The organism is Alsobacter sp. (assembly GCF_059501845.1).
Genome location: NZ_JCACDK010000011.1, coordinates 509068 through 565934, shown reverse-complemented (window position 1 = coordinate 565934; position 56867 = coordinate 509068). Strand labels below are relative to the sequence as shown.

47 protein-coding genes are annotated in these 56867 nt (G+C 68.7%); 18 read left to right on the top strand and 29 right to left on the bottom strand.

Annotated elements, in window-relative coordinates; genetic code table 11:
• The first annotated feature begins 10 nt into the window (after positions 1-10).
• Positions 11-1339 (top strand): porin, encoded by a 1329-nt coding sequence (locus AC5JCN_RS10135; protein ID WP_495754903.1) that lies wholly within the window; start codon positions 11-13, stop codon positions 1337-1339.
• Positions 1340-1596: 257 nt separating this feature from the next.
• Here AC5JCN_RS10135 and AC5JCN_RS10130 read toward each other — a convergent pair whose 3' ends face one another.
• The 5 genes from AC5JCN_RS10130 to AC5JCN_RS10110 form a co-directional block, all read right to left on the bottom strand.
• Complete coding sequence (locus AC5JCN_RS10130; RefSeq protein WP_495754967.1) at positions 1597-2337, bottom strand: SDR family NAD(P)-dependent oxidoreductase; 741 nt, start codon at positions 2335-2337, stop codon at positions 1597-1599.
• 4 nt (positions 2338-2341) lie between these two features.
• A complete protein-coding gene (purF, locus tag AC5JCN_RS10125; RefSeq protein ID WP_495754902.1) occupies positions 2342-3829 on the bottom strand; it encodes an amidophosphoribosyltransferase in 1488 nt (495 codons plus the stop codon).
• Positions 3830-3863: 34 nt separating this feature from the next.
• A complete protein-coding gene (locus AC5JCN_RS10120; protein WP_495754966.1) occupies positions 3864-4577 on the bottom strand; it encodes a CvpA family protein in 714 nt (237 codons plus the stop codon).
• Positions 4578-4665: 88 nt separating this feature from the next.
• The gene (radA, locus tag AC5JCN_RS10115; RefSeq protein ID WP_495754901.1) at positions 4666-6075 is read right to left on the bottom strand and encodes a DNA repair protein RadA; all 1410 of its coding nucleotides are present in this window, start codon (positions 6073-6075) and stop codon (positions 4666-4668) included.
• Positions 6076-6116: 41 nt separating this feature from the next.
• Positions 6117-7604, bottom strand: coding sequence for a replicative DNA helicase (locus tag AC5JCN_RS10110; RefSeq protein ID WP_495754900.1), 1488 nt, complete (start codon positions 7602-7604; stop codon positions 6117-6119).
• A gap of 411 nt (positions 7605-8015) precedes the next feature.
• Here AC5JCN_RS10110 and AC5JCN_RS10105 point away from each other — a divergent pair, with 411 nt between their 5' ends.
• Positions 8016-8285 carry an usg protein gene (locus AC5JCN_RS10105; RefSeq protein ID WP_495754899.1) on the top strand — a complete coding sequence of 90 codons (270 nt, stop codon included), beginning with the start codon at positions 8016-8018 and terminating at the stop codon, positions 8283-8285.
• Between the two features lie 258 nt (positions 8286-8543).
• The gene (locus tag AC5JCN_RS10100) at positions 8544-9146 is read left to right on the top strand and encodes an exopolysaccharide biosynthesis protein (protein ID WP_495754965.1); all 603 of its coding nucleotides are present in this window, start codon (positions 8544-8546) and stop codon (positions 9144-9146) included.
• A gap of 43 nt (positions 9147-9189) precedes the next feature.
• On the opposite strand, the gene AC5JCN_RS10095 is transcribed toward AC5JCN_RS10100, so the two are convergent.
• The 5 genes from AC5JCN_RS10095 to AC5JCN_RS10075 all read right to left on the bottom strand — a co-directional run bounded on the left by AC5JCN_RS10095 (position 9190) and on the right by AC5JCN_RS10075 (position 15518).
• Positions 9190-11424 carry a putative bifunctional diguanylate cyclase/phosphodiesterase gene (locus AC5JCN_RS10095; protein WP_495754898.1) on the bottom strand — a complete coding sequence of 745 codons (2235 nt, stop codon included), beginning with the start codon at positions 11422-11424 and terminating at the stop codon, positions 9190-9192.
• Between the two features lie 75 nt (positions 11425-11499).
• Positions 11500-12252, bottom strand: coding sequence for a proteasome-type protease (locus tag AC5JCN_RS10090; RefSeq protein ID WP_495754897.1), 753 nt, complete (start codon positions 12250-12252; stop codon positions 11500-11502).
• Between the two features lie 34 nt (positions 12253-12286).
• A complete protein-coding gene (locus AC5JCN_RS10085) occupies positions 12287-13132 on the bottom strand; it encodes a transglutaminase family protein (protein WP_495754896.1) in 846 nt (281 codons plus the stop codon).
• 33 nt (positions 13133-13165) lie between these two features.
• On the bottom strand, positions 13166-14107 hold the full coding sequence (locus tag AC5JCN_RS10080; RefSeq protein WP_495754895.1) for an alpha-E domain-containing protein: 942 nt from the start codon (positions 14105-14107) through the stop codon (positions 13166-13168).
• Complete coding sequence (locus tag AC5JCN_RS10075; RefSeq protein WP_495754894.1) at positions 14100-15518, bottom strand: circularly permuted type 2 ATP-grasp protein; 1419 nt, start codon at positions 15516-15518, stop codon at positions 14100-14102. Before AC5JCN_RS10075 ends, AC5JCN_RS10080 begins: the two co-directional genes overlap by 8 nt.
• 303 nt (positions 15519-15821) lie before the next feature.
• On the opposite strand from AC5JCN_RS10075, the gene AC5JCN_RS10070 reads away from it, so the two are divergent.
• Positions 15822-17813, top strand: coding sequence for a DEAD/DEAH box helicase (locus tag AC5JCN_RS10070; protein ID WP_495754893.1), 1992 nt, complete (start codon positions 15822-15824; stop codon positions 17811-17813).
• A gap of 2 nt (positions 17814-17815) precedes the next feature.
• Here the strand turns inward: AC5JCN_RS10070 and sugE are convergent, their stop codons facing one another.
• The 14 genes from sugE to AC5JCN_RS10000 form a co-directional block, all read right to left on the bottom strand.
• Entirely contained in the window at positions 17816-18133 is a 318-nt protein-coding gene (gene sugE / locus AC5JCN_RS10065; RefSeq protein WP_495754892.1) for a quaternary ammonium compound efflux SMR transporter SugE, read from the bottom strand.
• Between the two features lie 444 nt (positions 18134-18577).
• Positions 18578-20725 (bottom strand): NAD-dependent DNA ligase LigA, encoded by a 2148-nt coding sequence (ligA, locus tag AC5JCN_RS10060; protein WP_495754891.1) that lies wholly within the window; start codon positions 20723-20725, stop codon positions 18578-18580.
• A gap of 3 nt (positions 20726-20728) precedes the next feature.
• A complete protein-coding gene (gene recN, locus AC5JCN_RS10055) occupies positions 20729-22393 on the bottom strand; it encodes a DNA repair protein RecN (RefSeq protein WP_495754890.1) in 1665 nt (554 codons plus the stop codon).
• Between the two features lie 169 nt (positions 22394-22562).
• Positions 22563-24527, bottom strand: a complete 1965-nt coding sequence (locus AC5JCN_RS10050; protein WP_495754889.1) for a bifunctional 2',3'-cyclic-nucleotide 2'-phosphodiesterase/3'-nucleotidase — start codon at positions 24525-24527, stop codon at positions 22563-22565.
• Between the two features lie 95 nt (positions 24528-24622).
• On the bottom strand, positions 24623-25246 hold the full coding sequence (locus tag AC5JCN_RS10045; RefSeq protein WP_495754888.1) for a sarcosine oxidase subunit gamma: 624 nt from the start codon (positions 25244-25246) through the stop codon (positions 24623-24625).
• On the bottom strand, positions 25239-28217 hold the full coding sequence (locus tag AC5JCN_RS10040; protein WP_495754887.1) for a sarcosine oxidase subunit alpha family protein: 2979 nt from the start codon (positions 28215-28217) through the stop codon (positions 25239-25241). The genes AC5JCN_RS10045 and AC5JCN_RS10040 overlap by 8 nt, the downstream gene beginning before the upstream one ends.
• On the bottom strand, positions 28214-28504 hold the full coding sequence (locus AC5JCN_RS10035) for a sarcosine oxidase subunit delta (RefSeq protein ID WP_495754886.1): 291 nt from the start codon (positions 28502-28504) through the stop codon (positions 28214-28216). Before AC5JCN_RS10035 ends, AC5JCN_RS10040 begins: the two co-directional genes overlap by 4 nt.
• Positions 28505-28514: 10 nt before the next feature.
• Positions 28515-29765 carry a sarcosine oxidase subunit beta family protein gene (locus AC5JCN_RS10030; protein ID WP_495754885.1) on the bottom strand — a complete coding sequence of 417 codons (1251 nt, stop codon included), beginning with the start codon at positions 29763-29765 and terminating at the stop codon, positions 28515-28517.
• A 149-nt stretch (positions 29766-29914) separates the two neighbouring features.
• Positions 29915-31096: a methyl-accepting chemotaxis protein gene (locus AC5JCN_RS10025; RefSeq protein ID WP_495754884.1), complete on the bottom strand. Its 1182-nt coding sequence runs from the start codon at positions 31094-31096 to the stop codon at positions 29915-29917.
• 92 nt (positions 31097-31188) lie between these two features.
• Positions 31189-31923, bottom strand: coding sequence for an aspartate/glutamate racemase family protein (locus AC5JCN_RS10020; protein WP_495754883.1), 735 nt, complete (start codon positions 31921-31923; stop codon positions 31189-31191).
• Positions 31923-32813, bottom strand: a complete 891-nt coding sequence (locus AC5JCN_RS10015) for an ABC transporter permease (RefSeq protein WP_495754882.1) — start codon at positions 32811-32813, stop codon at positions 31923-31925. The genes AC5JCN_RS10020 and AC5JCN_RS10015 overlap by 1 nt, the downstream gene beginning before the upstream one ends.
• A gap of 3 nt (positions 32814-32816) precedes the next feature.
• On the bottom strand, positions 32817-33701 hold the full coding sequence (locus AC5JCN_RS10010) for an ABC transporter permease (RefSeq protein ID WP_495754881.1): 885 nt from the start codon (positions 33699-33701) through the stop codon (positions 32817-32819).
• 194 nt (positions 33702-33895) lie between these two features.
• The gene (locus tag AC5JCN_RS10005; protein ID WP_495754880.1) at positions 33896-35185 is read right to left on the bottom strand and encodes an ABC transporter substrate-binding protein; all 1290 of its coding nucleotides are present in this window, start codon (positions 35183-35185) and stop codon (positions 33896-33898) included.
• Between the two features lie 26 nt (positions 35186-35211).
• Entirely contained in the window at positions 35212-36228 is a 1017-nt protein-coding gene (locus tag AC5JCN_RS10000) for an ABC transporter ATP-binding protein (RefSeq protein ID WP_495754879.1), read from the bottom strand.
• Positions 36229-36463: 235 nt separating this feature from the next.
• On the opposite strand from AC5JCN_RS10000, the gene AC5JCN_RS09995 reads away from it, so the two are divergent.
• On the top strand, positions 36464-37198 hold the full coding sequence (locus AC5JCN_RS09995; RefSeq protein ID WP_495754878.1) for a GntR family transcriptional regulator: 735 nt from the start codon (positions 36464-36466) through the stop codon (positions 37196-37198).
• 15 nt (positions 37199-37213) lie between these two features.
• On the opposite strand, the gene AC5JCN_RS09990 is transcribed toward AC5JCN_RS09995, so the two are convergent.
• Complete coding sequence (locus AC5JCN_RS09990; RefSeq protein WP_495754877.1) at positions 37214-38935, bottom strand: BA14K family protein; 1722 nt, start codon at positions 38933-38935, stop codon at positions 37214-37216.
• 346 nt (positions 38936-39281) lie between these two features.
• Here AC5JCN_RS09990 and dusA point away from each other — a divergent pair, with 346 nt between their 5' ends.
• The 5 genes from dusA (at position 39282) to AC5JCN_RS09965 (ending at position 43061) form a co-directional block, all read left to right on the top strand.
• Positions 39282-40283, top strand: a complete 1002-nt coding sequence (gene dusA, locus AC5JCN_RS09985) for a tRNA dihydrouridine(20/20a) synthase DusA (RefSeq protein ID WP_495754964.1) — start codon at positions 39282-39284, stop codon at positions 40281-40283.
• A gap of 103 nt (positions 40284-40386) precedes the next feature.
• Complete coding sequence (locus tag AC5JCN_RS09980) at positions 40387-41103, top strand: hypothetical protein (protein WP_495754876.1); 717 nt, start codon at positions 40387-40389, stop codon at positions 41101-41103.
• A complete protein-coding gene (locus AC5JCN_RS09975; protein WP_495754875.1) occupies positions 41100-41459 on the top strand; it encodes a DUF2019 domain-containing protein in 360 nt (119 codons plus the stop codon). The genes AC5JCN_RS09980 and AC5JCN_RS09975 overlap by 4 nt, the downstream gene beginning before the upstream one ends.
• 267 nt (positions 41460-41726) lie before the next feature.
• Positions 41727-42083 carry a DUF2019 domain-containing protein gene (locus tag AC5JCN_RS09970; protein ID WP_495754874.1) on the top strand — a complete coding sequence of 119 codons (357 nt, stop codon included), beginning with the start codon at positions 41727-41729 and terminating at the stop codon, positions 42081-42083.
• A 114-nt stretch (positions 42084-42197) separates the two neighbouring features.
• The gene (locus AC5JCN_RS09965) at positions 42198-43061 is read left to right on the top strand and encodes a sulfite exporter TauE/SafE family protein (protein ID WP_495754873.1); all 864 of its coding nucleotides are present in this window, start codon (positions 42198-42200) and stop codon (positions 43059-43061) included.
• Here the strand turns inward: AC5JCN_RS09965 and cobS are convergent.
• A complete protein-coding gene (cobS, locus tag AC5JCN_RS09960) occupies positions 43058-43879 on the bottom strand; it encodes an adenosylcobinamide-GDP ribazoletransferase (protein WP_495754872.1) in 822 nt (273 codons plus the stop codon). The genes AC5JCN_RS09965 and cobS overlap by 4 nt on opposite strands.
• 77 nt (positions 43880-43956) lie before the next feature.
• Between cobS and cobT the strand changes: the two genes are divergently transcribed.
• A complete protein-coding gene (gene cobT / locus AC5JCN_RS09955; RefSeq protein WP_495754871.1) occupies positions 43957-44985 on the top strand; it encodes a nicotinate-nucleotide--dimethylbenzimidazole phosphoribosyltransferase in 1029 nt (342 codons plus the stop codon).
• 49 nt (positions 44986-45034) lie between these two features.
• Here the strand turns inward: cobT and AC5JCN_RS09950 are convergent, their stop codons facing one another.
• Positions 45035-46597 (bottom strand): sensor histidine kinase, encoded by a 1563-nt coding sequence (locus AC5JCN_RS09950; RefSeq protein WP_495754870.1) that lies wholly within the window; start codon positions 46595-46597, stop codon positions 45035-45037.
• A gap of 194 nt (positions 46598-46791) precedes the next feature.
• Between AC5JCN_RS09950 and AC5JCN_RS09945 the strand changes: the two genes are divergently transcribed.
• From AC5JCN_RS09945 to AC5JCN_RS09930, 4 genes are all read left to right on the top strand, one after another.
• Positions 46792-47286, top strand: coding sequence for a thermonuclease family protein (locus AC5JCN_RS09945; RefSeq protein WP_495754869.1), 495 nt, complete (start codon positions 46792-46794; stop codon positions 47284-47286).
• A gap of 123 nt (positions 47287-47409) precedes the next feature.
• On the top strand, positions 47410-48108 hold the full coding sequence (locus tag AC5JCN_RS09940) for a uracil-DNA glycosylase family protein (RefSeq protein ID WP_495754868.1): 699 nt from the start codon (positions 47410-47412) through the stop codon (positions 48106-48108).
• Complete coding sequence (locus AC5JCN_RS09935; protein WP_495754867.1) at positions 48105-48896, top strand: enoyl-CoA hydratase-related protein; 792 nt, start codon at positions 48105-48107, stop codon at positions 48894-48896. The genes AC5JCN_RS09940 and AC5JCN_RS09935 overlap by 4 nt, the downstream gene beginning before the upstream one ends.
• A 129-nt stretch (positions 48897-49025) precedes the next feature.
• The gene (locus tag AC5JCN_RS09930) at positions 49026-51188 is read left to right on the top strand and encodes a caspase family protein (protein ID WP_495754866.1); all 2163 of its coding nucleotides are present in this window, start codon (positions 49026-49028) and stop codon (positions 51186-51188) included.
• Between the two features lie 105 nt (positions 51189-51293).
• On the opposite strand, the gene AC5JCN_RS09925 is transcribed toward AC5JCN_RS09930, so the two are convergent.
• Complete coding sequence (locus AC5JCN_RS09925; RefSeq protein WP_495754865.1) at positions 51294-52160, bottom strand: NAD(P)-dependent oxidoreductase; 867 nt, start codon at positions 52158-52160, stop codon at positions 51294-51296.
• Positions 52161-52292: 132 nt separating this feature from the next.
• Complete coding sequence (gene mobA, locus AC5JCN_RS09920; protein ID WP_495754864.1) at positions 52293-52898, bottom strand: molybdenum cofactor guanylyltransferase MobA; 606 nt, start codon at positions 52896-52898, stop codon at positions 52293-52295.
• Positions 52899-52981: 83 nt separating this feature from the next.
• On the opposite strand from mobA, the gene AC5JCN_RS09915 reads away from it, so the two are divergent.
• The 3 genes from AC5JCN_RS09915 to AC5JCN_RS09905 all read left to right on the top strand — a co-directional run bounded on the left by AC5JCN_RS09915 (position 52982) and on the right by AC5JCN_RS09905 (position 56685).
• Entirely contained in the window at positions 52982-54100 is a 1119-nt protein-coding gene (locus AC5JCN_RS09915) for an Mrp/NBP35 family ATP-binding protein (RefSeq protein WP_495754863.1), read from the top strand.
• A gap of 151 nt (positions 54101-54251) precedes the next feature.
• Positions 54252-55343, top strand: coding sequence for a TRAP transporter substrate-binding protein (locus AC5JCN_RS09910; RefSeq protein ID WP_495754862.1), 1092 nt, complete (start codon positions 54252-54254; stop codon positions 55341-55343).
• Positions 55344-55596: 253 nt separating this feature from the next.
• On the top strand, positions 55597-56685 hold the full coding sequence (locus tag AC5JCN_RS09905; RefSeq protein ID WP_495754963.1) for a TRAP transporter substrate-binding protein: 1089 nt from the start codon (positions 55597-55599) through the stop codon (positions 56683-56685).
• Positions 56686-56867: the final 182 nt, after the last annotated feature.

Below are 56867 nucleotides of genomic sequence, written 5' to 3'. Positions count from 1 at the left end.
AGGAGTGATTATGACCAAGTCTTTCCTCTTTTCCACGGCTGCCGTGCTGGTCACCGTGACCGCGGCGTCCGCGGCGGACCTGCCGAACAAGAAGGCCGCCCCGGTCGAATACGTGAAGGTTTGCAAGGTCGCCGAAGGCAAGATGGGCTTCGTCGTCCCCGGCACCGACACCTGCCTCCAGATCGGCGGCTTCGCGCGGTTCCAGTCTGACGTGACGCCGACCTACCACGACAAGGCCGGTGACGTGACCACGTTCGGCGCCGTCGGCTCGATCAACGCCGTCGCATACAACCAGACGGACCTCGGCCTCCTCACCGGCCGCGTCCGCATCGACGCTACGTCGACGGGTGCCAGCATCGATCAGGCTTGGTTGCAGCTCGGTGGCTTCACCGCCGGCCTCTTTGGATCGGCCTACAAGTTCTATGACGGTGCCTTCGGCGTCGGCTCGGCGTACTCGCCGTCTGGCGCGGGCAATAAGCCGGTGCAGGCACAGTACCAGTTCAATTTTGGCGCCGGCTCGTTTACCGTCGCGATCGAAGACAGGCAGCGGACGAACACGAGTGCTCGGTTCTATTTCGACCAGGCCGGTAGCGATCCCACGGTGCCTGACTACGTTAACGTTGCAACCAACTATGCGGGGCAGCGCGTTCCCGACCTAGTGGCGGCGTTCGACGGGAAGTTCGGAATCGTTACGGCGCATCTCGGTGGTGCCCTGCATGAGGTCAGCAACGCTGGCGCAACGCTCAGTGGCCTTACGGTCGATGGTGCTTCGGCGCCGATTGGCGATCTGGATGGCATTACAGTTCCCGCCACAGGGATCGACTCCAAGTGGGGCTTTGCTGTTCTCGGCGGATTGAAGGCTGACTTCACGCCCGCCGACACGCTCTATCTCGAGGCAGCCTATACGTCTGGTGCCACAAACCGGTCGGAAAGCTGGAGCGGTGGCTTCAAGAACCTCAGCATCGGCACTGCTGGAGATTATGTGCCGTCTATCGACGCGGACGGCAAGGTGTCGCTCAAGCTGATCAACACGTACTACGGGTTGGCCGCATTCCAGCACGCATGGTCTCCGACAGTCTCAACCTTCATTGCCGCATCCTACCTCGTCATTGATCTGCCGAAGATCGGCGAAGGGGCAGATGCTGAAGAGATTGGCAAGCTGAATCAATTGAAGCTGGCGTTGGGCGCTACCTGGATGCCTGTCAAGAACCTCTCTGTGTCGCCTGAGGTCGCCTACATCAACGCGCAGGCAGACAAGAAGGCGAAGGACTATTTCGGTCTCGACAAGAAGTCCGAGTCGAACTTCACCGCCCGCCTGCGCATCCAGCGCGACTTCTGATCCTGCGGTAGCGGGCTTCGCCCGCCATTCCTCCGGCCCCGGCGCTCACAGCGCCGGGGCCTTTTCGTTCGCATCGTCGCAAGGCTGATTGTGAGTGTCGGCGCGCTACCCCTCCGTCATTGCGAGGAGCGCAGCGACGAAGCAACCCAGTCGCGGGTTGCGGAATGGGCTCAACAACCTGGGTTGCTTCGCTTCGCTCGCAATGACGGGGAACACACGCACGCGAAGACAGGCGAGCGATACGCGAGCTCACCGCCTCACTTGGGCGGCTGGTATTCCTGGACCTCCAGGGAGCGGAAGTCGAAGACCTTGCCGGTTTCCTGCCAGTCCGGGGAGGCCATGCGCACGATGTGCGGGGCGAGTTCCTCAGGGGCGGGGAGGGTGGCCGCGTCCTCGCCTGGCATGGCGGTGGCGCGCATGCGGGTGCGCATCGGGCCCGGGCTCACCAGCATCACCTTGACCGGTGTCGTCACCGTCTCCGCCGCCCAGGTGCGCGCCAGCGTGTCGACGGCCGCCTTGGAGACGGCGTAGGGGCCCCAGTAGGCCCGGCACTTCCAGGCGGAGCCGGAGGTGATGAACATGGCCCGCCCGGCGTCCGACCTGCGCAGCAGCGGGTCGAGCGAGCGCACCAGCCGCCAGTTGGCCGTGACGTTCACCGCCATCACGTCGTCCCACGACTTGGGGTCGACATGGCCGAGCGGCGAGATGGGGCCGAGGATGCCGGCATTGGCGAGCAGCACGTCCAGCCGCCCCCAGCGCTCGGCCAGCGCATAGCCCAGCCGGTCCAGCGCCTCGCCGTCGCGCAGATCCACGGGAACCAGCGTGGCGCTGCCGCCCTGGGCGCGGATCTCGTCGTCGAGCTCTTCCAGCGCACCCTGCGTGCGGGCCAATGCCACGACGTGGGCGCCGGCGGCCGAGAGAGCGAGCGCGGCGGCGCGGCCGATGCCGCGCGACGCACCTGTGACGAGGGCGATCCGGTCGGCGAGAGGCTGCGCCATCATCCTAGCCGACCTCGGCCAGCATGGAGAGCTGCTTGGGGCTCTCGACGAGGAGGTCGGTCACCGGGGTCGGGTAGTCGCCGGTAAAGCAGTGGTCGGTGAACTGCGGCTGCAGATTGTTGCGGCCGCGCTCGCCCATGGCGCGGTAGATGCCGTCGACCGAGAGGAAGGCCAGCGTGTCGCAGCCGATATAGGCGCGCATCTCGTCCAGCGTGTGGGTGGCGGCCAGCAGCTTCTCCCGCTCCGGCGTGTCGATGCCGTAATAGTCGGGGTGCTTGATGGGCGGGCTGGAGATGCGGAAATGCACCTCCTTGGCGCCGGCGTCGCGCATCATCTGCACGATCTTCACCGAGGTGGTGCCGCGCACGATGCTGTCGTCGACGAGGACGATGCGCTTGCCCTCCACAACCGAGCGGTTGGCGGAGTGCTTCAGCCGCACGCCCAGCTCGCGGACGGACTGCGTCGGCTGGATGAAGGTGCGCCCGACATAGTGGTTGCGGATGATGCCGAGCTCATAGGGCAGTCCCGCTTCCTGCGCGAAGCCGAGGGCGGCGGGCACGCCGGAATCGGGCACGGGCACGACCACGTCGGCGGCAACGCCGGATTCGCGGGCGAGCTCCGCGCCCATGTTCTTGCGAACGTCATAGACCGAGCGGCCATGGACCACCGAGTCCGGCCGGGCGAAGTAGATGTACTCGAAGATGCAGGGGCGCATCTTCAGCGAGCCGAAGGGCTTGATCGACTCGATCCCGTCCTCCGAGCAGATGACGACCTCGCCATTCTCCACGTCGCGCACGAAGCGGGCGCCGATGATGTCGAGCGCGCACGTCTCCGAAGCGAGGATAGGCCGGCCGTCGAGGTCGCCCAGCACCAGCGGGCGGATGCCCAGCGGGTCGCGCGCGCCGACCAGCTTCTTGTTGGTAAGGCCGACAAAGGCGTATGCGCCTTCGAGAGCCGCCAGCGCGTCGATGAAGCGGTCGATGAAGCGGTTCTTGCGGCTGCGGGCGACGAGGTGCAGCACCACCTCCGTGTCGGAGGTCGACTGCGTGATCGCCCCGTCGCGCACCAGCTGCCGGCGCAGGCTCAGGCCGTTGGTGAGGTTGCCGTTGTGGGCGATGGCGAAGCCGCCGCCGTCGAGCTCGGCGAAGAGCGGCTGCACGTTGCGCAGGATCGTCTCGCCCGTCGTGGCGTAGCGCACGTGGCCGACTGCGCTGGTGCCCTGCAACCGCTCGATCGTCCGGATGTCGGAGAAGGTGTCGCCGACCAGCCCGAGCGCACGCTCGGAATGGAAGCGCCGCCCGTCGAAGCTGACGATGCCGGCCGCCTCCTGGCCGCGGTGCTGCAGTGCGTGCAAACCCAGCGCCGTGATCGCGGCGGCATCGGGATGCCCGTAGATGCCGAACACCCCGCACTCCTCGCGCAGCGTATCGGCATTCCAGTCGAAATCGGCGTCGAACGACGTCGAGGCGGCGGAGGCTTCAGGTTTGCTCATGGCAGACCCCATATGGACCGCCCGAGGACGGTAATCAACGTTTCGCGGGCGTATGACCGGCCGTGTTGTCGATCAGGTTTTCGAGAGCCTTGCCGTCGACCTTCGCAGTCTGGGTGCTCGGGCGGGCTTCCGTCTTCTTCTGCGGGTCGGCCGGGGCCGGCGCCGTCCCGGGCTGCGCCGGGGTGGCGGGCGCGGCCGGCGGCTCGCCGGGATCGCCCTGCTCGCCTTCCATGCGCTTGCGGGCCTTCCATTTGGCGATCATGCCCTCCGGATCCTCGGGCAGCAGCGCGATGATCTGGTCGCCCGTCTCCTTGAGCACGGGCCGCAGCTTGGCGTCCTTCACCCATTCCGGCTGCTGCTTCTCGCCCACCAGCTTGTCGAAGAAGACGAAGGCGATGACGGCGATCAGCAGGCCGCGCGCCGCGCCGAAGAGAAAGCCGAGCGTGCGGTCGAGCGCGCCGATCTTGGAGTCGAGGATCAGGTCCGAGATCTTGACCGTGATGAAGGAGACGATGATGAGCGTTAACAGGAACACCGCGCCGATCGACGCGGCCAGCGCCAGCTGCGCGTTCGGGATGTACTCCTTGGCGTAGGGCAGCACCATCGGATGCAGGACGTAGGCGGCCGCAGCTGCAGCCACCCACGACGCGATGGCGAGGACTTCGCGCGTGAAGCCGCGGACGGCGGCGAGGAGAGCGGAGATCAGCACGACGCCGAGGACCACGAGGTCGAGGGCAGTGACCGGCAAATGGCTCATGGGGTCTCGTCGATTGGGCGGGTCCCGGCGATGGCGCCCTTGGCGACCCGACATATAGACGCAGGGTCATGCTGCGTCATTAGTCTTTGCTCCGTTCTGGCCGCCTTCCACCGCCAGATGCAGCCACCTGGGCCACCAGTTCGGCCACATCGGCCGTCGCCGCCACCTTTACGGGCGGGTTGCCGACGCTGTCCAGGCCCGCGCGCGGCAGCAGCGCCGAGGCGAAGCCGAGCTTCGCCGCCTCCTTGAGCCGCGCCGCCGCCTGGCCCACCGGCCGCAGCGCCCCGGTGAGCGCCACCTCGCCCAGGAACACGCGGTCCGGCGGCAGGGGCGCGCCGGCCAGCGAGGAGACGAGGGCGGCCGCGGCGGCGGCATCCGCCGCCGGCTCAGTGATTCGCATGCCCCCGGCGACGTTGAGATAGACGTCGTGCTGGCCGAGCTTGAGCCCGGCATGGGCCTCCAGCACGGCGATCACCATTGACAGCCGGCTCGGATCCCAGCCGACGACGGCGCGCCTCGGCGTGCCCAGCGTCGTCGGTGCTACGAGCGCCTGGAACTCCACGAGCAGCGGCCGCGACCCCTCCATGCCGGCGAAGACCGCGGTGCCTGACGATGCCGTGTCCCGCCCGGCAAGGAAGAGCGCCGAGGGGTTCGCGACCTCGGCGAGACCCAGGCCCGTCATCTCGAAGACGCCGATCTCGTCGGTGGGGCCGAAGCGGTTCTTCTGGGCCCGCAGGATGCGGAACTGGTGCGCGCCGTCGCCTTCGAAGGAGATGACCGCGTCGACCATATGCTCGACGACCCTCGGACCGGCGATCTGCCCGTCCTTGGTGACGTGCCCGACGAGGATCAGCGTCGCGCCGCTCGTCTTGGCGTAGCGGATCAGCTGCTGCGCCGATCCGCGCACCTGCGTCACCGTGCCGGGAGCGGCCTCGACCTGCTCGGTCCACATGGTCTGGATCGAGTCGATCACCACCAGCCGGGGAGGGGGCCCCTGCGACAGGGTGGCGATGATGTCCTCGACGCTCGTCTCGGCCGCCAGCGCGACCGGCGCGTCGGAGAGGCCGAGCCGCGCCGCGCGCAGGCGCACCTGGCCGGTGGCCTCCTCGCCGGAGATGTAGACCACCTTCTCGCCGAGGCGGCTCAGGGCCGCGCAGGTCTGCGTCAGCAGCGTCGACTTGCCGATGCCGGGGTCACCGCCCAGCAGGATCACCGACCCCGTGACGAAGCCACCACCCGTCACGCGGTCGAACTCGCCGATGCCCGACGACACCCGCGGCGCCTCCTGGCCGCCGCCGGTCAGCTGCTCCAGCGGGAAGACGCGGCCCTTGGTGCGCGAGGGGCGCCCCGGCCCGCCTCCCGGGAGGGGCGCGGCGGACGCCTCGGCGGCGATGGTGTTCCAGCCGCCGCAGGCGTCGCAGCGGCCCTGCCAGCGTCCGTAGACGGCGCCGCAAGCCTGGCACGCGAAGGTTGTCGAGTTCCTGGCCATTCAGTCCCCTGGGGGCGGCCAATCCGCCGGAAAGGCCGGGATCAGACGCGCTCCGGCAGCGCGTCCTCGCGCGCCAGATTGGAAAAGCGGGTGACCTCGGCGTCGAAGTGAAGCTGCACCGTGCCGGTCGGGCCGTGGCGCTGCTTGCCGATGATGACCTCGGCGCGCCCGTGCACCTGCTCCATCTCGGTCTGCCACTTGAAATGCTCTTCGGAGCCGGGTTTCGGCTCCTTGTTCTTCTGATAGTATTCCTCGCGGTAGACGAACAGGACCACGTCGGCGTCCTGCTCGATCGAGCCGGATTCACGCAGGTCGGAGAGCTGCGGGCGCTTGTCGTCGCGGTTCTCGACCTGGCGGGAGAGCTGCGACAGCGCGACGATCGGCACCGACAGTTCCTTGGCCAGCGCCTTGAGGCCGGTGGTGATCTCGGTGAGCTCCTGGACGCGGTTCTCGCCCTTCTTCGAGCTGCCGGAGAGCAGCTGGAGGTAGTCGACGACGAGCAGGTCGAGCCCCTTCTGCCGCTTCAGGCGCCTGGCGCGGGCGGTGAGCTGCGCGATCGAGATGCCGCCGGTCTGGTCGATGTAGAAGGGCACGCGCTCCATTTCGCGCGCCGCCTCGGCCACGGATGCGAAGTCCTGCTCGGAGATCTCGCCGCGGCGGATCTTGTAGGAAGCGACGCCGGACTGCTCGGCGATGATGCGGGTGGCGAGCTGCTCGGACGACATTTCCAGCGAGAAGAAGCCGACGATCCCGCCGTCGTGCCGCTTGATGCTGCCGTCCGGCATGCGTTCGCCGTGATAGGCCTGCGCCACGTTGAAGGCGATGTTGGTCGCCAGCGACGTCTTGCCCATGGCCGGGCGGCCGGCGAGGATCACGAGGTCGGACGGCTGCAGGCCGCCCATCATGCGGTCGAGGTCGGCCAGCCCCGTCGAGATACCCGAGAGCTTGCGGTCGCGCTTGAAGGCCTCGGCGGCCATGTCAATGGCGCCGCGAAGGGCCTCCGAGAAGGCCTGGAATCCGCCCTCGTAGCGCCCGGTCTCGGCCAGCTCGTAGAGCTTCTTCTCGGCCTCCTCGATCTGCTTGCGCGGCGGCTCCTCCACGGGCGCGTCATAGGCGAGGTTGACGATGTCCTCGCCGATGACGATCAGGTTCCGCCGCATGGCGAGGTCGTAGATCGTGCGGCCGTAATCTTCGGCGTTGATCACCGTCGTCGCCTCGGCCGCCAGCCGGGCGAGGTACTGCGACACGGTGAGGCCGCCGAGGTCGTGGTCACCCAGGAACGTCTTCAGGGTGATCGGCGTGGCGATCTTGCCGGCGCGGATCAGCGACTGCGACACCTCGAAGATGCGGCGGTGGATCTCCTCGTGGAAATGCGCCGGCTCGAGAAAGTCGGAGACGCGGAAGAACGCCTCGTTGTTGACCAGCACCGCGCCAAGCAGCGCCTGCTCCGCCTCGATGTTGTTGGGAGCGGTGCGGTATTGCGGAGTGGGGTCGGCCATGGGCCGTGCAAAGGATGTCGCCGTCGCCATCGTGATTCTGCTGAGGGCCGGGCGCGGGGAATCGCTCCGGCGGCCGATGGTTTGGCACGGCGGGGCGACAAACGTCGACGCCCCCCGACGCTTGTCCCCGATGCACACAGCGGGGTCTCACGAGCTTGACACGGCGATCCGAGGCGCAGCCACGGTTCTCGCGGGACCGAGCTTGAGCAGTGGCGCGTGGCCCTGCCTTTCCAGCAGGCAGCTCATGCGCGGAGGAGGGGCAAAACGCCCAGCAACCGGGCTGTCAGCACTCTCTCATACTTGCTGCTAAGATACTGTGACAAAAAGAAAATTTACAATCGGCCCGGCATCATGAACTCTACCGCTCGTCACGGCGTTGCCGGAGCCCGTCCCCCTGGGAGGGTCCAGGGAAAGGGGAGGTCCGGCAGAGAAGGAGGTTCCATGGTCTCCAAGGATTTCGTCCGCCAGCTCGAGGGCTACGGCCTGACGACCGCGCGGATCCTCTACCGCATGCCCGACCATCCGTCGCTGCTGCAGACCTATGTCTGGCAGGACTACGACATGGCTCCGAGCTTTCCCGTCCTCAACCGCTTCCTGGCCTTCTGGCGCGACAAGCTCGACGGTTCGCTTCACTCGGTGAGCGTCGCCCATTCGCACCTTATCCGCCCCGCGGAGCTGCGCATGGCGAGCGGCGAATTCCGCCTGAACTGAGCGGCCGCGGGCGGTTCGCCTTTCGCAGGGCTGGGCCGGCCCGGAGGGTAGCGCAAACGGAGCCCGACGAGGCGGCACGCTGAGCCGGGGTTTCCGTCCGTTCGGGTCAATGTGCGGGTTTCCGCCGGCGGGTCACCCGCTGTGCGGGAGGGAGGCTTGCGCTCAGCCATGAGGCAGCATGCTGCACATGGCTTGGCCATGTTCACGCCATACGGTATGGACAGCGTCGCCAAGTGGGCGCGCACAAAACCGAGTTCCATGCCGACGGGCTTTCCCCGCACATCCGACATCCTGACGCGTCTCGCCGCCCGCGAAGGTCAGGCACGGGTTCCCGTGTCCGACATCGTCGACGCGTTGGGCGAGCGCGCCTATGCGCTGCTGATCGTCGTGCTGGGCCTGCCCAACTGCCTGCCCATGCCGCCGCCCATCCCGCTCATCTGCGGCATCCTGCTGGCCTTCGTCGCGCTGCAAATCATGGTGGGCTGGCCGTCGCCCTGGCTGCCCCGTGCCCTTCTGAGGCGCAGCATCGCGCATGACGACCTCGTCAAGGCGGTGAAGCGCGCGACCCCGTGGCTGCAGGCCCTGGAACGCTGGGCTCGGCCGCGCTTCTCCGTCTTCGACCAGGCCCTGACGTTCCGCGTCATGGGACTGGTGCTCTTCGCCTTTGCGCTTGCTCTGATCTTTGCCGCGCCGGTGATCGGTCAGATCCCGCTGGGCATCGCCGTGTGCCTCGTCGGCCTCGGCCTCGTTGAGCGGGACGGCTACGTCGTGGTCGGTGGGTTGCTCGCGGGCGTCTTCGGCACGAGCCTCAGCCTGGGCTTCGTCTTCGCCGTCATCTCCAGTGCCGGGGCGATGTTCTAGCGCTCTTCGTTACGGCATGTGAGCCGACGCGACGGAAGGCCGGCTACGCCACCGCACGGCCCGTATCGGTCTCGCCCGCCTCCCGCTCGCTGCGGAGCATGGCCGTGATCTCGGCAGACGGCACGGGTTCGCAGAGCAGATAGCCCTGGATCTGATGGCAGCCCACGGCCTGAAGGAAGCGCTGCTGCTCGGCGGTTTCCACGCCCTCGGCAACCACGGTCAATCCGAGCGCGCGGCCGAGATGAACGACGGAATGCACGAGGATCGCGCTTTCGCCCGTCGTCTCCATCGCTTCAAGGAAGGAGCGATCGATCTTGATCTTGTCGAAGGCGAAACGCCGGAGATAGATCAGCGACGAGTAGCCGGTTCCGAAGTCGTCCAGGGCGAAGCGCACGCCCATGGCGCGCAGATCCATCATCCCGGCCTCGGCGATCTCGGCGTCTTCGACGATGACGCCCTCGGTCAGTTCAAGCTCGACGCGGGAGGGCTCGATGCCTTCCTCCTCGACGATGCGTGCCACCGACCGGACGAAATCCTTCTGCCGGAACTGAATGGGCGACACGTTCACCGCCACGGTGATGCCGTCCCAGGCCCGGGCGTCGCGACAGGCGCGCCGCAGGACCCACTCGCCCAGCAACCCGATCATGCCGCGTTCTTCGGCCACCGGAATGAACTCGCTCGGCGGAATGAGGCCGTGAACGGGGTGGTCCCAACGGACGAGGGCCTCCACCCCCAGGATGCGGCGGCCGTCGGCCGAGAACTGCGGCTGGTAGACGATGCCGAGGCCGTCGCTGGCGATGGCGCCACGCAGATCCTCCTCGACCGCCGTGCGCCAGCGGTGCGCCGTGTCGAGCCCGAGCTCGAAGAAGGAGAAGCGGTTGCGCCCCTCGTGCTTGGCCCGGTAGAGCGCGCCGTCGGCCTGCTTCAGCAGCGTCTCGCGGTCCAGGCTGTTCTGGGGAGCGAGCGCGATGCCGATCGAAACGCCCACGTAGAGCTGGGCTTCTCCCATCGGAATGGGCTCGCGGATGGCGTCCAGCACGCGGCGGGCCAGCATCACGCAGTCGGTAGGGGCGCGGACGCCGGTCTGGACGATCGCGAACTCGTCGCCGCCGAGGCGGGCCAGCGCATCGGATCCCCGAAGCAGCTGCTGCAGCCTGGTGGCAACGGCGGAGATGACGACGTCACCGCCGGCATGGCCATAGGTGTCGTTGATTTCCTTGAAGCGGTCGAGGTCGAGCACCATGACCGCGATACCTTCGTGCCCGTCCCGCAGGCGTCTCAACTCCTGGTCCAGCCGGCGGCGGAAGAAGGCACGGTTGGGCAGGCCTGAGAGCGAATCGTGCAGGGCGAGGTGCGTCGCCTGCTGCTCGCGCGCGACGAGGTCGATGGTGACGCGCCTGACATGGGCGAACATGAAGCCGGAGAAGAGCCCGATGCCGAGAACGGCGATGGCGATGGCCGGGAACACGCTGCGCAGGGCCAGGTCGCCGGGACGCTCCGGCGTCCAGACAAAGCGCCCGGCCACGCGTCCTGACGCATCCAGGATCGGCAGGCTCGCCGAAGGCCACGGGCCCGTGGCCGGCTCGATGGCCAGTGATCCGTCGCCGATGCCGCCCGCCTCTTCCCGCAGCATGACAGGGGTCACCGGACGCGTCGCGGCAGCGATCATCACGCCCAAGGCGCCGTCTTCCTCGCCGGGTCTCGCCATGGCGGTGACAGCGACGACGACGGCTTTCCCGTTCTCGTAGACGAGGCGCGTCTCGCCCAGGGCCGTGAGATCGCCACCTGCGTCGCTGCCCGCCGGCCGCCGGAGGGCGAGGCGCGCCAGCCGGTCGCGAAGCGCTGCGATGGTCGGCCGCAGCACGGTTTCGGAGGCGGAGTAGCGGCGCTGGTCGGCGCCTTCTCCTGCCACCCGGCCGGTGACGAGGAGGTTCTCCGGGGTGAGGACGAAGACGCCGTCGAAGCCGAAGCTGTTTTCCAGCGGTACTCCGATCGCCGCCTGCGCCCGGACCTGCGACATGGGATGCTCGAGCGAGGCGAGGGCCTCTGGCGAGAGCACGATTCGCTGGAGCTGGCGCAGGGTCTGCGCCTCGATCACGCGGACCACGGACACGACCGTCGCGCGCTGCTTTTCGAGGGCAAGGTCGTTGGTCTGCTGCCCGGTCCAGGCAAGGCCCGCGACGGCGAGGCCGAGCACCGACAGCAGGATCACGGCCACCGGCCAGACGATCCGCGCGGTGACGGCGTTCGGGTCAAGGCGGGTGGCGCCGGTGGACATGCGTCGATTCAGGCCTCTCTTCGCCTACATGTCACGTCAATGGTTACTTTTCTCCGCGCGAATGCCTGTCTTTGTTCAGTTTTTTCCTGCGGGAAAGTAGGGCGGGGAAGGAATGGCGATGTGCGCCGCGCGCAGCGCAGCCGACCAGCGCTCGCGCAGATCGTGGAAATAGGGCTCGCCCGCCTCGATGCGGTGGACGATCTCGTGGGCCAGCGCATCGCGCTTCAGCGTCATCACGTCGATGGGCAGGCCGACACCGAGATTGGACCGCATCGTCGAGTCCATCGAGATGAGCCCGAGCTTCAGCGCGTCGGACAGGCTGGTCTCGTAGGTCACGGCACGGTCGAGGATCGGCTTCCCGTATTTGTGCTCGCCGATCTGGAGGTAGGGCGTCTCCATCCCGCACTCGATGAAGTTGCCGGCAGCGTAGAGCATGAACAGGCGCGGCGCTGACCCGCGGATCTGTCCGCCGACGAGGATGGACACGTCGAACTTGATGCCGGCCTCCTCGAGCCCGGGCCCGTCGATGGATCGCACCGAGTGGATGGCGCGGCCGACGAGCTGGGCGGCCCGGAACATCGTCGTCGTGTCGAACAGCGTCTCCTTCTCGCCGGTCTCGCGATTCTCGACGCCCTCGTGCAGCAAGCTCACGACGGATTGAGAGACGGAGAGGTTGCCGGCGGTGGCGATGGCCACGACGCGCTCACCCGGGCGCTCGAAGACGTGCAGTTTTTTGAACGTCGAGACGTTGTCGAGACCCGCATTGGTGCGGGTATCGGCGATCATCACCAGGCCCTCGCGCACCAGAATGCCGGCGCAGTAGGTCATCGTCTCTCTCCCCGCCGATGGTCCGGCGTACCGCTCAGGACTGCGCCTGCACCTGGGACTGGGCGCGGCCGGTGTCCCGAAGGCTCACCTCCGCGCTCTCGGTCATGGCGCCTGCCCGCGATCCACGCACCGGAGCCGCCTCGATCCCGTCGAGCCCGGCGGCCACCCGGACATGCGCTCCCGCGGGACAGATGTCCAGCACGGGGTCGAAGCCGATCCAGCCGATCCCCTCCACATGCGCTTCGGCCCAGGAATGGGGGCCGCCGTCGACGACAGGCTCGTCCTCCTCCGCCTCGTCCCGCCAGACATACCCGCTGACGAACCGGGCGGGGATGCCGAGGTGCCGCGCCGCGGCGATGAAGACGTGGGCGGCATCACGAGGCGATCCCTTGCCCGCGGCGAGGCAGGTGGATGCGGTGGCGTCTGCGTCGGGCTCCGCGGCCGAGATGTCGCGGTGCACGGCGGTCTTGAGGGCATGGAGGATGGCCAGCGTCCCGGCGTCCCCGGTCCCGGCCGCCACCTCCTCGGCATATAAGCGCAGCCTGTCGTCGGCCCGTGCGGCAGCCGATTCACGCAGGTAGAGCATGGGCGGAAACCGCTCCAGCGTCCCATTCACCACGCCCGCCGTGTCCATGGTCTCGACTTCGCCGGTCACCGTCACTGTGAGCCGGTCGATCGGCCCGACGACGGAGAGCTGGTGCAGGATATTGCCGAAAGCATCGTCGGACTGGCGCAGCAGCCCGTCCACGTCGACCTCGACGCGCCAGGCCGTGACGTACTGGCCGTCGAAGCTGCGCGGCGTCAGGCGCAGCGCCTGGATCAGCGACTTGGCCGGCGGTGCGAAGTCGTGGACGAGCCGGTGTGAGACACGGATGCGCATAGGTCGTCCCGAAGCTCCGCCTGCACTGCGGCCCTATACCAGATACTGCTCGGTGACGGCCGCGCCCAGCCTGTTGTTGTCGGCGATGAACGCCGAGATGAACTCGTGCACGCCGGTCTCGAACAGGGTGGTGATGCTGGTATTCTCCAGCCGGCTCAGCGTCGTGCGGGAGAGCCGCTGCGAAGGCCCCTGCCTGCCGTATTGCCGGGCGAGATCGTCGAGCACGCGGACGATGTTGTCGTAGCAGCTCTTCAAAGACCGGGGCATCTGCGCGTTGAGGACCAGCAGGTCCGCCACCAGCCAGGGCTTCACGCTCTCACGGTAGACCCAGTGGTAGGCGGTCAGCGCCGAGACTTCGCGCAGGATGGTCGACCACTGGAAGTAGTCGAGGCTGCCACCGACCTGCTCCGTGTCGGGCAGGAGCACGTGGTACTTCACGTCGAGGATGCGGGCGGTGTTGTCGGCGCGCTCCAGGTAGACGCCGAGGCGGGAGAAGCAGTAGCCGTCATTGCGCAGCATGGTGCGGTAGGCGGAGCCGTCGAAGATGAGCGAGACCTGCTTCACCCATTCCCGGAAGCGGGCGATCTCCTCAACCGTCATCTTCCGGGGATCGTAGCGGCGCAGCTCGAGATAGGCTCCGTTGATCGCCTCCCACATCTCTCCGGTGAGCGCCGTCCGCACGGCACGCGCATTGGACCGGGCCACCTCGATGCAGTTGCGGATCGAGGAGGGGTTGTCCGGGCTGAAGGCGAGATAGTCCGTGACCGTCTTCTCGTTGGCCTCGGAGTAGACGGCCTTGAAGCCCTCGGCGGCGCCGGCGGTCAGCAGCACGGACTCCCACTCCGTGCCCTTGCCGCCATAGTCGGAGGGCAGGGTGGCGAGACGGGACGTCGCGTCGAGAATCCGCGCCAGGAATTCCGCACGCTCGACGTAGCGCGAGACCCAGTAGAGGTTGTCGGCAGTCCGGCTAAGCATCGAGCACCCAGGTGTCCTTGGTCCCGCCGCCCTGGCTGGAATTGACCACGAGCGAGCCCTCCTTCAGCGCCACGCGCGTCAGTCCGCCGGGCACGATGCGGATGCGGTCCGCGCCCGACAGCACGAACGGCCTGAGATCGACGTGGCGGGGCGCCACGCCCGAGGCCACGAAGGTGGGGCAGGTGGAGAGCGCCAGGGTCGGCTGGGCGATGAAGCCTTCCGGTGCCGTCTTCAGCTTGCGGCGGAACTCTTCGACCTGGTGCTTGGTCGCGTGCGGGCCCACCAGCATGCCGTAGCCGCCCGACCCGTTCACCTCCTTGACCACCAGCTCCGGCAGGTGGTCGAGCACGTAGGACAAGGCGTCCTGCTCCCGGCAGCGCCATGTCGGCACGTTGTTGAGGATGGGCTCCTCGCCGGTGAAGAAGCGGATGATGTCCGGCATGTAGCTGTAGACGGCCTTGTCGTCGGCGACGCCGGTCCCGACCGCGTTGCACAGCGTGACGTTGCCGGCCTGGTAGGCCGCCATCACGCCGGGAACGCCAAGGATGGAGTCGGGCCTGAAGGCCAGCGGGTCGAGGAACTCGTCGTCGAGGCGCCGGTAGATCACGTCCACGCGGCGCGGACCTTCGGTGGTGCGCATGTAGACCACGTCGTCGCGCACGAAGAGGTCAGAGCCCTCGACCAGCTCGATGCCGAGCTTGTCGGCGAGGAAGGAGTGCTCGTAGAAGGCCGAGTTGAACTGGCCGGGTGTCAGCAGCACGCACACGGGATCGCGCGATGCGCTTGCCGGCGCCACGGAGCGCAGCGTGGCGAGCAGGGAGTCCGGGTAGTTCTCCACCGGCGCGACGCGGTTCTCCGCGAAGAGCTCGGGGAAGAGCCGCATCATCACCTCCCGGTTCTCCAGCATGTAGGAGACGCCGGACGGCGTGCGGGCGTTGTCCTCGAGCACATAGAAGGTGTCGGCGTCGACGCGCACCACGTCGATGCCCGCGATGTGGCAGTAGATGCCGTGGGGAACGCTGCGTCCCACCATCTCCGGCCGGAAGCAGGCATTGCGGTAGACGAGGTCCTCGGGGATCACCCCGGCCTTCAGGCACTCGCGGGCGCCGTAGATGTCGCCCAAGAAAGCGTTCAGCGCATTGACGCGTTGCACCAGCCCGCGCTCCAGCCGCTGCCACTCCGGCTTGGTGATGACGCGGGGGATGATGTCGAAGGGGATCAGCCGCTCGGTCGATTCCGCATCGCCATAGACGGCGAAGGTGATCCCGATGCGGCGGAAGAAGAGTTCGGCCTGGCTGCGCCGGAGCGCGATGTGGTCGGGCGGAACAGTGTCGAGCCAGCGCTTCAGTTGAACATAGGCTTCGCGAATTTCCTCGGAATTGCCCGTCATCTCGTCGAAGGCCAAAGCCATCCGACCCCCCTCGCCAGCCTGGACACGCACGGACGAAACACGACCGTGCCGGATGGTACCCGCAAACGGCGTGCCAGCGATACACGTCGTAAGAAGGATGATGTCTCTGGAGTCTTGCCCGCACAACAGGCAAATGCCTGACGAATAGGCGCGGGACGGCAGAATCTCGCGAGCCGGAATTGACTGCGACCCGCTTGGGGGCTAGCGCTGCGCGTATCTTCGCGCGCCCGTGCCGCGCGGTTCCCTGCGACCGTCGGACGGACGGCCCGGGGGTCCTGCTCCCGCCCTGTCCACCGGACGACCATGCCCTTTCCCGCGACCCACGCCAGCGTCGAACGTGCGCTTTCCGAACGTGGCTACTCTGAACCCACGTCCGTCCAGGCAGCCGTCCTCGCGCCGGATGCCCAGGGCCGAGACCTGCTCGTCTCCGCGCAGACCGGATCCGGCAAGACGGTGGCCTTCGGGCTCGCGATGGTCTCGACCCTGCTCGGCGATGCCGAGCGGTTCGGCCCGCCCGCGGAGCCGCTTGCGCTGGTGATCGCGCCGACGCGCGAACTCGCCCTGCAGGTGCAGCGCGAACTCGCCTGGCTCTACGCACCCGCCGGTGCCCGCGTCGCCTCCTGCGTCGGCGGCATGGATATCCGCCGCGAGGCGCGGGCGCTGGCCGATGGCTGCCACGTCGTCGTCGGAACGCCCGGGCGCCTGCGCGACCACCTCGAGCGCGGGCGGCTGGATCCGTCGCGGCTGCAGGCCGTGGTGCTGGACGAAGCGGACGAGATGCTCGACCTCGGCTTCCGCGAGGATCTCGAATTCATCCTCGGCGCCGCGCCGGCCGACCGTCGCACCTTGCTCTTCTCGGCGACGATCGCGCGCGAGATCGCGATTCTGGCGCAGAAATTCCAGCACGACGCCCTGCGCATCGACACTGTCGACCGCAGCCAGCCGCACGGCGACATCGACTACAAGGCCGTGCTCGTGGCGCCCGGCGAGATCGAGCACGCGGTCGTCAACGTCCTGCGCTTCATCGATCCGCCCGGCGCGCTGGTCTTCTGCCACACGCGCGAGGCGGTTCGTCGGCTCAACGGAAGCCTTCTGGAACGTGGTTTCGCCACCGTCGCGCTGTCGGGCGAGATGGGCCAGAACGAGCGCAACCACGCCCTCCAGGCCCTGCGCGACGGCCGGGCGCGGGTCTGCGTCGCCACCGACGTTGCGGCGCGCGGCATCGACCTGCCGGGCCTCGACCTCGTGATCCATGCGGAGCTGCCGCGCGGGCGCGACGCGCTGCTGCATCGCAGCGGCCGCACCGGTCGCGCCGGGCGCAAGGGCGTGTGCGTGCTGATCACGCCCTTCAATCGCCGCCGCCGGACGGAGCTTCTGCTCCAGCAGGCCGGGGTGGAGGCGGAGTTCCGCGGCCCGCCTTCCGCTGAAGACGTGCGCAAGCGCGACCAGGAACGCCTGGTGCAGGACCCCGTCTTTGCCGAGGAGAGCTCGGAGGAGGATGTGGCGACCGCCGGTCTGCTGCTGGCCCAGCGTACGCCGGAGGAGATCGCCGCCGCTCTGGTGCGGCTGGTCCGCGCCCGCCTGCCGGAGCCGGAAGAACTGTACGACCCCGGCCCGCAGCGGACCCGGGAGCCCCGGTCTCCGCGGACGCCCATGCCGGAGCGCGAGGAGGGCGAGCCGCGCCCGGCCTATGATCCCGGCCGCAGCGAGCGCTTTGCGACGGGACCGATGGCGTGGTTCCGGATGAGCATCGGCCGCCGCAACAACGCCGATCCGCGCTGGCTCCTGCCGGTGATCTGCCGGCGCGGGCACGTGACCCGGAAGGAAATTGGCGCGATCCGCATCTTCGACGGCGAGACGCGGTTCGAGATCGTCGAGGAGGCGGCGCAACGCTTTGCCGAGGCCGCCATCGGCAAGACGGCAAAGGGCGAGAACATCCGCTTCGAGCGGAGCGAGCCGCCGGAGGCCGGTGGCCCCCGCCCGGATCCCGCGCCGCGCCGCGAACGCCCACCGGCGAAGCCTCCGCGCGAGGATGCTCCGGCACCGCGCGAGATGCGCCGGCCCGCGCGCGACGAGCGTGCCCCGTCCGTGCGGGAGGTGGCCGTGGACAGGCCGCCCCGCCGTGAGGTCGTGGAGAAGAGGGAAGCTCCCGCAGAGCCCGAGCGGGGCCGGCGCTTCATGCCGCGCACCCCGGCTGCCGAGGCGAACAGGCCCGGCGGCGTCGGCAAGCCGCGCGGCGCGCCTCCCAAGCCGTGGGGAAAGCCGGCCGGCAAGGGCAAGCCCCGCCGGCCCTGACGTCAGGAGCCCGCGAGCTTCAGGCCCGCGACACCGGCCACGATGAGACCGATACAGGCAAGCCGCGCCGGCGAGGCTGCATCGCCGAACAGCACGATGCCGAGGATGGCGGTGCCGATCGTGCCGATGCCGGTCCACACGGCATAGGACGTGCCCAGCGGCAGCTCCCGCAGCGCCAGGCCCAGCAGAGCCAGGCTCGCGACCATGCAGGCGACGGTCAGGGCCGTCGGCAGGGGGCGCGAGAAACCTTCCGTGTATTTCAGTCCGATGGCCCAGCCGATTTCGAGCAGGCCGGCGGCCAAGAGTGCGATCCAACCCATCACAGACCTCCCGGGTCCGTGGCAGGGTCGTCCCTACCTGTGTTCTGGAAACGGGAAGGCCGTCCTTCCCGGGCTTGATGTGGGACCTTGTGCAGGCTGTTCAAGCAAAGGCTTTGCGGGCGATCACCTCACGCCACGTGGTCCGGGCCCGGTGTCAGGAGGGTGCCATCCAGGTGTGGTGAGCTGCGGGCTCATTCCATGTCCCGTTCGAAACGATCTCGGGAGCCGGGCTCGCCACCCCGGCGTAAATGAAGGCCTCGGCGAGCATCACGATGATGGCGAGGCCCGAGACGAAGCCCCGTCACGAGGCCGGCCAGCAGGGTTGTCGCGGTCGAAACAGGCATGGTCCACACTCCGCAGCGGCAACGGCGCGGTGCGGGTACGGGTTCCAGCTTCCGTTGATGATGAGCGCGGCAGGCAAGGCAGCCGCCGCGGGGCGATGCGCTAGTTCGCCTCGCCCACGAGTTTCAGCCAGGCATCCTCGTCCATGACGTCGATGCCGAGGTCCCGGGCCGCCGCGAGCTTGGAGCCGGCGCCCGGGCCGGCGACGACGATGTGAGTCTTCTTCGATACCGAGCCCGCCACCTTTGCGCCGAGACGCTCGGCCATCGCCTTGGCCTCCTCCCGCGTCATGCGCTCCAGGGCCCCGGTAAAGACCACCGTTTTTCCCGCTACGGGGCTCTCGGACGCCACCGCCTCGAGCGGCTCGGGGGTGACCTTCGCCAGCAGTTCGTGAATCACCTCGATGTTGTGCGCCTCGCCGAAGAAGTCGACGATCGCCTCCGCGACCACTGGTCCCACGCCTTCCACCGCGTCGATCTCATGCAGCGCGGCGGCATCGCCTCCGGCTGCCGCGACTGCCGTGTCGCGAAGGTCCTGCACCGTGCCGAAATGCCGGGCCAGCAGCTTGGAGTTGGTCTCGCCGACATGGCGGATGCCGAGCGCGTAGATGAAGCGGTTGAGCGGTACGCTTCGGCGCGCCTCGATGGCCGCGAAGAGGTTGCGGACGGAGGTTTCGCCATATCCCTCGCGGTCCCGCAGCCTTTTCATCGAGCGGGCATCGCGCTCCTGCAGCGTGAAGATGTCCTGTGGCCGGGTGATTAGCCCCTCGTGGTAGAACGCCTCGATCTGCTTGTCGCCCAGCCCCTCGATGTCAAAGGCGTTGCGGGAGGCGAAGTGCTTCAGGCGTTCGACAGCCTGCGCCGGGCAGATCAGCCCGCCGGTGCAGCGGCGAACGACATCCTCGCGCCCCGTCTTCGGGTCGACCTCGCGCACGGCATGGCTGCCGCAGGCGGGACAGACATGCGGGAAGAGGTAGGGCTGAGCTCCAGCGGGCCGCTTCTCCGGCAAATGCCCGAGGATCTGCGGGATCACGTCGCCGGCCCGCTGCACGATCACGGTGTCGCCGATGCGGATGTCCTTGCGGGCGATCTCGTCCTCGTTGTGCAGCGTGGCGTTGGTCACCACCACGCCGCCGACGGTCACGGGCTTCAGCCGCGCCACGGGCGTCAGCGAACCCGTCCGCCCGACCTGGATCTCGATGTCGACAAGCTCGGTGGTGGCCTTCTCCGCCGGGAACTTGTGCGCGGCGGCCCAGCGCGGCGAGCGCGACACGAAGCCGAGGCGGCGCTGCAGGTCGAGGTCGTCCACCTTGTAGACGACGCCGTCGATGTCGTAGGGCAGGTCCGCCCGCTGCGCCTCGATCAGGCGGTAGTGGGCCAGCATCTCCTCGACCGAGGAGCAGATCCGGGTGAGCGGGTTCGTCGGCAGCCCGAAGCGCGAGAAGGCCTCGACCATGCCGGACTGCGTGCGCGCCGGCATGTCGCCTGCGACCTCGCCCCAGGCGTAGGCGAAGAAGCGCAGCGGCCGGCTCGCTGTGATGCGCGGATCGAGCTGCCGCAGCGATCCGGCCGCCGCGTTGCGAGGGTTGGCGAAGACGGGCTTGCCCTCCGCCTCCTGCCGGGCGTTCATGGTCATGAAGTCGGGCTTGGTCATGTAGACCTCGCCGCGCACCTCCAGCACTGCCGGCACGCCGGGGCCGGCCAGCGTCTGCGGGATCTCGCCGATGGTGCGGACGTTGGCGGTGACGTCCTCGCCCTCCTCGCCGTCACCGCGCGTGGCGGCGACGATCAGCCGGCCCTCCTCATAGCGCAGCGAGCAGGAAAGCCCATCGATCTTCGGCTCGGCGGTGAAGGGGAGGGGCCTGTCGGCTGGCCAGTCGAGAAAGCGGCGGACGCGAGCGACGAACTCCTCCACCTCCTCGTCGGCGAAGACGTTGCCGAGGGAGAGCATCGGCACGCGGTGGCGCACCTTGGCGAATTTTTCTGAAGGCTTCGCGCCTACCTTGTCGGAGACGCCGCCCGTCTCCTTCAGCAGCGGGAAATGTGCCTCCAGTGCCTCCAGCCTGCGGCGCAGGGCGTCGTAGGCAGCGTCCGATATCGCGGGCGCATCGAGCTGGTGGTACAGCCGGTCCGCCTCCGCGATCTCGCCGGAGAGCGCGGCATGCTCCTTGGCGGCCTGCCGGGCGGTGAACTGGTCGAGGGGGACGTCGCGCAGCGATGGGCTCGCCTTGCCTTCGGAACGGGAGGCCATGGTTCAGTCCGCGGCTTCGAGCAGGCGCTGCGCGGCGGCGCGGGCCTCGTCGGTGATGGTTGCGCCGGCGAGCATGCGGGCGATCTCCTCGCGCCGGGCGGTGTCGTCGATGGACTGGACGCGGGTCGCGATGCGCTCGGCGCCGCCCACCTCGCCCTTGCTGATGAGGAAATGCTGCTCGGCCCGCGCCGCGACCTGCGGCGCATGCGTGACGGCCATCACCTGCACCCGCGTCGCCAGCCGTGCCAGCCGCCCGCCGATCGCGTCTGCTACCGCGCCGCCCGCGCCGGAATCGATCTCGTCGAAGACGAGAGTGGGCGCCGAGCCCCGGTCGGCCAGCACCACCTTGAGCGCCAGCATGAAGCGCGAGAGCTCGCCGCCAGAGGCGACCTTCATCAGCGGCCCCGGCCGCGTGCCCGGGTTGGTCTCGACCCAGAACTCGACCCGCTCGAACCCGTCCGGACCGCGGGCGGCGTCGTCCGTGTCCACCTTCACGATAAAGCGCGCTCGCTCCAGCTTGAGGGGAGGCAGCTCGCGCGTCACGGCCTCCTCGAGCTTTCCGGCAGCGGCCCGGCGCTGCTCACCGAGCACACGTGCGGCCGAGACGTAGGCTGCATCTGCTTCCGTCACGCGCTGCTGCAGCTGCGCGAGCCTTTCCTCGCCATGCGTGATGGCGGCGTGATCCGCCTCCATGCGCTCGCGAAGCGCGGGCAGGCCGTCGACGGTGACGTTGTACTTGCGGGCGGCTGCGCGCAGGGCGAACAGGCGCTCCTCCGTCCGCTCGAGATCCCGCGGATCGAAGGCTGCCGCGGTCTGCGCCGCCTCCAGGGCCCGCCGTGCGTCTTCCAGTGCGTCGAGGGCTGCGCCCAGGGCAGTCACGCTCGGCTCGACCAGCGCCGGCGCCTGGGCGCCGCGGCGCTCCAGCCGCCGCATGGCCGACGCGATGGCCGGGCCGGGGGCGGCGGGGCCGGCCACCGACTCGTAGGCCTCGTTCAGCTCGGAGGCGACCTTCTCCGACTGCATCATCAGGTGGCGCCGCTCGGCGAGCGCCTCCTCCTCGCCCGGCTCCGCTGCCAGCGTCCCGAGTTCCTCGACGGCATGGGCGAGATAGTCGGCATCGCGCCGGGCCCGCTCCACCCGGGCGCGGTGGGCGTCGAGTTCCTCGCGCACGTCCCGCAGGCGACGGAACGCCTCGGCGACGGCGCGCGCGTCGCAGCCGCCATAGGCGTCGAGCAGGGCACGGTGCGCGGCCGGGTCGACGAGCGCGCGGTCATCGTGCTGGCCGTGGATCTCGACGAGGCTGCCGCCGACGGCGCGCAGCACCTGCACGCTCACAGGCTGGTCGTTGACGAAGGCGCGCGTGCGGCCGTCCGCGTACTGGACGCGGCGCAGAATGAGATCGCCCTCGTCTGGGATCTCCTGCTCCGCCAAAACCTGCCGGGCCGGGTGGTCAGGGGCGAGGTCGAAGACCGCCGTGACCTGCCCGTTCTTCTCGCCATGGCGCACCAGCCCGCCTTCGCCGCGGCCGCCGAGCGCCAGGGATACGGCATCGAGCAGGATCGACTTGCCCGCGCCCGTCTCGCCGGTGAGCACGCTGAGGCCGGGCCCGAACGCGATGTCGAGCCGGTCGATGAGGACGATGTCGCGGATCGCGAGCTGCACGAGCATGGGGCTATCTGTCGAGCGGCACGGGCCAAAAATCAACCCGCTTCCCGCCGCCTTTCCATGGCTGCGGCGCCAGGGGCGTCACGTCCGCGGGGGGAGGGGAGCCCGGAGCCGGTCTCGGCTCCCCGCGCCTGGAATCTCTCGGTCCAAAGAGGGCCGAACCCGGCCTGTCTCAAGCCTTCCCCAGCCGGAACTTTGCAAAACCCTCCGGCGTGCGTTCGAGAAAGGTGACCGGCAGGCCGGCGGGAACCGACTTCTCGGCCTCTGGGGAGGTGAGGAAGGTCACGAGGCAGCCATGGGGAAGGGGCGCGAGGGACCAGTTGGCGTCTGCCGTCGGATCGACGACCTTCTTTGCCACGATATACCGCAGCAGCACGTCCCTGTTGGTGTCGGGTGCATTGAGCACGACCGTGGTGCCGTCGGCGCCGGGGAAGTTGCCGCCGCCACCGGCCCGGTAGTTGTTGGTGGCGACCAGGAACATATCCTCGTCGCGCACCGGCTGGCCGTCGCGGGAGAGGTCGATGATCCGGTGCGCGCCGGGGTTCACCAACTTGCCGTCGACGTCGTAGCGGGACGGATGGGTGACGTCGATGCGGTAGGTCACGCCCTCCATCATGTCGAAGTTGAAGGCGGGGAAGGACGGGTCGATCAGGGGCTGCTCGGCCGTCACGGCGGGATCGATGCGGTTGAAGATTCCGGCGGAACGCTCCAGCCATTCGCGCACCTGCGCTCCGGTGACACGCACCGCCCGCACCGTGTTGGGATAGAGGTAGAGGTCGGCCACGTCCTTGATGGCGACCGGGCCGGGCCGCACATTGGTGTAGTAGTCCGGTCCGCCACGGCCCCCGGACTTGAACGGCGCCGCCGCCGACAGCACCGGCAGGGCCCGCAGCGCGGAGTCGCCCGCCGCCATCGCCCGCACATACTCCGCCTGCGCCTGCTGAACGATCTGCACCGAGGGGTCGTCGGCCACCAGCGCGAAGAAGGACGTGATGGGTGCGCGGGTCTCGCCGACGGGCTCGCGCACATAGGCGAGGGTCGCCGCATGGTCCGCGGCGACGGCCTTCTCGACCGGCGGATCGCTCTGCACCATCGGCGTGATCGTGGTGCCCTCGCGCCTGGCGATGGGCCGGGCCTCGCAGTGGAAGCCAGTGACGCGCCAATCCTCGCCGGAGCGCTGGAGATCGAGGTCGATGATCCCGAGATGGCTGCCCCAGAAGCCCGGCATCACCGCTGGGACACCCGCCAGGGTTCCTTTGTCCGCGTCGACATCCTCGATGCCGCCGAAATCCCGGCCGGGGAAGACGCGGTGCTGGTGGCCGGTGATGATGGCGCTGATGCCGGGCACGCGGGCCAGATGCAGCGCCGCGTTCTCCTCGCCGGAAACGCGCGGTCCGCCGGCGATGCCGGAGTGGCACAGCGCGATGACGATGTCGCACTGCCGGGACAGCTCCGGCATGTGCCTTTGCGCCGCCTCGACGATGTCGGTGGTGCCGAGCTTGCCGGCCAGGTGATCGCGGTCCCATTGCACGATCTGCGGCGGCAGGAAGCCGATGACGCCGATCTGCAGCCGCTGGCGCCCGCCCGCCTCGTCCTCGACCTCGCGGTCGAACACCGCCCAGGGCTTCAGGAGCGGCGTGCCGTCGGCCTTTGTGGCGTTGGCACACACGAAGGGGATCTTGGCTCCCGACAGCGAGAAGCCCAGGAAGGACAGGCCGTAGTTGAACTCGTGGTTGCCGGGCGTCGCGCAGAGATAGTCGAGCAGGTTCATGCCGGCGAAAATCGGGTGCACCTCGCCCGCCTTCACTCCCTTGCGATAGGCGATGTAGTCGCCGAGCGGGCTCCCCTGGATGAGGTCGCCATTGTCGACCAGCACGCTGTTGCGCACCTCCGTCCGGGCAGCGCGGATCAGGCTCGCGGTCCGGGCCAGGCCGACCGTGTCGTCCGGCCTGTCGCGGTAGTAGTCGTAAGGCAGCACGTTGGCGTGGAGGTCGGAGGTCGCAAGGATGCGCAGTCGCACCGGAGCGCCCTGGGCCGCGGCCCGGCCGGGGAGGGCGGACGTCGCGGCCAGCGCGGCACCGCCCATCACCACGTCCCTGCGCGAGGGACCGGCCGGAGGGGGACAACGGGTCGGCATGTAGGCAATGTCTCCGGCAGCCCTGTCGGGCGGGCAATCCGCACCCTTCTCGCAGCACAATGGCGACTTGGTGTCCGTCGCGGCGGCATTCCGGCCTAGCCGGGCGGCAATACGTCGATGCCGAACTGCAAACCGGTCTCCTCCAGCCACTCCCACAGGCTGCCGGCGAAGCCGCGCGCCACGGCGAGGCCATAGGCCGGCGCCTCGTCGTGCTGCCAGAGCGTGACGTCGACGTGGGAGGCCATGGTCAGCGCCACGGAGCCGGGGCCGAAACTGCGGGGGTGCAGGTCGACGGCGATACCGCGGGCCAGCACGTCGCGGACGCGGGCGCCGGAGAGCTCCAGAATGCCGCGCCCGTCCGACTGGTCGGCGGCGAGCGCGAGGCCCTGCGCAAGACCGGCGACCCGGGCCGGGAAGCCTTCGGCTGCATGAGGCTCGGCTGCGAGCAGCCACTGTCCGGGGCCGCCCCACAGCGCGGAGTAGGGTCCGGCTTCGGTGCGCCGGTTCGGCCGCGGCAGTTCCAGGCCGAGCGCGTCGCGGATTGCGCTGGCCAGCTCCTCCTGCCTGCCATTGCGCGCAATCAGGGTGACCAGGGCAAGGCCGGTCCGCTCGCGCAGGACCAGCCCCGCCGGACCATCGGCCCGGCCGTGCCGGCCTTCGTGCAGGAGCCCGTGGAAGGCGGACCGCGGAGCGGTCCCGGGGTGGGCGGTCTCAGCCACGCAGGCGCTCTCCCTCGGGGTCGTAGAAGCAGGGATGGCAGAGCACGACGCGCACGTCGCGGCCACGCACGCCGTCCCAGGCGCGCACGATCTCGCCGATGCGCGAGGCGCCGCGCCTGATCAGGCCGAGGCCGATCCAGCGCTCGAAGAGGGGCGACCAGCATACGGAGGTGACGTGGCCGAGATCGTTCTCCGCCGTCGCGGCGGCTCCCACGTCGAGGAAGTGCGCGCCGCCGCCTACCTTGTCGGCGGGATCCAGCGTGCGGAAGCCGACGAGGCGGGGCCGGTCGGGATCGACGAGGGCCGGGCGCTGCGCCATGGCACGGCCGATGAAGTCCTTCTTGGTCGAGACCATCTTGCCGAGGCCGAGATCGGTGGCCGTCGTCATGCCGTTGAGCTCGCCGCCGGCGGCATGGCCCTTCTCGATGCGCATCACGCCGAGCGCCTCGAGCCCATACGGGGTGACGCCCAGGTCGGCGCCGGCCGCCATCAGCGCGCGGGCGAGCGCGTCGCCGTAGCGCGACGGAACCGCGATCTCGTAGGCGAGCTCGCCGGAGAAGGAGATCCGGAACAGCCTCGCCGCAAGTCCGCCCATCACGGTCAGATCCGCTGCCGCCATGAATGGGAAGGCGTCGTTGGTGAGGTCGTGCTGGCTGTCCACCACGCGCCGCAGCAGGTCGCGGGAGTGCGGGCCGGCGACTGCGAACTGGGCCCACTGCTCGGTGACCGAGACGTACTGCACGTCGAGGTCGGGCCAGAGCCACTGGTGGCAGAACTCGATGTGCTGCATCACCCCGCCGGCATTGGCGGTGGTGGTAGTCATCAGGAAGTGCTCCTCGCCGAGGCGGGACGTTGTGCCGTCGTCGAAGACGAAGCCGTCCTCGCGCAGCATCACCCCGTACCGCGCGCGGCCCACCTTCAGAGTCGAGAAGGTGTTGGCGTAGAGCCGGTCGAGGAGGGTGGCGGCGTCGGGTCCCTGGATGTCGATCTTGCCGAGGGTCGAGACATCGCAGATGCCCACCGCATTGCGCACGGCCTTCACCTCGCGGGTGCAACTCGCCAGCCAGTCCTCGCCGGGGCGGGAGAACCACTGCGCCCGCAGCCAGGGTCCCGTCTCGACGAAGGAGGCGCCCGCCTCCGCCGCCCAGGCGTGCGCGGCGGTGAGGCGCGTCGGACGCAGGTGCCTGCCCCTCGCGTGCCCCGCGAGTGCGCCAAGCGAGACCGGCGTGTAGGGCGGACGGAAGGTGGTCGTGCCCGTCTCGCCGACGCTCCTGCCGCGCAGGCCGGCCATGGCGGCGAGGCCGTTCAGGTTCGACGTCTTGCCCTGGTCTGTCGCCATTCCCAGCGTCGTGTAGCGCTTGAGATGCTCGACGGAGCGGAACGCCTCGCGCTCGGCCAGCGCGATGTCGGACAGTGTCACGTCGTTCTGGAAGTCGACGAACGCCTTGCCCTTCACCGTCGGCGGGGTGAGTTGCCACGGCCTGCCGGCGGGTTCGCGCTGGCCGCGCGGCACCTCGATGCTGGCGGGCGAGTAACCGGCGGCCTGTGCCGCCTCGATCCCCGCATAGGCGCCCGAGGTGAGGCATTCGTCGAGCGACAGCCGTCCCGCCGCGGCGCCGGCCACGGCCATGCCGGGCGGCAGTTTGCCGGGCAGGAAGGCACGGGCCTCGTCATCCCACACGGGCTTTCCGCCGAGATGCGAGGTGAGGTGGACGGCGGGCGTCCAGCCGCCCGACATGGCGACGAGATCGCAGTCGAGCGTGATCGAGAAGAGCGGCGTCACCACGTCCACGCCCTGCACGCCCTTGCCGCCATGGACCTTCGTGACGATTCCCCCGGCATAGAGACGTGCGCCCGCGGCCTCGGCTGCATGCCGGACGTGGTCGGGAACCTCGGGACGGGCATCGACGACGGCGGCGACGCCGAGGCCGGCCGCCTTCAGGTCTGCGACCGTCGCGGCGAGATCGTCATTGTCGCCGTAGATCACCACGTTGCGTCCGGGCGCGGCGGCCCAGCGATTGACATAGGCGCGCACGGCACCCGCCAGCATCACGCCGGGCCGGTCGTTGCCGGGGAACACCAGAGGCCGCTCGATGGCGCCGGAGGCCAGAACCGTGCGGCGCGCCACGATGCGCCACATGATCTCCCGCGGCGTGTGCCGCGCCGGCACGGGACCGTCGCCGTCGAGCCGCTGCACGGCACCGTGCACCCCATGGTCGTAGACGCCGAACACGGTGGTTCTCGCGAGCAGCGTCACGTCCGGCATGGCCGCGAGTTCGGCGGCCGTGTCCGCGGCCCAGTCCACGGCCGGGCGGCCGTCGATGGTGCGGCGCTCGGCGAGGAGCCGGCCGCCGGGGCGGCTGTCCTCGTCGGCGACGACCACCCGCGCGCCCGCCCTTGCAGCCGCCAGGGCCGCGGCGAGACCGGCGGGGCCGGCGCCGATGACGAGCACGTCGCAGTGCAGGGTGGCGCGCTCGTAGCCGTCGGGATCGGGCTCCCGGGCGGCACGGCCGAGGCCGGCGGCGCGGCGGATCAGCGGCTCGTAGACCTTCTCCCAGAAGGAGGCCGGCCACATGAAGGTCTTGTAGTAGAACCCCGCCGAGAAAACCGGCCCGGCCAGCTGGTTTGCCGCCATCACGTCGAAGGCGAGGGACGGCCAGCGGTTCTGGCTGGTGGCGACCAGTCCGTCATGGAGGTCGATCACGGTGGCGCGGGTGTTGGGCTCGCGCCGCGCGCCGGCGCGCAGCTCGATGAGCCCGTTCGGCTCCTCGGCCCCGGCCGACAGCAGTCCCCGCGGACGATGATACTTGAACGAGCGGCCGACGAGTTTGACGCCGTTGGCGACCAGCGCGGACGCCAGCGTGTCGCCCGGATGGCCCCTGTAGGAGACGCCGTCGAAGGTGAAGGCGAGGCTCGTCGCGCGGTCTATCAGTCCGCCTGACGCGAGCCGGTTGGGGGCGCCGGCGCTCATGCCGGGGCTCCCGCGTCGCGGGTGCGTGCCACGTCGCGCGCCACCTCGACCGCCGAGATGAAGTGCGTGCGCACGTCGCGCGTCACCACGAGCCAGCTCCGGCAGCCATGGACGTGCTGCCACAGTTCCCGGAGCGGGCCGGCCGGGTTGTCGCGGACGTAGACATAGTCGACCCAGGCCGGCTCGGCCTCGGGCCCGTGGACCGACGGGCGCTGCACGGTCGCGTCGCCGCGATATGCGAACTCCTCGTTTCCGCGTTCGCCGCAGAAGGGACAGGTGATGCGCATGGACGCGGGCTCAGTGCAGGTTGGGCTGCGCCCCCGAGCCCTTCTCGTCGATGAGATGGCCGGTGGCGAAACGGTCGAGACGATAGGCGGCGTTGAGCGCGTGCGGCTCGTCGCGGGCGATGGTGTGCGCGAAGCACCAGCCGGAGGCCGGCGTGGCCTTGAAGCCGCCGTAGCACCAGCCGCAGTTGAGGTAGAGGCCCTCGACGGGCGTCTTGTCGATGATCGGCGAGCCGTCCATGGACATGTCCATGATGCCGCCCCAGTGCCGCAGCACGCGCAGGCGGCTGATGGCGGGCAGCACCGAGACGGCTTCCTCGGCAACCTCCTCGATCAGCGGCAGGCTGCCGCGCTGGGCATAGGAGTTGTAGCCGTCGATGTTGCCGCCGAAGACGAGGCCGCCCTTGTCGGACTGGCTGATGTAGAAGTGCCCGGCGCCGAAGGTGATGACCTGGTCGATGAGCGGCTTCACGCCCTCGCTGACGAAGGCCTGGAGAACGTGGCTCTCGATCGGCAGGCGCAGCCCGGCCATGGCCGCCACGCGCGAGGAGTTGCCGGCGGCGGCGAGGCCGACCTTCCGCGCCCGGATGAAGCCGCGCTTGGTCTCGACCCCGGTCACGGCTCCGTTCTCGACGCGGATGCCCGTGACCTCGCAGTTCTGGACGAGGTCGACGCCGCGCATGTCGGCGGCCCTGGCGTAGCCCCACGCGACGGCGTCGTGGCGCACGGTGCCGCCGCGGCGCTGCAGCAGGCCGCCCCGGATGGGGAAGCGGGCATTGTCGAAGTCGAGCAGCGGGACGAGGGCGCGCACGCCGTCGCGGTCGAGCAGTTCCGCGTCCACCCCGTGCAGCCGCATGGCGTTGCCGCGCCGGGCATAGGCGTCGCGTTGGCTGTCTGTGTGGTAGAGGTTCAGCACGCCGCGCTGGCTGACCATGGCGTTGTAGTTGATGTCCTGCTCCAGACCTTCCCAGAGCTTCAGCGACCATTCGTAGAAGGGAATGTTGCCTGGCAGCAGGTAGTTGGAGCGCACGATGGTGGTGTTGCGCCCGACATTGCCGGACCCGAGATAGCCCTTTTCAACGACCGCGACGTTGGTGAGGCCGTGCTCCTTGGCGAGGTAGTAGGCGGTAGCCAGCCCGTGTCCCCCGCCGCCCACGATGACGGCGTCATAGGCCGGCTTCGGCTCGGGCTCGCGCCACGCCGGGCGCCATCCGGTCTGGCCCTGCAGGGCCTGCCCGAGCACCGAGAAGATCGAATACCGCACGTGACACGCCCCGCTCGCGGCGTCGGGACCGAGTCGTCCACGCCGCCCTGATTGCCGCGCAACACAACGCGGTCGGGGCGGCCGCGTCAACGGTCGTTTCCGTCGCGGCACTCGTGTTTCCGGAGTGTTTTGCGCCGGTTGCGGCCAGCTCAGCCGGAAACACGCAGCTCGTCGAGAAAATGAGCGACCGTCATCTCGAGTTCGCGGGCCATCTCGGCCAGCCCACCGGAGGCATGGGTCACGTCCCGAGCCGCGCCCTCCGCATCACGCGACTGGCTTGCCATCCGTTCGATCCGGTCGAGCACGTCGCGCGAGGCGTCGGCGGCCTCGTGCACGCCGCGCAGCATGGTGCCGAGCGCTACCGACTGGTCGGCCATGCGCTCCTGCACCCGCCGCGCGGTCGCGTCGATCTCGCCGACCGTCGCGCCGATATGGTCGAGCGCGTCGACGGCGCTTGCTGCGGCGGTCTGGATGCCGGAGATCTGCGCGCCGATCTCCTCCGCGGCCCGGGCCGTCTGCGTCGCAAGCACCTTCACCTCGCCCGCGACCACCGCGAAGCCGCGACCGGCCTCCCCGGCGCGCGCGGCCTCGATGGTCGCGTTCAACGCGAGGAGGTTCGTCTGGCTCGCGACCTGGGCGATCAGCCCGGTCGCCCTGTCGATGCGAGCCGCCGTCTCGACGAGCCCCCGGATGATGGCGTCGGTCTCCGCAGCTTCGCGCGCGGCGCGGGCCGCGATCTCCATCGATTTCGAGACATGGCTCGCCGTGTCCTGCAGCAGGCCGGAGAGGGCGCCCGCGGTGGACGAGACCGTTTCCACGAGATCCGCCGTGCCACGCGTCGCCGCGTGCGATGCGAGTGCTTCCTGCGAGGTCCCGTTGGCCGCCGAGGACATCGTCAGGGCCGCGCTCCGCAGCGTCGATGCGGAGTGGCTGACCTTGCCGACGAGGCCGAGCACGTTCTGCTCGAAGGTGAGGGCGAGGAAGCTGATGAAGCGGTGCCGGTCCTCGGCCGCGTCGAGCCCGGCCGCGGCAGCCTGGCGCTCTGATGCGAGACGCGACTGCGTGGCCGTGTTGCAGTCGTCGAGAATGCCGGCGAGCCGGCGTGCCGGGCCGAAGGGGCCGGCGGCTGGTATGGCCGCCACCTCCTCGCCCGCCGCGACCGATGCGGCAGTCGCGACGAGAGCCTCCAGCGGCCACGTGACGAAAAGGGCGTGCCCACCGAGCAGGACGGCGAGTGTCGCGAGGGTTGCCGCGGCATAGGCAGCAACGACTGGGTCGATCACGGGCATGCCTGCGACGACGGTGGCCAGCGCGCCGGCCAGGATCGCCATCGTCAGTTCCGTTCTCCAGGTCCGCATTCGTCGCGCCTCACATCGCCGCCTCCTACACCCGAATGGTTAAGGAACCGGACTTGCTGGCCAATTCAGCGTGGAGACCAGGTCTCGAACAGGCCCGTATAGGCCTTTGCCCGCGGCGAGGCGTAGCCGCCCGACTTGGAGGTCTGCAGCCCGAGGGCGGCGAGGCCCTCCGCCAGCTTCACGGCGGCGGCAACGCCATCCACCACGGGAATCTCGTGCCGGCGGCTGAGGTGACCGGCCAGGTCCGCCATGCCGGCGCAGCCGAGCACGATGGCCTCCGCGCCGTCCTCCACCTTGGCTTTCTCGATCTCCTGGCCGATCCGTCCCGCGGCATCGGAACCGGGATCGTCGAGTTCGAGCACGGGCACTTCGCTTGCCCGCACCCGGGCGCAACGGCGGTCGAGCCCGTATTTCAGCAGATTGGTCTCGATGGCCGGGATCGAGCGGGACAGGGTGGTGACGACGCCGAAGCGGTGGGCGAGCAGGCTCGCCATGTGGAAGGCGGCCTCGCCTATGCCGATGACCGGAGCTTTCGCCGCGCACCGCGCCGCCTCCAGCCCCGTGTCGTCGAAGCAGGCGATGATGTGCGCCGCGGCTCCCGCGGCCTCGCCCGCGGCAATTTCGACGAGCAGGCCGGGAACGGAGAACGCCTCGTCGAAATAGCCCTCGATCGAGACCGGCCCCATCGCCGGGTTCACGGCGCGGATCTCGGTTCCGCCGGCCGCCACGGCGCGCGCAGCGGCGCCGATCTTCGCCGTCATCGAAGCGGTGGTGTTGGGATTGACGACGTTGATCAGCATCACACCAGGCCCTGTCCGGCATCCGAGCCGAAGCGGGCCTGACGCGCCCGGAGGTAGAGGATGGCGCCGAGCGCCACACCGATGACGATGAAGGACACGGCGGTCGTGGCGGTGCCGAGCGCGTAGATCTCGGGCGTGGTGACGGTGGTCGTGAGAGCCTGCAGCTCCAGGGGCAGCGTATTCTTTTCCCCGACGGACTGCGATGTCCGCGCGATCTCGTCCCACGACAGCGTGAAGCCGAACAGCCCAACTCCCACCAGCGAGGGCAGGATGATGGGCAGGACGACGTAGCGGAACGTCTGCCAGGGCGTAGCGCCGAGGTCTCGCGCTGCTTCCTCGAGCCGCGTGTCGAAGCGGTTGAAGATGGCGAACATGATGAGGAGGCCGAAGGGAAGCGTCCAGGTCAGGTGCGCCCCGAGCGCCGAGGTGAAGAGCCCCATGGCGGTGGAGTAGCCCTCGGCCCAGCTGTCGGGCAGGATCGCCTTGATGTTGTCGTCGAACAGCCGGAACTCCAGCGCGATACCCAGCGAGGTGACGATGGAGGGCACGATCAGGCTCGCCACCGTGACGTAGAAGAGCAGGTTCATGCCGGGGAACTTCTTGCGGTAGGCAAGGCCGGCCAGCACGGAGAAGACGACCGTCACCGTCATGACGACGAGGCCGAGCTTCAGGGAGCGCACGAAGGCCGACTTGATGTCGACGATGCCTCCGCCGGCCCAGAGCTTCCCGAACCAGTGCAGGGATACGCCGTTGAGCGGGAAGGTAAGGCCTCCCTCCGGTCCCTGGAAGGACAGGATCACGATGGTGATCATCGGTCCGTAAAGGAAGATGACGTAGGCGGCGAAGAAGGCGGCCAGCCACCAGAAGCCCTTGGAGCGTCCGTCGCGCATCGCTCAGAGCTCCTTGCGCACGTCGACCACGCGGTTCATCGCCGTGATGATCAGCAGCACGACCGCCAGCAGGATGACGGCGTTGGCGGCGGCCGGCGGGAATTGAAGTGCGTTGAGGCGGGTCTCGACGATCTTCCCGGCGGAGGCGATCTGCTGGCCGCCCATGACGCCGACCGTGACGAAGTCCCCCATGACGATGGTGATGACGAAGATCGACCCGATGACGATGCCCGGCTTCGTAAGCGGAATGATGACGTTCCACAGCGTCTGCCAGCCCGTCGCGCCGCAGTCATAGGCGGCTTCGACCAACCTTTTGTCGATGCGCGCCATCGAGTTGAAGATCGGCACCACCATGAAGAAGGTGAACAGGTGCACGAAGGCGAGGATGACGGCGAAATCCGAATAGAGGAGCCACTCCACCGGCTGGTCGACGAGGCCGGACCCCACGAGGATCTGGTTGACGAGCCCGTTGCGCCCCAGCAGCGGGATCCAGGAGATCATCCGGATGACGTTCGACGTCCAGAACGGGATGGTGCAGATCACGGCGAGCGTCATCTGCAAGGTGACCGACTGCACGTGGAAGGCCAGAAAGTAGGCGATGGTGAAGCCGATCACGAGGGTCAGCAGCCAGACGATGAAGCAGAACTTCACCGTCGAGACATAGGTCTTCAGGATGGTGCAGAGCTCGGGCAGCTGGTCGTAGCAGCCCTCGAACGTCTCGACATAGCTGCGCAGCGTGAAGCCCGGCAGCATCGCGTAGTCATTGTAGTCGAAGAAGCTGACCAGCGTGACGAAGGCGAGCGGGATCACGAAGAACAGGGCGAAGACCACCGCGAATGGCGCAGCCTGGGCCCAGCCGGGCAGGGAGCGTGGTTCGGATGTCTTCAAGGGTGCTGCCTCTTCCTGAGGTTCCTGTGAGTGTCGTCATCCCGGACGGGCGAAGCCCGATCCGGGATTCAACACCGGTCGTGGTCCTGGATCCCGGCTCTCCGCTGCGCTCCGTCCGGGATGACAAAGAAAGCCGCCTCAACCCTCCCCCGCGTGCGGGGGAGAGCAGGGTGGGGATTATCGAGCCCTCGCCATCAGGCGGCGATGAACTCGTTCCACTTGCGGACCATGTAGTCGTTCTCGTCCATGACCGCGTTCCAGCAGGCGACGTTGCCCATGCGGTCGTCATAGGACCCGCCGTCGCGGACGGCGCCGGCCTTTTCGAGAATGGAGCCGTCGGGACCCTTGATGTCGTTCTTTGCCGCCTTGCCTTCCATCCAGAAGCCCCACTCGTCCTCGGACATGAACTTCTTGGCGGTGGGGAGCACGGCCGAGTAGTAGCCCTGACGGTTGAGGTAGCCGCCGGCCCAACCCGACAGGAACCAGTTGACGAACTCGTAGGCGAGTTCCTGCTTCTTGGCGTCGATGCCCTTCGACACGCAGAAGCCGGAGGCCCAGGAGCGATAGCCTTCCTTGAGCGGCTGGAAGACGCAGGGGATGCCCTTGGAGCGGACGGCCGTGACGGCCGGCGACCACATGGACTGGATCACCGTCTCGCCGGAGGCCATCAGGTTCACAGACTCGTTGAAGTCCTTCCAGAAAGCGCGGAACTGGCCGGACTTTTTAGCCTCGATCAGGACCTTCGTGGTCAGGTCGATCTCGGCCTTCGTCATGTTGCCCTTGTCGGCATATTTGTGCAGGCCAGACGCCTCCACGACCATGGCGGCATCCATGATGCCGATGGACGGGATGTTGAGGATCGAGGCCTTGCCCTTGAACTCGGGGTTCAGCAGTTCCTTCCAGCTCTCGATCGGACGCTTGATCAGGTCGGGGCGGATGCCGAGCGTGTCGGCGTTGTAGACGGTCGGGATCAGGGTGACCCACTCCGTCACGCCCTTGGCGAAGTTCGTCGAGTTCTTGCCCTCGAGGAACATCACCTTCTTCGGCGCGGTGCCCTGGTCGCCGATCTTCTTGCCGTTGGGCAGCTCGCCCTTCGTGAAGATCGGGGTGATGTTGTCGAATTCCTTGATCTTCTTGGCATCGAGCGCAAGGATGTTCTTCGACGGGATCAGCTTCTTGAGGCTGAAGTACTCGGTGTCGAGGATGTCGAACGAGTTCGGCTGCGTGATGACGCGCTTGGTCACGTCGTCGGTGGTGGCGGAGATGTACTCCAGCGTGATGCCGGTATCTTCCTTGAGCTTCTTGTTGATGTCGTCGGACTGGTTTACTGCCGTGCCAAGGTAGCGCAGGACCTTTGCCTCCTGCGACCACACCGCGGGGAAGCCCGTGATGGCGCCCGAGCCCGCGGCGGCGCCGGCGAGCGCGCCGGCTCCCTTCAGCACCGATCGGCGGGACAGCCCCTTCGTGTCGGATTTCCGTGTCATGACCCCTCTCCCTCTTCTCCGGCCACTCATGCGCCGGGCTGCAATCTGTGAATGTCGGCTTCGCTCCAGCTCACGGCGACGAGGTCGCCGGGGGCGAGTGGCTGCGCGTCATAGGCGTCCTCGCCGAGATGCGCGGTGATCTCCCGGTCTCCGGTGTCGAGGCCGAGCTGGATGTAGGTGCCCTGGTACTCGACCGTCCGGACGCGCGCGGGCATCGGGCCGTCGCCGGGACCGGCGATCGGCGTCAGGACGAGACGGTCGGCTCGCACGGCGACGGGACCGTCGGGCAGCTGGAAGACGTTGTGCCCGCCGATGAAGCGCGCCACGAAGGCGGTCGCGGGGGCGTTGAAGACAGCGCGCGGGCTGCCGGCCTGCTCGATCTTCCCGTGGTTCATCACCACGATGACATCGGCGAGCGCCATCGCCTCGTCCTGCCCGTGCGTGACATGGACGAAGGTGATGCCGAGCTCCTTCTGCAGGCGCTTCAGCTCCGACCGCATCTTGACGCGCAGGAACGGATCGAGCGCGGAGAGCGGCTCGTCCAGGAGCAGGATCTGCGGCTCGGTGATGAGCGCGCGGGCGAGCGCGACGCGCTGTTGCTGCCCGCCCGAGAGCTGCGCCGGCAGCCGCTCCGCATAGGGCGTCATGGCGACGAGCTCGAGCACCTGCATGGCCCTGGCGCGGCGGGCCTCCTTGTCTACGCCGCGCATCTTCAGCGAGAAGGCGACGTTCTCGACGCAGGAGAGATGCGGAAAGAGCGCGTAGCTCTGGAACATCATGGCAGTGCCGCGCCGGGCGGGCGGCAGGTCGGTCACGTTGGTGCCGCCCAGCACGATGTCGCCCTCGGTGACGCTTTCGTGGCCGGCGATCATCCGCAGGGTGGAAGTCTTGCCGCAGCCGGACGGGCCGAGCAGGCAGCAATAGGTTCCAGCCTTCACCCTGAGATCGATGCGGTCGACGGCCACCGTCGTCCCGTAGCGCTTAGTCACGCTGGCCAGTTCGAGTTCAGAGCCCTTCACGCGCCACTCCTGTGCACGGGGCATGCAATACAAGGCGCGTGCCAGCAGCCTCGGGACCCGTGACTTGCCGTCCAGGGCGGCGGGATTCCAGAGTGTTGCGTCAGGTGGAGGGGTTTTCGGGATAAGGCAGAGCGGAGTTCGGCGAGCGGAGAGCTGCCTAGAAAACAGTCAATTGGATACAATGCTGCCTCAGGATTGTATACCAAATCAGCAGCCCAGTTCGAGCTGTTTCGTGGCATGCTGAGCGTTGCGAGGGACCATGGATCGGGACGAGCATTTTGCGGTGAGCGGCGGGTCGGCCGGGCCGGGAGCAGCCCCGGATCGGGCCGGCAGCATCGTCAGGGTGGTGACGGCGGCGATCATCGAGCAACGCCTTCCTCCCGGGATGAAGCTGTCGGAGGAGGATCTGGCCGCTGTGTTCGGCGTCAGCCGCACCATCGTGCGCGCCGCGCTGCGCAGCCTCGCCAAGGACCGGGTCGTCGTGCTCCTGCCCAACCGGGGAGCCTTCGTCGCCTCGCCCGGCATCAACGAGGCGCGGCAGGTGTTCGAGGCGCGGCGTGTCGTGGAGGCGGCGCTGATCCGCGAGGCGGCCGCCCGGGCGACGCCCGCCGACATCGCGGCAGCCGCCCGCCATCTTGCCGAGGAGGGCAGGGCGCTCGCCGCGGGAGACCGGCCGGCAGCGATCCGCCTCTCCGGCGATTTCCACCTGCTGCTTGCCTCACTCGCACGGCAGGACGTGCTTTTCGACTTCCTGCGCGAGCTCGTGTCGCGGACGGCGCTGGTGATCGCGCTCTACGGCACGACCAGGGCGTCGTCATGCGGCACGAACGAGCATGCGGATCTGCTGGCCGCGGTGGAGCGCCGCGAGGGCGACAGGGCGGCTGAGCTGATGCTGCATCACCTCAGCCACGTCGAGGCGGACCTCGATCTCGCTCCCAAGGCCGCCAGGCCGGCCGACCTGTCCAGCCTGCGCCAGGCGTTGTCGTCCAGCTGAGCGTCGCGCCCCGGCTCAGGGGCAGGGCCGCACGGCGCCGCTGTGCGAGCGGTAGGTGCGCGTGCCGGGATCGTACGACCGGAACGCGGCCGCGCACGCCTCGGGCGTCGCGGGGGGCCAGCGGCGCCCGCCGGACGCCGTCGAACCCGTCGTCGCCGGCGCGGGCTGGACGGAAGACTGCATCTCACTTTGTACGGGATCGCCGAACGCGGGAGCCGCTTCCGGGCCCGAACCGTCCTGACCGCCATCGGGGGACACCGCGGCGGTGCTGCCGACGTCTGCGGGCGGACGAGGGAACTCGCCGGTTGCCGCCGGGGCCGCTTCGGCCTCCGGCTGCGAGCCGGGCACGATGACCTGCGGCAGCTCGGACGGCGCAGCCCCGACACCTGTCGCATCCGCCGGGAGACGGCGGGCGGGGCGCTGCTGCGCGGCAGGCTCGGCGGCAGGCGGCGGGATACGGGCGAGGAGCTCGGCCGGACGGGGTGGCGGCAGGGGCACGCTGGCTGGGCGCGGGAAGGCTTCCGCCTCGTCGACCGCGGTCGCCGGGCCCTGCGGCACAGATGCCGTCTGGAACGGTGCGGGCACTTCCGGCGGAGGCGGCACGACGACGGCCTGCGGCTCGCGGGGCGCGGGTGCAGGCTCGCTCGGCCTCGCGGCGTCGGCGATGACGACCGGCGCCTCGGGCGGCAGCGGCACAACGACGGCGACGTCCGGCGAGACCGGGGCCGCCGGGGCAGGGGAGGCGGGCGGAACGGGAGACGCTGGAACCGCCGCCAGCGCCGTCGCCGCAGCTTCTCCGGCCGGGGCGTTGCCGTCAGCGACGGCGGCGGGCGGCTGCTCCGGCCGGGGTGGCTCGGCGACGGCGGACGCGCCCGGCCCGGGGCTGGCCGCAGGCTCGGCGGGGCCGCTGCCGGTGGAGGCTGCTTGGCCGGACGTCTCGGGGGCGTCGTCGGCGGGAGTGTCGACGCCGGGGGTGTGCAGCGTTCCCGCCAGCGTTTCCGAGGGCGAGACGGGCTCGGTGCCTGGAACGGGAGGCGCCGCTTCCGCCGTCCGGGCCGCTGGCGCATCCCCGGCATCCGGGGCCGGGGACGGTGCAGGAACGGGTACCGCCTCCGCGGTTGCCGTGGGTTGTTCAGCGGCTGCGACCGGCGCGGGAGCCGCAGGCTCCGGGGCCTGCGCCACTACCGCAGGTGATTCGCTCTCCGGACTGGCCGGGACGACCGCCGGCGGCGCCGCCTCCGCAACCGCAGGGGGCGGCGTCTCCGGGCATTCCTGCGTCACGGTCTCCAGGCCGATGCCGGTGCCGCCGGCGGCCGACCAGGACAGGGTGAGCTGCACGCCGGGAGCCAGGGCCCACTGTGCTTCGGTCAGCTCGAAGCTGTTGCGCCTGCCGATGTCCAGCCGGAATTGCGGCATGGCCGCGGTCGACCGGGTCGCGCTTTCAACGGCAGCGCGGTCGAGAAAACCCTTGATGTCGCCTGGAATCCGGTCGGAGTAGCCCGACAGATGGCCGTGGCAGAAGGTCAGCACCGGAACGCTAGCCGGCTGGACGACGAAGACCTCCGTCGCGCTGCTCGCGGCCACTCCGGAGACGCGCTCCAGCGAGCCGCGCTTGGCCGAAAGTGCAGCCCCGACCTCGTCGATCGTCGCGCCGGCGGTGAATTCGCGGTAGGTCCAGGCCGACGCGGGCGCCGCGGTGGCGAGGAGGGCGATGGCGCAGAGGGAGGTTCGAAACATGCATCCGGCTCTTCGGTTCGCCGGACGTTAACCATAACCGGACATAGGTTGGAAATGTTAACTCAACCTGCTTGCAATTTTCCTGGGGGTGTGAGCTTGCGGGCAACACCGCTGTGAATCGGCTCGTTTTCGCCTGATCTTACTGGCAGGGCCGCGCCTGACCCCGAGGCTGTATCACCAATTCTCCCCGTTCGCCGTAGCTTTGCCCAAAGTCTTTCCAAAAAGTTAACACACCAGTTTGGCTAATTCGAAAGGGGATCGGTGCGGTTGCCGTCTCCACGAGAGGGTGGGCAATCCCTCCCGGCGCCGCTACATGGACGATCACGCGTTTCCGGCTTTCCTGACCATGACCTCACCCGCCGTTTCCCCCTGGCGCTTCAGCGTCGCGCCCATGATGGACTGGACTGACCGCCGCTGCAGGATGCTGCATCGGGGCTTGTCCCGTCGCGCGCTGCTTTACACCGAGATGGTCACCACCGGCGCCGTCATCCATGGCGACCGCGAGCGGCTGATCGGCTTCTCGCCGGCCGAGCAGCCGGTCGCAGTCCAGCTCGGCGGCAGCGAGCCGGCCGACCTCGCGCGCTCCGCCCGCATCTGCGAGGAGTTCGGCTATGCCGAGATCAACCTCAATGTCGGCTGCCCGTCAGACAGGGTGCAGGACGGGCGCTTCGGCGCCTGCCTGATGCGTGAGCCCGGGCGGGTGGGGGACAGCATCGCCGCGATGAAGGCCGCCGTCTCCGTGCCCGTGACGGTGAAGTGCCGCATCGGCGTCGACGACCAGGATCCCGAATTGGCGCTGGACGAGCTGGCGGACGCCGTGGTCGCCGCCGGGGCAGATGCGCTGATCGTTCATGCCCGCAAGGCCTGGCTGCAGGGCCTCTCGCCGAAGGAGAACCGCGACGTTCCTCCCCTCGACTACGAGCGGGTGTACCGCCTGAAGCAGCGCCTGCCGCACGTCCCCGTCGCCATCAATGGCGGCATCCGCACGCTGGCGGAGGCGAGGGAGCACCTGCGCCATGTCGACGGCGTGATGCTGGGCCGCGTCGCCTACCAGGAGCCCGAGCTGCTGCTGGGCGTCGATCCCGGGCTCTTCGGCGAGGCCGCCCCCGCCGCCGATGCGTTCGAGGCGCTGCAGCGGCTGGAGCCCGTCATCGCCGCCTCCCTGGCCGAGGGCGCGCGCCTGCACGGCTGGACCCGCCACATGATGGGCCTCTTCGCCGGCCGCCCCGGCGCCCGAGCCTTCCGCCGGCATTTGGCGACCGAGGCTGTCAAGCCGGGAGCCGGGCTGGAGGTGCTGCGGGAGGCGGTGGCGATGGTGGGGCGGGAGAGGGTGGGCGAGGCGGCGTGAAGGGGCATCGCGTTTGTAAAACTCACCGCAGGGATCCCGGGCAATATTGACATAAGAAATTATTCCTATACTATGCCCGGCGTTTTCAAGCTGGGTTTTTCAAATGCGATTTTCACATCATCGGGACGCCGATCCCGATCTCCGCATTCTCGTTGCCATCCGGGCGGAACTGGATGCGACTCAACAGTGGGTCCGCGCCGTCCGGCGTCTTCTTCTTTACCGAAAGTTCCGCCCGGACCAGCTCCGGGTGCCTGCGGGCGATCCAGATGGCGGACAGTGGACGGACGAGGGCCGAGGGTCCTCCGGGTCCGCGATCATCCGCCGGATCAACTCCGACGGCGATCCGCCCGGTAGCCCGCCCGACCGATCTGATGCCCGAACGAGGCGACAGCGCGAGCTCTCGCAAGAGGTTCGCAGACGGCTGTCTCTCGATATCCCGTTAGATGGTCTGTTCGCCCTGCTTGAGGCGGCGCAGTGGAGTGTACGTTGGCTCTATGAGATTCGGGCCGACGCTGATGAGCCGAAAGACCTGGAGCAACTTCTTGACGACGCCTCCCGGCCGCGACTGGGCTACCAACTCCATCATATCGTCGAACGATCCTCGGCGTATGCGGACGGGTTTGGAGCCGATCGCGTCGAGGGTGCCGATAACATTGTCAGGATCCCGACGCTGAAACACTATGAAATCAATGGGTTTTATTCGAAGTCAGATCGAGACTACGGTAACAAATCTCCAAGAGAGTACTTACGTGGAAAGTCGTGGGATCTGCGTGTAGAATTTGGATTGAACGCTCTTCGTAAATTTGGAGTCCTCAAATGACGAGTCCTCACAGAAACAGAATCGATGAATTGGTATTGCAATACGAGGCGATTGGCGTCGCCATGTATGACGAGTCTTTGAATGATACGTCGTCGAAATACAATAAGCTTTTCAAAAAATATACGTTGATCGTCGAAGCGCTCGATGCCTTCGGCCCGGATGCTCGGAGGCGGCTCATGCCTTTCCTCTCTCACCCGAACCTGCAGTTGCGAATGAACGCGGCCTATGATGTCGAACGCATCGACCCGCAGGGTTCTTTGGCTGTGTTCCGCGAGGTCGCTGCTTCGGGACAGCGGCCCCAGTCAGTGAGCGCGGGCTTCGCCCTGGAGCGGCGCGACCCGACCTACAAAGGATGAATTCTAAGGTGCATTACCCTCAGGAACGCCTCCCATTTTTCGTGAGGAGAGCGGTGCATATGTAATGTTAGCGGCTGTTCCGATGCGGGTTTCGCCAAAACTCGACATTCGATTTGACCGTGAGGACCTCAAGGTAGAACAGATCGACTTCAACAAAGCCACTCAGCCGAGGCACAAAGTGCGTTTCTGGATTTGTGACAAAGGAGGCCGAAATAGGCTGGAAGATCTTCGGCGCCACATCGTCAGCGTGGCTCTGGGCGCTGATTTATGAGCTTGTCGTTCGACACAGCGGAAGAACTGTTGATAGAATACGAGAAAATCGGCGTCGCGATGTACGACGAATCACTCAACGACTTTTCCATAAGGTACAACAAGCTCTTCAAGACATGGAGGCAGACGGTCGAAGCTCTGGACGCGTTTGGCGCCGAGGCACGGATGCACCTCAAGCCCTTTCTCACGCATCCCGACCTGCAGCTGCGAATGAACGCGGCCTATGATGTCGAAGACATCGACCCGCAGGCGTCTCTTGCCGTCTTCCGTGAGATTGCCGCATCGGGGAAGCTTCCGCAGGCGGCCAATGCGAAGCTCGCGCTCTCACGCCGGGACCCGACCTACAAAGGCTGATCATCTCCCACCCCCCGTCCTTGCCCCCTCGACCGTTTTCCCGCATGGAGCGTTGCCTTACCGGCCGGGGATGACGCAGTCCCGCGGCCGGACCCGCATCCAGAGCCTTCCCCCATGTTTCATGACGCCGCCTATGGCGAACTCGCCCTTCTCGCCATGGGCCTGCTGGCCGCCGGCGCGGTGACCGGGCTGCTGGCGGGGGTGTTCGGGGTGGGGGGCGGGGCCGTCATCGTGCCCGTGCTCTACGAGCTCTTCCGGTTGCAGGGGATCCCGGAGGAGGTGCGCATGCCGCTGGCGGTGGGCACCTCGCTCGCCGTCATCATTCCCACCTCCATCCGCTCCTTCACGGCGCACAAGCGCAAGGGGGCGGTGGACCTCTCCATCCTGCGGGCCTGGGCGGTTCCCGTCGTCGTCGGCGTCATCGCCGGCAGCCTCGTGGCGCGCTATGCGCCGCCCTCGCTGTTCAAGGGCGTGTTCGTCGTGGTGGCCGGTTTCAGCGCGCTGCGCCTGCTCTTCGGGCGCGACAGCTGGAAGCTCGGCTCGGACGTGCCGGGCGGTTTCGTGACGCAGGCCTATGGCTTCGTCATCGGCGTGCTGTCCTCGCTGATGGGCATCGGCGGCGGGCAACTCTCCAACCTGTTCATGACCTTCTACGGCCGGCCCATCCACCAGGCGGTGGCGACCTCCTCGGGGCTGGGCGTGCTCATCTCCATCCCCGGCGCGCTGGGCTACATCTATGCCGGCTGGCCGAAGATGGCGGACTGGCTGAATGTCGGGCCCACGGCCGTGCTGCCGCCGCTGTCGCTGGGCTACATATCCCTGATCGGCGTGGCGCTGGTGGTGCCGACCAGCGTCTTTACCGCGCCAATCGGGGCCAATCTCGCGCACCGCCTCTCGAAGCGGCGGCTGGAGGTGGCGTTCGGCATCTTCCTGCTGCTCGTTTCCGCCCGCTTCCTGTTCCAGCTGCTCGGAGTCTAGCCGGAGGCGAGGACCAGCAGCACCGCGATTTCGCAGGCGACCTGCGTCGCGCCGGCGACGTCGCCGGTCTGCCCGCCCAGCATGCGGCGCGACCATGCGGTCATGGCGAGCGCGAGGGCGCCGCAGAGCACGATGGCCCATGCGCCACGCCCCGGGCCCGCCCATCCCGCCGTGAGCGCCAGCACCAGTGCGGCGGCGAGGCCGATGCAGATCGCCATGGCCGTGCCGCCTGGGCGGCCAACACTTGCGGAGCGTCCGCCCGGCCGCGCCGAGGGCAGCAGCCAGAGCGGCACGGCCATCCCCGCCCGCGAGGCCGCTGAAGCGGCAAGGAGGGCCGCGCAGGCGGCGGAGGGACCGGCCTTCTCCAGCAGGGCTGCAAGAAGCGCCACGCGGACCAGCAGCGCCAGCGCCAGCGCCGCCGCGCCGAAGGCGCCGATGCGGCTGTCCGCCATGATGGCGAGCCGCCGCTCGAGAGAGCCCGGCGCGCCGAAGCCGTCGGCCGTATCGGCGAGGCCGTCCTCGTGCAGGCCGCCCGTGGTGGCGATCAGCACCGCGATGGCGAGAGCGGCCGCTGCCAAAGGTGGAACGGCGAACCATGCTCCCAGTGCCAGCGCCGCCACGGCGGGAAGCGCGATCACCAGCCCGGCGACGGGCAGCACGCGGGGGAGGCTGGCGAAGTCCGGCGCGGCGTGCGGATCGCGCTCCCCCGGGAGCACCGGGACCGGCAGGCGCGAGAAAAAGCGCAGCGCCCGCGCGAGGTCGTCGGCATGCCGCGCCGGGGGCGCGGGGTCGGTCGGGTCTCGGTGGGCGTCGGACATAAGCTGTTCCCGGGCGGACCGGACCGCTATAGCAGGCCCCGACCCGAGAATCGCGGGCCGCCCGCAGGACACTTTCGATGACCCACACCGGCTCCGACGCGCGCCCCTTCGACGACATCCGCGAGATCATCCGGCTGGCGCCCGGTCCCGACCAGACCGCCGCTGCGGCAGTGCGGGAGCGCGACGCGCAGCTCACCAAGCCTCCGGGGAGCCTCGGGCGTCTCGAGGAGATCGCCGAGTGGCTGGCGGCGTGGCAGGCCCGTGCCCCGGCCCGCGTGGATAAGCCGCTCGTGTGTGTCTTTGCCGGCAATCACGGCGTGGTCGCGCGCGGCGTCTCGCCCTATCCGCAGGCCGTCACCCGGCAGATGCTGGAGAACTTTGCCGCGGGCGGCGCCGCCATCAACCAGATCTGCGCCACCTTCGACATCGGCTTCAAGGTGTTCGACCTCGCACTCGACCTGCCGACCGGGGACATCACGGTGGAGCCGGCGCTCGACGAAAAGTCCTGCGTCGCCACCATGGCCTTCGGCATGGAGGCCGTGGCGGACGGCTGCGACCTGCTCGGGCTGGGCGAAATGGGCATCGGCAACACCACCGTGGCCGCCGCCATCTATGCCGCCCTCTATGGTGGCGACGTGAAGCGGTTCGTCGGCCGCGGAACGGGGGTGGACGACGACGGGTTGGCTCGCAAGGTCGCGGCGGTAGAGGCGGCGCTCGCTACCCATGCGGGGCAGTACGACGGGCCGCTCGAGCTGATGGCGCGGCTCGGCGGGCGCGAGATCGCCGCCATCGCCGGTGCCATCCTGGCCGCCCGCGTGCAGCGGATTCCGGTGGTGCTCGACGGCTATGTCGTCACCGCGGCCGCCGCCGTTCTGCACGCCGAGAACCCGGAGGCGATCGACCACTGCATGGCCGGTCACGTCTCGGCGGAGGGCGCGCACCGCGAGGTGCTGGAGCGGCTGGGCAAGCGGCCCATCCTCGACCTCGGCATGCGGCTTGGCGAAGGCAGCGGCGCGGCGCTGGCCATGGGCGTCATCAAGGCCGCTGCCGCCACCCATGCCGGCATGGCGACGTTCGCGCAGGCGGGCGTGTCGGACAAGGATTGACGCCGGGAGCTGCTTCGCTGCGCTCCCCATGACGGTTGAGCCGTCAGGCTCACGCAGCCCGGCGGCCACCGCGGGGGCCGGACTGGGGGCCGGGGGCGGGGCGCTGCGTCTCGGGAACGGCCACGGCCGCCAGCGTGTCCATGACGCGCGAGGCCGGGAAGGTCACGACGGCTTCCGTGCCTTCGCGGAGCTTCGACTTCAGCACCAGCGTGCCGCCATGCATGTCGACCAGCCCCTTGACGATGGGCAGGCCGAGGCCGGTACCCTGCTCGGCCGTCTTGATGGCGAGTGACCCGCGCCCGAAAGACTGCAGGACGATCGGGATCTCCTCTTCGGGAATGCCCGGCCCGGTGTCCCGGACGCTGAGATACTGACCACCCGAGGCCGTCCAGCCGACCTTCAGCTGGATCTCGCCGCCCTGAGGCGTGAACTTGATGCCGTTGGAGAGCAGGTTCAGCACCACCTGCCGCACGGCACGTTCGTCCGCCCAGAGGCGGGGCAGGTTGGGCTCGATCGCCTCGGCGATGACGATGCCGCGTGCCTTGGCGCGCATCTGCAGCATGTGCCGGCAATCGTCGACAACATGGGCGAGGTTCACCGCCTCTTCCTTCAGCTCGTAGCGGCCCGCCTCGATGCGGGAGAGGTCGAGGATCTCGTTGATGATGTCGAGCAGCAGCTGGCCGCTGGCATGGATGTCGTTGGCGTACTCCCGGTAGGCGGGCACCTGGTGCTGGCCGAAGAGCTCGCTTTTCATCACCTCCGAGAAGCCGAGAATGGCATTTAGCGGCGTGCGGAGCTCGTGGCTCATCGTCGCCAGGAAGTGCGACTTGGCGATGTTGGATTCCTCGGCGCGGCGGCGGGCCTCGTCGGAGTTCGCCTTGGCCTGCTCCAGCTCGGCGATCAGCGCGTCCTTCTCCGCCCGGAACTCCAGCGTGGCCACGGTGGTGCTGTAGAGCTTGTTGGCGAGCACCAGGAAGTAGAGCTGCCCGCCGCCCGCCATCAGCGTCATCGTCACCCATTCGATGTTGTCGGAGGGGATGAGGTACCCGGCGATGACCGCCGTCAGCGGCAGGATGCCGGCATAGACGGCCAAGGGAATGCTGGAGGCGAGCATCACCGTGACGGCCGTGATCAGCAGCGCCACGAACAGAAGGAAGGTGCGGGCGGCATCCGCCTGCATGGACAAGAGCATGTTGAGCAGGAAGGCCCAGGACATGCCCTGGACCAGCTCCGCCATCACGAACCGTCTTCGCCAGCTCGCCACGGTCCGGTCGTCGGGCCGCCGGCTGAGGAAGCGGCGGCAGACGATCAGCATCAGGCTGGTGCTGGTGGAGACCACCGTCAGCCAGATCATGACGCGGGCGAGGTCGAGCCAGATGCTGGAGGCCGCGCCGATGGCGATGGCCAGCAGCAGCAGCAGGGTCGAGGCGTTGCGGTGCGTCTCGGCGAAGAGGCGCAGCAGCTCGTGGTCGAAGGCGCGCTCGAGCCCGGTGGTGGAGGTCAGCTTCTCGCGGAGCGCGCGCAGCTCACGCGTTGCCCGGCGCCGTTGCGCCACAGCCTCGGGATCAGCCCCGCGGCCGCGCTGAATGATCTCCGGGGTCAGCTCGGTCATGCTCTCGCGACGTCGACGGGGAAGCCCGTTCGCCGCATCCTGTGCCCCAACCGTTAATGCGAACCTGACGGAATCACCGAAATTCCGACGTTTCCGAGATCTCGCAGGCACTTCACCGTGAAGCGCGGACCGCTGTGGCGCCATCACAGCAGGCCGGCTTGAGGGCCGCCATGCGTGTCCGGAGGCCTCGATGGATGCGGGGCGTACCTGCCGCCGCTCTGGCCGGGCTGATCGCCGGGCTGACCGGCACGCTGGTCACAAGACATGGCGAAAGCCAGACTTTTGAGGGCCGGGCGGTCGCGGTCGACGGTGATTCGCTTCGGATCGGCGGGACGCGGCTCAGGCTGCTCGGCATCGACGCACCCGAGCTCGCCCAGACATGCAGCCTCGGCACGACGCAAATGGAGTGCGGACAGGACGCCCGCCGGGCGCTCGCGAGCCTCGTCGGGAACGGTCCCGTACGCTGCGATAGCCAGGCCGCCGACACCTATGGTCGCCGGCTGGCTCATTGCCTCGCCGGGGGACGGGACATCGCAGCAGCCATGGTCTTGGCCGGGCAGGCCGTCAACACCGGCGGCTACGGCGCCGAGCAGAGGCAGGCACGGGAGGCGCGGGCCGGTCTGTGGCGGACGCGGTTCGAGATCCCGTCGGACTGGCGTGCGGCGAATCCGCGCGAGGGCGGCAGCTGAGACACAGATTCGCGTTCTGCGGGTAACAGGCCGATCTTGCAGCGGAAAGTGGCAGCGTGGCCGTTCGAAGATGCTCGCGCTCGGGCCATTGACGGGCGCGCCGCGCGGGCGGAGCATTGCGGGATGGCAGCAGCAGCCCGGGCAGGACGTGCAGGCCCCTCCATCCCTGACGACCGTCCCGTGAACGTCGTTGACGAGTTCGCCGCGGATGTCGCGGCATGCCGCCGGTGCGTGGAGGCTCCCGCCGGCAAGCCGCTTCCGCACGAGCCGCGCCCGGTCCTGCGGATCGGACGTGGAACCGCGCGTCTCGTCATTGCGGGACAGGCGCCCGGCGTCCGCGTCCACGCCAGCGGCAAGCCCTTCGACGATCCCTCCGGCGTACGCTTGCGGGGCTGGCTCGGCCTTGACGACGCGATGTTCTACGACGACTCACGCGTCGCCATCGTCCCGATGGGGTTCTGCTTCCCGGGCCTGGACCCGAAGGGATCGGACCTGCCGCCCCGGCCGGAATGTGCCGCCGCCTGGCATACGCGCCTGTTCGACCTGCTGCCCAGACCCACGCTCCTCGTCGGGCTCGGGCGGCATGCCCAGGCGTGGCACCTGCGCCGTCTCGGACGGCCCGATCTGCTCGCGCCCACGCTGGACGGGACGGTGGCGAACTGGCGCGCTATCCTCGACGCCACGGACCTGATGCCCCTGCCGCACCCATCCTGGCGGAACTCGGGATGGCTGAAGCGCAATCCGTGGTTCGAAGCCGAGGTGCTGCCGGTGCTCAGGGAACGCGTGGCGCTGGCGGTATCCGGGAGGGAGGGCAGGCCGTGAGGTTCGAGACGCTTCGCTACGAGGTTGCCGGCCGTGTCGCGACGGTCATTCTCGACAGGCCCGACAAGCTCAATGCGTTTAACGCGACGATGCATGCCGAGCTGCGCGAGGCGCTCTCGAGGGCGGCGGGAGACGACGATGTCGTCGTCGTGGTGCTCACCGGGGCGGGCAAGGCCTTCTCGTCGGGACAGGATCTTTCAGAGAGCCTGCCGCGTGACGCGGACGGCCGGATCGACCTCGCTCCGCCAATCGAGAGGGACTACAACCCGCTCGTGCAGACGCTCGCGTCGTATCCCAAGGTGACGATCGCTGCGCTGAACGGCCCGGCCGCCGGCGCGGCGGCCAACATTGCGCTGGCCTGCGACCTCGTCGTCGCCTGCCGCTCGGCGACGCTGCACGAGGCTTTCGCCCGCATCGGCCTGCTTCCCGACGCGGGGGGCACATGGATCCTGCCCCGGTTGGTCGGAACGCGGCGTGCCCTCGCCATGATGCTGCTGGCCGACCCGGTGCCGGCAGACGCCGCCTTCGCGATGGGGCTCGTGACCCACCTCTTCGACGACGACGCGTTCCGCGACGGGCTGGACGCGCTGGCGGCCCGGCTGGCGGATGGCCCGTCCCTCGCGCATCGCCTCACCAAGCAGGCGGTCGCGGCGAGCCTTGGCAACGACCTCGCGGCACAGCTGGACCTCGAGAAGCAGTTGCAAAAGCAGGCCGGCGCCAGCGACGATTTCATCGAAGGCGTCACGGCTTTCCGGGAAAAGCGCAAGCCGCGCTTCAAGGGGCGGTAGGGCCGGGCGCGGGGCGGGTTCGCGAAGCACTTAAATCTGCCCGTTGAGCATGAGAAGGTTCAGGCCGCGTTCAGGCAGGCCGGACGAGTGTCGGCCTGCGGCGCGAACTCCTTCCAGGCGGTCCCTTCCATGCGTACCCGGTTGTTAGCCTTCGTCTTCGGCCTTCTCGCGCTCGCCTCCGCACCGGCAGCCCTGGCGCAGAACCGTGTCGCGCTCGTCGTGGGCGAAAGCGCCTATGACGACAGGGCGCTCCCGACCGCGGCCAATGATGCCGGCCTCGTCGCGCAGGACCTGCGCACGGCGGGCTTCGACATCGTCCAGGGCGCCGATCTCGATCTCACCGGACTGCGCAAGAGCGTGCGGGACTTCCTCGACCGGGTGGAATCGGCGGGGCCGGGCACCACCGCCCTCGTCTACTTCTCAGGCCGCGGCGTGCAGTTCGAGGGCGAGAACTTCCTGGTGCCTGTCGGCGCCAGGATCGACAGGGTGAGCGACATCCCGATCGAGGCGTTCCGGGTGTCGGACCTGATGCGCTCGCTGGAGGGACTGCCGGCCGACCTGCGGATCGTGATGCTCGACGCCGGGCGTCCGTTTCCGGCACCCCAGGACAACCAGCCTCTGGCGCGCGGGCTCGCACTCGTCGATCCACCCCAGGGATTTGCCGTGTCGTTTTCGACTGCGCCTGGCGAAGTGGCCGAGGACGGGCAGGGGCCGTATGGGCCCTACGCCACCGCTTTCGTCGAGATGATCCGGCAGCCCGGCCTGTCGCTGCCCGAACTCTTCGGGCGGATCCGCCTGCGCGTCCACGAGCTGACGCAGGGCGCGCAGACCCCCTGGGACGTGGTGAAGTCGGACACGCCGTTCGTCTTCCTCGCCCCGCAGGAGGGCGCCGCGGTGCCTCCGCCTCCGCCACCGCCGCCCGCCCGTGACTTCGCCTCCGTGGGCGACCAGGAGGCCTATGGGATCGCGCTGGAGCGCGACACCATCCCGGCCTACCAGGACTTCCTGCGGGCCTATCCGGACAGCACCTTCGCGCCACGCGTGAAGCGGCTGCTCGCGCAACGGCGAGAGGCCCTGACATGGCAGCGCACCGTTGCCCGCGACACGCCGGACGCATACTGGACCTATCTGAAGCGCTATCCGCGCGGGCTTCACGCAGCGGACGCCCGACGCCGGCTGGCGCGCCTCTCGGCGGCAGCCGAGCCGCCGCCGGATTTCGGCGGCATCGAATACGACCTTCCGCCGCCCCTGGCCGGTATCGAATCCTATGAGTGGGAGGATCGTTACGACTACCCGCCGCCTCCGCCGCCGCCGGTCTACATCCTGCCGCCCCCGCCGCGGGAGGTGGTGATCCTTCCGCCGCCGCCGCGCGAGCCCGGCTACCTGCCGATCCCCGTCCCCATCCCGGTGCCCGGCTGGGTGCGGCCGCCGCGGCCGCCGCGGGATCCCGTCGTCATCGTGCCCGGTCTCGACAGGCCGAGGCCACGGCCGCCCGTCGTGATCGATCCCGGATTCCAGCAGGGGCGGCCGGACCCCGCCAGGCCCTCCCTGCTGCAGCCGCCGCCGGGTTCGCTCAACGATGCCGATCGCCGCCGCTGGGAGCAGCAGCAGCAACAGCTTCTGCGCGAGGAGCAGCGCCGCATCCGGGAGCAGCGCCGCAGCCAGGAGGAGACCATCCAGCAGCAGCGGCTGCAGGACCAGCGCCGGCAGGAGGAACTGCTTCGCCGCGACCAGCAGCAGCAGCAGATCGACCGCAGGCAGGAGGAGCTGCGCCGGAGGCAGCAGCAGGACGATGCCCGCCGTGCCCGCGAGGACGATTTGCGCCGCCGCGCCATCGACCAGCAGCGGCAGCGCGACCTCGAGCGTGGACAGGACCTGATCCGCCGCGACCGGCAGCAGCAATTGCAGCAGAGAGAGCAGCAGTTCCAGGAGCAGCAGCGCCGGATGATGCAGCAGCGCGACCGCGAACAGGGTCAGCAGCAGCGCATTCAGCGCGAGATGGATCGCCGCCAGCAGCAGGACCTCCAGCGCCAGCAGGAACAGATGCAGCAGCGCCAGCAGCAGGACCGCCAGCGCCAGCAGGAGCAGATGCAGCAGCGCCAGCAGCAGATCCAGCAGCAGCAACAGCGTCAGCAGGAGCAGATGCAGCGCCAGCAGGAGAACATGCGGCGCCAGCAGGAGCAGCAGCAACACCAGCAGGATAACATGCAGAGGATGCTGCAACAGCGCCAGCACGAGCAGCGCAGCCGCGGCAACGAGTGCGGCCAGGCGGGCCTGCCGCCCTGCCGGTAGGTGTTACGTCATTGCGAGCGAAGCGAAGCAACCCAGGCCTGTTCGAGCATTGAAGCCGCGGCTGGGTTGCTTCGTCGCTGCGCACCTCGCAAGGGCGGGGTGCGCTTACTCCTCCAGTCGCGCGAGCAGGCTGGAGGTGTCCCAGCGGCTTCCGCCGAGCTTCTGCACCTCGGCATAGAACTGGTCCACGAGAGCCGTGATGGGCAGCTGGGCTCCGTTGCGGCGGGCCTCGGCGAGGCAGATTCCGAGGTCCTTGCGCATCCAGTCGACGGCAAAGCCGAAATCGTATTTCCCGGCATTCATCGTCTTGTAGCGGTTCTCCATCTGCCAGGACTGCGCAGCGCCCTTGGAAATCACCTCCACGACCGCCTCCGGATCGAGCCCGGCGCGCTTGGCGAAGTGCATGCCTTCCGCGAGGCCCTGGACGAGGCCTGCGATGCAGATCTGATTCACCATCTTGGTGAGCTGGCCCGCTCCCGACGGGCCAAGCAGCCGGCACTGCCGGGCGAAGCTCATGATCACCGGCTCGACGCGCCGGAAGGGCTCCTCGTCTCCGCCGCACATCACGGTGAGCACGCCGTTCTCCGCCCCGGCCTGCCCGCCTGAGACGGGCGCATCGATGAAATCGACTCCCTTTTCCTTCGCCGCGACGTGAAGCTCGCGCGCGACTTCGGCGGAGGCGGTGGTGTGGTCGACGAAGACGGTGCCCTTCTCCATGCCGGCGAAGGCGCCGTCGGGGCCGGTCGTTACCTGCCGCAGGTCGTCGTCATTGCCGACGCAGGCGAACACGATCTCCCGTCCCGCCGCCGCCTCGCGCGGGGTGGCAGCCGACCGGCCGCCATTCTCGGACGCCCAGCGCTCCGCCTTCGCCGCCGTGCGGTTGTAGATCGTGACGTCATGGCCCTTGGAGGCGAGGTGGCGCGCCATGGGGTAGCCCATGACGCCCAGACCGAGGAACGCGACTTTCGCCATGACGGATCTCCGTGAAGGTGCGGCCCGGGGGCCGGATGCTGTGCCGGCCTCCCCATAGCATCAATGGCGTGGAGGGGGAGAGGGGAGGAGCGAGGCGACGGGATCCCCCGGGCGTCACATCGGAGGCGTTTCTCACCGTTCCCGCAGCCGCTCCTCCGCCCAGGCGAGATCCGCGGGCGTGTTGACGTTGGCAAAAGCCTCGTCGTCGTCGAACCGCACGGTGGAATGGGGCAGACGCGAGAGGAGGTCGCGGACGGCACGGACGTCCTCGTGCAGCGCCTGCGAGACCGCGTCGAGCGCCGCAGTGCGCCACAATGCGACGACGGGGTGACGCCCCTCCCGGGATTCCGCCACGGCGGCCAGATCTGCCGTTCCGAGGCCCGCCGCGAGCACGGCCACGAGGTCGCCGGGCAGGAAGGGACAATCGACGGGGATTGTCGCCACCAGTTCGAAGCCCGCCGACCTTCCGAAGGCCAGCGCCGCCTCGATGCCGGCGAGCGGGCCCGGGAAGTCGCTCCTGCCGTCGGGCAGCACGGCAGCTCCCTCGAGCACGGCATGCGGCAGGGGGCCGTTCGCATTTACGGCCACCATGGCCACCTGCGGCCGCAGGATCGCCAGCGCATGCGCGACCAGCGGGCGCCCGGCCAGCAGCACGCCCGCCTTGTCCCGCCCCATGCGTCGCGACAGCCCTCCTGCCAGAACGACGCCTGCGATCCGCCTGCTTTCGGCCACGCCCACCGCCCAGTCCTGCGTTGACCCATCCCGGCGACACTTTACATAGACGCCGGTGCGCCGTCGCCGGCGCGACCGGAGCCAAGCTCGTGATCACCGAAAAGGACGTTCTCGCCGCGTTGTCCGCCGTCCCCGGACCGGACGGGCGAACGCCGCTGTCGCAGTCCGGCCTTCTCGGCGGCATCTCCGTCCAGGCCGGCAAAGTCTACGTGACCATCACCGCGGACCCCGGCCGGGCGAAGGCGCTGGAGCCGATGCGGCAGGCCGCCGAGGAGGCGGTGAAGCGCATTCCCGGTGTGGCAGGCGCCCTCGTCATGCTCACGGCCGACCGCCCGGCCGGCGAGGCGTCCCAGGGCAGGCCAGCTCCGGCGCAACCCGGCCCGCGCGCCCAGGGAGCGACGGCGAAGGCCGCCATTCCGGGCGTCGGCAAGATCATCGCGGTCGCCTCCGGCAAGGGCGGCGTGGGCAAGTCGACGACGGCCGCCAACCTGGCGCTCGCACTGGCGCGACTAGGCCTGCGCGTGGGTGTCCTCGACGCCGACATCTACGGCCCGTCCATGCCGAAGATCTTCGGCCTGCATGACAAGCCTGAGGTCATCGATGGCCGGACCATGCGCCCGCTCACCGGATACGGGATGAAAGTCATGTCGATCGGCTTTCTCGTCGATGAGGAGACGCCGATGATCTGGCGCGGACCGATGGTGATGTCGGCGCTGCAGCAGATGATGCGCGAGGTGGACTGGGGCGAACTCGACGTGCTCGTCGTCGACATGCCGCCCGGCACCGGCGATGCCCAGCTCACCATGGCCCAGTCGGTCTCCCTGGCGGGCGCCGTCATCGTGTCGACGCCGCAGGATCTGGCCCTGCTCGATGCGCGCCGGGGCATCGCGATGTTCAAGCGGGTGGACGTGCCGGTGCTCGGCATCGTGGAGAACATGTCGACCTTCATCTGCCCGCATTGCGGCGAGCGGTCCGACATCTTCGGCCATGGCGGGGCGCGGCACGAGGCGGAGCGGCTCGGCGTTCCGTTCCTCGGCGAGGTGCCGCTGACCATGGCGATCCGCGAGACCTCCGACACCGGCCGGCCCCTCGTCGCCACCGATCCCGACGGGCCGGTTGCCTCGGCCTATCTCGCCATCGCAGGGCAGGTAATGGCCACGCTGGAAGGCCGCCCGGCACGCCAGCCGCCGAGAATCGTGCTCGAATGACGCCTGTTCCAGGTCATACCTTCGTCTAAGGCCCGGTTGCGCGTGTGAATGGGGTCCGGCACAGTCCGGCCATTGCATCGGCCCTTTGCTGGGCCAGTGTCGACAAAAGCAAGGCCCGGAGCACCGGGCCGTTTCGTTCGGAGGATCGTTCATGAAGCGCAGGCAGTTCATCAAGACCGCCGGGGTGGGCCTTGCGGCGGGCGCGATTGCCAGCCCCGCCCTGGCGCAGTCGATGCCTGAGGTGAAGTGGAGGCTGGCGTCGAGCTTCCCGAAGTCGCTGGATACGATCTACGGGGGCGGCGAGACGCTGGCCAAAACCGTGGCGGCCCTCACCGACAACAAATTCCAGATCCAGGTCTTTGCCTCCGGCGAGATCGTCCCGGGGCTGCAGGCCCTCGACGCGACGCAGAACGGCACGGTCGAGGCCTGCCACACCGTGTCGTACTATTACGTCGGCAAGGACCCCACTTTCGCGGTGGCGGCCTCCGTGCCCTTCGGCCTCAACGCGCGCCAGCAGAACTCCTGGATGTACCAGGGCGGCGGCATCGAGCTGATGAACGAGTTCTTCAAGAAGTACAACGTGACCGGGCTGCCGTGCGGCAATACGGGCACGCAGATGGGCGGCTGGTTCCGCAAGGAGATCAAGACCGTCGCCGACCTGCAGGGCCTGAAGATGCGCATCGGCGGCATCGCCGGACAGGTGTTGCAGAAGCTCGGCGTCGTGCCGCAGCAGATTGCCGGTGGCGAGATCTATCCGGCGCTGGAGAAGGGCACCATCGACGCGGCCGAGTGGGTCGGCCCGTATGACGACGAGAAGCTCGGCTTCAACAAAGTTGCGCCGTTCTACTACTACCCCGGCTGGTGGGAAGGCGGTCCGTCGGTGCACGCCATGTTCAACCTCGACAAGTACAACGCCTTGCCGGCGCAGTACCAGGCCGCCCTGCAGGCTGCGGCGGCCTACACCAACACCTGGATGCAGGCGCGCTACGACCAGCAGAACCCCGGCGCACTCAAGCGTCTCGTCGGCGCCGGCGTGCAGCTGCGGCCCTTCCCGCAGGACGTCATGGAGGCCTCCTACAAGGCGTCGAACGAGCTCTATACCGAGATCAGCGCCAAGAACGAGGACTTCAAGAAGGCGATCCAGGCAATGATCGCCTACCGGAACGAGGAGTACCTCTGGTTCCAGGTCGCCGAGTTCACTTACGACAACTTCATGATCCGCGCCCGCGCCCGCGGGCAGTAGGACGGGATCGCCCGCCATCCCGGGCACGCCGCAGGCTGAAGCTTAGCGGCGTGTCCGGGGTCCAGGTCCACGGTGGACCGAGTTTCGAGATCCCGGACTTTGCGGCGGCTTCGGCCGGCGTGACAGGGAGCTGACAGATTTTCCCCAGCAGCGTCAGCCTTGCAGCGCGCGCCCGCTCTGCTATGCGTTGACCGTGGTCACCCCGCGCACCAGAAGCATAGCGCAGCGGGGTCCCGGGAGGATCGACATGACCTTGAAGCGCCGTGATTTCGTGAAGGTGGCCGGTGCGGGAGCCGCCGCCGCAGTGATTGCCAGCCCTGCCATTGCCCAGTCCCAGCCGGAAATCCGCTGGAGGCTGACATCCAGCTTTCCCAAGTCTCTCGATACGATCTACGGCGCCGCCGAGGTGTTCTCGAAGGCCGTCTCCGATGCGACGGAAGGCAAATTCCAGATCCAGGTTTTCGCGGCAGGCGAAATCGTCCCCGGGCTGCAGGCCCTGGACGCCGCGCAGAACGGGACCGTCGAGCTCTGCCACACCGCGCCCTACTACTATGTCGGCAAGGACCCCACCTTCGCGTTCGCAACCGCGGTGCCCTTCGGCCTGAACTCGCGGCAGGAGAACGCCTGGTTCTACCATGGCGGCGGCCTCGACCTGATCAACAACTTCCTCAAGGCCTACAACGTCACCACCTTCCCCGGCGGCAATACGGGCTGCCAGATGGGCGGCTGGTTTCGCAAGGAACTCAAGACGCCGGCCGACTTCAACGGCCTGAAGATGCGCATCGGCGGCCTTGCCGGGCGGGTGCTGCAGAAGCTCGGCGCGGTGCCCCAGCAGATCGCCGGCGGCGACATCTACCCGGCGCTGGAGAAGGGCACCATCGACGCTGCCGAATGGGTCGGGCCCTACGACGACGAGAAGCTCGGGTTCAACAAGGTTGCGCCGTTCTATTACTACCCGGGCTGGTGGGAAGGCGGCGCGGCCCTGCACTTCATGATCAACACGGCCAAGTGGAACGAGCTGCCCAAGGCCTACCAGAGCATCGTGACGTCGGCGGCCGGCTACGCCAATGTCGACATGCAGGCCAAGTACGATGCCCGCAACCCGGGAGCCATCAAGCGCCTCGTCCAGGGCGGCGCTCAGCTGCGCCCGTTCTCGCCCGAGATCATGGATGCCTGCAACACGGCTGCCAAGGAGCTCTACGCCGAGATCTCCAAGGACAACGCCAACTTCAAGACCATGCACGACGCCTACATGGCCTTCAAGAACGACGCGTATCTGTGGTTCCAGATCGCCGAATACTCGTTCGACACCTTCATGATCCGCTCCCGTGCCAAAGGGTGAGGGGAGGTTCATGAAATCCGCGATGGAGCGCGCGTCTCCAGACGCGCCTTCGTTATGGGCGAGGGAAGGGCGGGTCTGAAGACCCGCGCTCCACTCTCGTCCTGCGCGGGCCTGGAGCGCGCGTCTTCAGACGCGCCTTCGTTATGGGCGAGGGAAGGGCGGGTCTGAAGACCCGCGCTCCA

Excerpts from the sequence above, each read along its gene's own strand:
- AC5JCN_RS09995 (WP_495754878.1), top strand. The coding sequence starts at position 36,464 with ATGGATCGGGACGAGCATTTTGCGGTGAGCGGCGGGTCGGCCGGGCCG.
- dusA (WP_495754964.1), top strand. The coding sequence starts at position 39,282 with ATGACCTCACCCGCCGTTTCCCCCTGGCGCTTCAGCGTCGCGCCCATG.
- AC5JCN_RS10100 (WP_495754965.1), top strand. The coding sequence starts at position 8,544 with ATGCCGACGGGCTTTCCCCGCACATCCGACATCCTGACGCGTCTCGCC.
- cobT (WP_495754871.1), top strand. The coding sequence starts at position 43,957 with ATGACCCACACCGGCTCCGACGCGCGCCCCTTCGACGACATCCGCGAG.
- AC5JCN_RS09980 (WP_495754876.1), top strand. The coding sequence starts at position 40,387 with ATGCGATTTTCACATCATCGGGACGCCGATCCCGATCTCCGCATTCTC.
- AC5JCN_RS10005 (WP_495754880.1), bottom strand. The coding sequence starts at position 35,185 with ATGACACGGAAATCCGACACGAAGGGGCTGTCCCGCCGATCGGTGCTG.
- AC5JCN_RS10050 (WP_495754889.1), bottom strand. The coding sequence starts at position 24,527 with ATGCCGACCCGTTGTCCCCCTCCGGCCGGTCCCTCGCGCAGGGACGTG.
- AC5JCN_RS10020 (WP_495754883.1), bottom strand. The coding sequence starts at position 31,923 with ATGCTGATCAACGTCGTCAATCCCAACACCACCGCTTCGATGACGGCG.
- AC5JCN_RS09970 (WP_495754874.1), top strand. The coding sequence starts at position 41,727 with ATGAGCTTGTCGTTCGACACAGCGGAAGAACTGTTGATAGAATACGAG.
- AC5JCN_RS09940 (WP_495754868.1), top strand. The coding sequence starts at position 47,410 with ATGGCAGCAGCAGCCCGGGCAGGACGTGCAGGCCCCTCCATCCCTGAC.
- sugE (WP_495754892.1), bottom strand. The coding sequence starts at position 18,133 with ATGGGTTGGATCGCACTCTTGGCCGCCGGCCTGCTCGAAATCGGCTGG.
- AC5JCN_RS10135 (WP_495754903.1), top strand. The coding sequence starts at position 11 with ATGACCAAGTCTTTCCTCTTTTCCACGGCTGCCGTGCTGGTCACCGTG.
- AC5JCN_RS10040 (WP_495754887.1), bottom strand. The coding sequence starts at position 28,217 with ATGAGCGCCGGCGCCCCCAACCGGCTCGCGTCAGGCGGACTGATAGAC.
- AC5JCN_RS10025 (WP_495754884.1), bottom strand. The coding sequence starts at position 31,096 with ATGGCGATCCTGGCCGGCGCGCTGGCCACCGTCGTCGCAGGCATGCCC.
- cobS (WP_495754872.1), bottom strand. The coding sequence starts at position 43,879 with ATGTCCGACGCCCACCGAGACCCGACCGACCCCGCGCCCCCGGCGCGG.
- AC5JCN_RS10035 (WP_495754886.1), bottom strand. The coding sequence starts at position 28,504 with ATGCGCATCACCTGTCCCTTCTGCGGCGAACGCGGAAACGAGGAGTTC.
- AC5JCN_RS09930 (WP_495754866.1), top strand. The coding sequence starts at position 49,026 with ATGCGTACCCGGTTGTTAGCCTTCGTCTTCGGCCTTCTCGCGCTCGCC.
- AC5JCN_RS10090 (WP_495754897.1), bottom strand. The coding sequence starts at position 12,252 with ATGACCTACTGCGCCGGCATTCTGGTGCGCGAGGGCCTGGTGATGATC.
- recN (WP_495754890.1), bottom strand. The coding sequence starts at position 22,393 with ATGCTCGTGCAGCTCGCGATCCGCGACATCGTCCTCATCGACCGGCTC.
- purF (WP_495754902.1), bottom strand. The coding sequence starts at position 3,829 with ATGAGCAAACCTGAAGCCTCCGCCGCCTCGACGTCGTTCGACGCCGAT.
- AC5JCN_RS09945 (WP_495754869.1), top strand. The coding sequence starts at position 46,792 with ATGCGGGGCGTACCTGCCGCCGCTCTGGCCGGGCTGATCGCCGGGCTG.
- AC5JCN_RS09925 (WP_495754865.1), bottom strand. The coding sequence starts at position 52,160 with ATGGCGAAAGTCGCGTTCCTCGGTCTGGGCGTCATGGGCTACCCCATG.
- AC5JCN_RS10080 (WP_495754895.1), bottom strand. The coding sequence starts at position 14,107 with ATGCTTAGCCGGACTGCCGACAACCTCTACTGGGTCTCGCGCTACGTC.
- AC5JCN_RS09950 (WP_495754870.1), bottom strand. The coding sequence starts at position 46,597 with ATGACCGAGCTGACCCCGGAGATCATTCAGCGCGGCCGCGGGGCTGAT.
- AC5JCN_RS09965 (WP_495754873.1), top strand. The coding sequence starts at position 42,198 with ATGTTTCATGACGCCGCCTATGGCGAACTCGCCCTTCTCGCCATGGGC.
- AC5JCN_RS10095 (WP_495754898.1), bottom strand. The coding sequence starts at position 11,424 with ATGTCCACCGGCGCCACCCGCCTTGACCCGAACGCCGTCACCGCGCGG.
- AC5JCN_RS10105 (WP_495754899.1), top strand. The coding sequence starts at position 8,016 with ATGGTCTCCAAGGATTTCGTCCGCCAGCTCGAGGGCTACGGCCTGACG.
- AC5JCN_RS10000 (WP_495754879.1), bottom strand. The coding sequence starts at position 36,228 with ATGCCCCGTGCACAGGAGTGGCGCGTGAAGGGCTCTGAACTCGAACTG.
- AC5JCN_RS10015 (WP_495754882.1), bottom strand. The coding sequence starts at position 32,813 with ATGCGCGACGGACGCTCCAAGGGCTTCTGGTGGCTGGCCGCCTTCTTC.
- AC5JCN_RS09990 (WP_495754877.1), bottom strand. The coding sequence starts at position 38,935 with ATGTTTCGAACCTCCCTCTGCGCCATCGCCCTCCTCGCCACCGCGGCG.
- radA (WP_495754901.1), bottom strand. The coding sequence starts at position 6,075 with ATGGCCAGGAACTCGACAACCTTCGCGTGCCAGGCTTGCGGCGCCGTC.
- ligA (WP_495754891.1), bottom strand. The coding sequence starts at position 20,725 with ATGGCCTCCCGTTCCGAAGGCAAGGCGAGCCCATCGCTGCGCGACGTC.
- AC5JCN_RS10130 (WP_495754967.1), bottom strand. The coding sequence starts at position 2,337 with ATGGCGCAGCCTCTCGCCGACCGGATCGCCCTCGTCACAGGTGCGTCG.
- AC5JCN_RS09910 (WP_495754862.1), top strand. The coding sequence starts at position 54,252 with ATGAAGCGCAGGCAGTTCATCAAGACCGCCGGGGTGGGCCTTGCGGCG.
- AC5JCN_RS10085 (WP_495754896.1), bottom strand. The coding sequence starts at position 13,132 with ATGCGCATCCGTGTCTCACACCGGCTCGTCCACGACTTCGCACCGCCG.
- AC5JCN_RS10110 (WP_495754900.1), bottom strand. The coding sequence starts at position 7,604 with ATGGCGACGGCGACATCCTTTGCACGGCCCATGGCCGACCCCACTCCG.
- AC5JCN_RS10070 (WP_495754893.1), top strand. The coding sequence starts at position 15,822 with ATGCCCTTTCCCGCGACCCACGCCAGCGTCGAACGTGCGCTTTCCGAA.
- AC5JCN_RS09975 (WP_495754875.1), top strand. The coding sequence starts at position 41,100 with ATGACGAGTCCTCACAGAAACAGAATCGATGAATTGGTATTGCAATAC.
- AC5JCN_RS10075 (WP_495754894.1), bottom strand. The coding sequence starts at position 15,518 with ATGGCTTTGGCCTTCGACGAGATGACGGGCAATTCCGAGGAAATTCGC.